50 protein-coding genes and 1 pseudogene (1 of these 51 running past the window's edge) are annotated in these 57,671 nt (G+C 55.4%); 19 read left to right on the forward strand and 32 right to left on the reverse strand.

All coding sequences use genetic code 11. The features are described from left to right. Positions 1-247: 247 nt before the first annotated feature. A complete protein-coding gene (gmhB, locus tag ACESQ2_RS17250; protein ID WP_373170983.1) occupies positions 248-814 on the reverse strand; it encodes a D-glycero-beta-D-manno-heptose 1,7-bisphosphate 7-phosphatase in 567 nt (188 codons plus the stop codon). A 188-nt stretch (positions 815-1,002) separates the two neighbouring features. On the opposite strand from gmhB, the gene metN reads away from it, so the two are divergent. The 7 genes from metN (at position 1,003) to ACESQ2_RS17285 (ending at position 7,455) form a co-directional block, all read left to right on the forward strand. Beyond that, entirely contained in the window at positions 1,003-2,034 is a 1,032-nt protein-coding gene (gene metN / locus ACESQ2_RS17255) for a methionine ABC transporter ATP-binding protein MetN (RefSeq protein WP_004098793.1), read from the forward strand. After that, positions 2,027-2,680: a methionine ABC transporter permease MetI gene (locus ACESQ2_RS17260; protein ID WP_004098792.1), complete on the forward strand. Its 654-nt coding sequence runs from the start codon at positions 2,027-2,029 to the stop codon at positions 2,678-2,680. Before metN ends, ACESQ2_RS17260 begins: the two co-directional genes overlap by 8 nt. Positions 2,681-2,717: 37 nt before the next feature. Continuing rightward, complete coding sequence (gene metQ / locus ACESQ2_RS17265) at positions 2,718-3,533, forward strand: methionine ABC transporter substrate-binding lipoprotein MetQ (RefSeq protein WP_004098791.1); 816 nt, start codon at positions 2,718-2,720, stop codon at positions 3,531-3,533. Between the two features lie 108 nt (positions 3,534-3,641). Then, positions 3,642-4,049 carry an Rcs stress response system protein RcsF gene (gene rcsF / locus ACESQ2_RS17270; protein ID WP_004098790.1) on the forward strand — a complete coding sequence of 136 codons (408 nt, stop codon included), beginning with the start codon at positions 3,642-3,644 and terminating at the stop codon, positions 4,047-4,049. Continuing rightward, the gene (gene tsaA / locus ACESQ2_RS17275; RefSeq protein ID WP_032748069.1) at positions 4,046-4,753 is read left to right on the forward strand and encodes a tRNA (N6-threonylcarbamoyladenosine(37)-N6)-methyltransferase TrmO; all 708 of its coding nucleotides are present in this window, start codon (positions 4,046-4,048) and stop codon (positions 4,751-4,753) included. Before rcsF ends, tsaA begins: the two co-directional genes overlap by 4 nt. Before the next feature lie 110 nt (positions 4,754-4,863). Beyond that, positions 4,864-6,582: a proline--tRNA ligase gene (gene proS / locus ACESQ2_RS17280; protein WP_014837454.1), complete on the forward strand. Its 1,719-nt coding sequence runs from the start codon at positions 4,864-4,866 to the stop codon at positions 6,580-6,582. A 51-nt stretch (positions 6,583-6,633) separates the two neighbouring features. Continuing rightward, positions 6,634-7,455, forward strand: coding sequence for a YaeF family permuted papain-like enzyme (locus ACESQ2_RS17285; protein ID WP_049069144.1), 822 nt, complete (start codon positions 6,634-6,636; stop codon positions 7,453-7,455). On the opposite strand, the gene nlpE is transcribed toward ACESQ2_RS17285, so the two are convergent. The 3 genes from nlpE to ACESQ2_RS17300 are packed head-to-tail and all read right to left on the reverse strand — an operon-like array spanning position 7,456 to position 9,154. Next, positions 7,456-8,157 carry an envelope stress response activation lipoprotein NlpE gene (gene nlpE, locus ACESQ2_RS17290; RefSeq protein ID WP_148675397.1) on the reverse strand — a complete coding sequence of 234 codons (702 nt, stop codon included), beginning with the start codon at positions 8,155-8,157 and terminating at the stop codon, positions 7,456-7,458. A gap of 41 nt (positions 8,158-8,198) precedes the next feature. Beyond that, a complete protein-coding gene (arfB, locus tag ACESQ2_RS17295; protein ID WP_046878560.1) occupies positions 8,199-8,612 on the reverse strand; it encodes an alternative ribosome rescue aminoacyl-tRNA hydrolase ArfB in 414 nt (137 codons plus the stop codon). Next, positions 8,609-9,154: a YaeQ family protein gene (locus ACESQ2_RS17300; protein ID WP_004098780.1), complete on the reverse strand. Its 546-nt coding sequence runs from the start codon at positions 9,152-9,154 to the stop codon at positions 8,609-8,611. Before ACESQ2_RS17300 ends, arfB begins: the two co-directional genes overlap by 4 nt. Positions 9,155-9,350: 196 nt before the next feature. Between ACESQ2_RS17300 and ACESQ2_RS17305 the strand changes: the two genes are divergently transcribed. Then, a complete protein-coding gene (locus tag ACESQ2_RS17305) occupies positions 9,351-9,551 on the forward strand; it encodes a YaeP family protein (protein WP_004098778.1) in 201 nt (66 codons plus the stop codon). Next, the gene (gene rof / locus ACESQ2_RS17310) at positions 9,538-9,798 is read left to right on the forward strand and encodes a Rho-binding antiterminator (RefSeq protein WP_004098776.1); all 261 of its coding nucleotides are present in this window, start codon (positions 9,538-9,540) and stop codon (positions 9,796-9,798) included. The genes ACESQ2_RS17305 and rof overlap by 14 nt, the downstream gene beginning before the upstream one ends. Before the next feature lie 15 nt (positions 9,799-9,813). On the opposite strand, the gene tilS is transcribed toward rof, so the two are convergent. From tilS to rpsB, 21 genes are all read right to left on the reverse strand, one after another. Further along, the gene (gene tilS, locus ACESQ2_RS17315) at positions 9,814-11,121 is read right to left on the reverse strand and encodes a tRNA lysidine(34) synthetase TilS (protein WP_373171055.1); all 1,308 of its coding nucleotides are present in this window, start codon (positions 11,119-11,121) and stop codon (positions 9,814-9,816) included. Between the two features lie 63 nt (positions 11,122-11,184). Beyond that, positions 11,185-11,574, reverse strand: coding sequence for a VOC family protein (locus tag ACESQ2_RS17320; RefSeq protein ID WP_373170989.1), 390 nt, complete (start codon positions 11,572-11,574; stop codon positions 11,185-11,187). Between the two features lie 62 nt (positions 11,575-11,636). Beyond that, positions 11,637-13,775 (reverse strand): lysine decarboxylase LdcC, encoded by a 2,139-nt coding sequence (locus ACESQ2_RS17325; RefSeq protein ID WP_025107388.1) that lies wholly within the window; start codon positions 13,773-13,775, stop codon positions 11,637-11,639. A gap of 75 nt (positions 13,776-13,850) precedes the next feature. Then, entirely contained in the window at positions 13,851-15,641 is a 1,791-nt protein-coding gene (locus ACESQ2_RS17330; RefSeq protein ID WP_049069150.1) for a chitinase, read from the reverse strand. 190 nt (positions 15,642-15,831) lie between these two features. Further along, the gene (gene accA / locus ACESQ2_RS17335) at positions 15,832-16,791 is read right to left on the reverse strand and encodes an acetyl-CoA carboxylase carboxyl transferase subunit alpha (RefSeq protein ID WP_004098771.1); all 960 of its coding nucleotides are present in this window, start codon (positions 16,789-16,791) and stop codon (positions 15,832-15,834) included. Positions 16,792-16,803: 12 nt separating this feature from the next. Continuing rightward, the gene (gene dnaE, locus ACESQ2_RS17340) at positions 16,804-20,286 is read right to left on the reverse strand and encodes a DNA polymerase III subunit alpha (protein ID WP_014228006.1); all 3,483 of its coding nucleotides are present in this window, start codon (positions 20,284-20,286) and stop codon (positions 16,804-16,806) included. Between the two features lie 38 nt (positions 20,287-20,324). Then, positions 20,325-20,921, reverse strand: a complete 597-nt coding sequence (rnhB, locus tag ACESQ2_RS17345; protein ID WP_014228005.1) for a ribonuclease HII — start codon at positions 20,919-20,921, stop codon at positions 20,325-20,327. Then, positions 20,918-22,066, reverse strand: a complete 1,149-nt coding sequence (lpxB, locus tag ACESQ2_RS17350) for a lipid-A-disaccharide synthase (protein ID WP_025107387.1) — start codon at positions 22,064-22,066, stop codon at positions 20,918-20,920. The genes rnhB and lpxB overlap by 4 nt, the downstream gene beginning before the upstream one ends. Beyond that, positions 22,066-22,854 carry an acyl-ACP--UDP-N-acetylglucosamine O-acyltransferase gene (gene lpxA, locus ACESQ2_RS17355; RefSeq protein ID WP_004098763.1) on the reverse strand — a complete coding sequence of 263 codons (789 nt, stop codon included), beginning with the start codon at positions 22,852-22,854 and terminating at the stop codon, positions 22,066-22,068. Before lpxA ends, lpxB begins: the two co-directional genes overlap by 1 nt. 3 nt (positions 22,855-22,857) lie before the next feature. Continuing rightward, positions 22,858-23,313 carry a 3-hydroxyacyl-ACP dehydratase FabZ gene (gene fabZ / locus ACESQ2_RS17360; RefSeq protein ID WP_004098761.1) on the reverse strand — a complete coding sequence of 152 codons (456 nt, stop codon included), beginning with the start codon at positions 23,311-23,313 and terminating at the stop codon, positions 22,858-22,860. A 102-nt stretch (positions 23,314-23,415) separates the two neighbouring features. Further along, positions 23,416-24,441, reverse strand: coding sequence for a UDP-3-O-(3-hydroxymyristoyl)glucosamine N-acyltransferase (gene lpxD, locus ACESQ2_RS17365; RefSeq protein WP_049069151.1), 1,026 nt, complete (start codon positions 24,439-24,441; stop codon positions 23,416-23,418). A gap of 3 nt (positions 24,442-24,444) precedes the next feature. Beyond that, positions 24,445-24,930, reverse strand: a complete 486-nt coding sequence (gene skp / locus ACESQ2_RS17370; RefSeq protein WP_004098757.1) for a molecular chaperone Skp — start codon at positions 24,928-24,930, stop codon at positions 24,445-24,447. 130 nt (positions 24,931-25,060) lie between these two features. Beyond that, positions 25,061-27,490, reverse strand: coding sequence for an outer membrane protein assembly factor BamA (gene bamA / locus ACESQ2_RS17375; protein WP_014228002.1), 2,430 nt, complete (start codon positions 27,488-27,490; stop codon positions 25,061-25,063). Positions 27,491-27,521: 31 nt separating this feature from the next. Then, positions 27,522-28,874, reverse strand: coding sequence for a sigma E protease regulator RseP (gene rseP / locus ACESQ2_RS17380; RefSeq protein WP_014228001.1), 1,353 nt, complete (start codon positions 28,872-28,874; stop codon positions 27,522-27,524). Between the two features lie 11 nt (positions 28,875-28,885). Then, on the reverse strand, positions 28,886-29,743 hold the full coding sequence (cdsA, locus tag ACESQ2_RS17385) for a phosphatidate cytidylyltransferase (protein ID WP_014228000.1): 858 nt from the start codon (positions 29,741-29,743) through the stop codon (positions 28,886-28,888). A gap of 12 nt (positions 29,744-29,755) precedes the next feature. Then, positions 29,756-30,514, reverse strand: a complete 759-nt coding sequence (ispU, locus tag ACESQ2_RS17390) for a (2E,6E)-farnesyl-diphosphate-specific ditrans,polycis-undecaprenyl-diphosphate synthase (protein WP_004098751.1) — start codon at positions 30,512-30,514, stop codon at positions 29,756-29,758. Positions 30,515-30,756: 242 nt separating this feature from the next. After that, complete coding sequence (ispC, locus tag ACESQ2_RS17395; protein ID WP_046878563.1) at positions 30,757-31,956, reverse strand: 1-deoxy-D-xylulose-5-phosphate reductoisomerase; 1,200 nt, start codon at positions 31,954-31,956, stop codon at positions 30,757-30,759. A 226-nt stretch (positions 31,957-32,182) separates the two neighbouring features. Then, positions 32,183-32,740, reverse strand: coding sequence for a ribosome recycling factor (frr, locus tag ACESQ2_RS17400; protein ID WP_004098748.1), 558 nt, complete (start codon positions 32,738-32,740; stop codon positions 32,183-32,185). Between the two features lie 205 nt (positions 32,741-32,945). Beyond that, complete coding sequence (pyrH, locus tag ACESQ2_RS17405) at positions 32,946-33,671, reverse strand: UMP kinase (RefSeq protein WP_004098747.1); 726 nt, start codon at positions 33,669-33,671, stop codon at positions 32,946-32,948. A 146-nt stretch (positions 33,672-33,817) separates the two neighbouring features. Next, on the reverse strand, positions 33,818-34,669 hold the full coding sequence (tsf, locus tag ACESQ2_RS17410) for a translation elongation factor Ts (RefSeq protein WP_004098746.1): 852 nt from the start codon (positions 34,667-34,669) through the stop codon (positions 33,818-33,820). 119 nt (positions 34,670-34,788) lie between these two features. Next, positions 34,789-35,514 (reverse strand): 30S ribosomal protein S2, encoded by a 726-nt coding sequence (gene rpsB / locus ACESQ2_RS17415; RefSeq protein ID WP_003856207.1) that lies wholly within the window; start codon positions 35,512-35,514, stop codon positions 34,789-34,791. Positions 35,515-35,837: 323 nt separating this feature from the next. Between rpsB and map the strand changes: the two genes are divergently transcribed. The 5 genes from map to ACESQ2_RS17440 all read left to right on the forward strand — a co-directional run bounded on the left by map (position 35,838) and on the right by ACESQ2_RS17440 (position 44,016). Continuing rightward, positions 35,838-36,632 (forward strand): type I methionyl aminopeptidase, encoded by a 795-nt coding sequence (map, locus tag ACESQ2_RS17420; RefSeq protein ID WP_046878564.1) that lies wholly within the window; start codon positions 35,838-35,840, stop codon positions 36,630-36,632. Between the two features lie 191 nt (positions 36,633-36,823). Further along, on the forward strand, positions 36,824-39,487 hold the full coding sequence (gene glnD / locus ACESQ2_RS17425) for a bifunctional uridylyltransferase/uridylyl-removing protein GlnD (protein WP_046878565.1): 2,664 nt from the start codon (positions 36,824-36,826) through the stop codon (positions 39,485-39,487). 33 nt (positions 39,488-39,520) lie between these two features. After that, a complete protein-coding gene (gene dapD / locus ACESQ2_RS17430) occupies positions 39,521-40,345 on the forward strand; it encodes a 2,3,4,5-tetrahydropyridine-2,6-dicarboxylate N-succinyltransferase (protein ID WP_004098743.1) in 825 nt (274 codons plus the stop codon). 107 nt (positions 40,346-40,452) lie between these two features. Beyond that, entirely contained in the window at positions 40,453-40,842 is a 390-nt protein-coding gene (locus ACESQ2_RS17435; RefSeq protein ID WP_004098742.1) for a DUF3461 family protein, read from the forward strand. A gap of 195 nt (positions 40,843-41,037) precedes the next feature. After that, positions 41,038-44,016, forward strand: coding sequence for a putative mucin/carbohydrate-binding domain-containing protein (locus tag ACESQ2_RS17440; RefSeq protein ID WP_373171002.1), 2,979 nt, complete (start codon positions 41,038-41,040; stop codon positions 44,014-44,016). A gap of 36 nt (positions 44,017-44,052) precedes the next feature. Here ACESQ2_RS17440 and cdaR read toward each other — a convergent pair whose 3' ends face one another. The 3 genes from cdaR to dgt form a co-directional block, all read right to left on the reverse strand. After that, the gene (cdaR, locus tag ACESQ2_RS17445; RefSeq protein WP_004098741.1) at positions 44,053-45,210 is read right to left on the reverse strand and encodes a DNA-binding transcriptional regulator CdaR; all 1,158 of its coding nucleotides are present in this window, start codon (positions 45,208-45,210) and stop codon (positions 44,053-44,055) included. A gap of 191 nt (positions 45,211-45,401) precedes the next feature. Continuing rightward, positions 45,402-46,841, reverse strand: coding sequence for a serine endoprotease DegP (gene degP, locus ACESQ2_RS17450; protein WP_004098740.1), 1,440 nt, complete (start codon positions 46,839-46,841; stop codon positions 45,402-45,404). 134 nt (positions 46,842-46,975) lie between these two features. Continuing rightward, the gene (gene dgt / locus ACESQ2_RS17455; protein WP_046877770.1) at positions 46,976-48,490 is read right to left on the reverse strand and encodes a dGTPase; all 1,515 of its coding nucleotides are present in this window, start codon (positions 48,488-48,490) and stop codon (positions 46,976-46,978) included. Between the two features lie 84 nt (positions 48,491-48,574). On the opposite strand from dgt, the gene mtnN reads away from it, so the two are divergent. The 3 genes from mtnN (at position 48,575) to ACESQ2_RS17470 (ending at position 50,873) form a co-directional block, all read left to right on the forward strand. Beyond that, positions 48,575-49,273, forward strand: coding sequence for a 5'-methylthioadenosine/S-adenosylhomocysteine nucleosidase (gene mtnN / locus ACESQ2_RS17460; protein WP_014227993.1), 699 nt, complete (start codon positions 48,575-48,577; stop codon positions 49,271-49,273). Beyond that, positions 49,266-50,066 (forward strand): vitamin B12 ABC transporter substrate-binding protein BtuF, encoded by an 801-nt coding sequence (gene btuF / locus ACESQ2_RS17465; protein ID WP_025107381.1) that lies wholly within the window; start codon positions 49,266-49,268, stop codon positions 50,064-50,066. Before mtnN ends, btuF begins: the two co-directional genes overlap by 8 nt. A gap of 183 nt (positions 50,067-50,249) precedes the next feature. Next, a complete protein-coding gene (locus tag ACESQ2_RS17470) occupies positions 50,250-50,873 on the forward strand; it encodes a TRIC cation channel family protein (protein WP_009654554.1) in 624 nt (207 codons plus the stop codon). A gap of 99 nt (positions 50,874-50,972) precedes the next feature. Here ACESQ2_RS17470 and erpA read toward each other — a convergent pair whose 3' ends face one another. Together erpA and clcA are read right to left on the reverse strand one after the other, a co-directional pair. Next, entirely contained in the window at positions 50,973-51,317 is a 345-nt protein-coding gene (gene erpA / locus ACESQ2_RS17475; RefSeq protein WP_004098733.1) for an iron-sulfur cluster insertion protein ErpA, read from the reverse strand. Between the two features lie 81 nt (positions 51,318-51,398). Continuing rightward, positions 51,399-52,817 (reverse strand): H(+)/Cl(-) exchange transporter ClcA, encoded by a 1,419-nt coding sequence (clcA, locus tag ACESQ2_RS17480; protein ID WP_032694441.1) that lies wholly within the window; start codon positions 52,815-52,817, stop codon positions 51,399-51,401. A gap of 180 nt (positions 52,818-52,997) precedes the next feature. Between clcA and hemL the strand changes: the two genes are divergently transcribed. Together hemL and ACESQ2_RS17490 are read left to right on the forward strand one after the other, a co-directional pair. Beyond that, a complete protein-coding gene (hemL, locus tag ACESQ2_RS17485) occupies positions 52,998-54,278 on the forward strand; it encodes a glutamate-1-semialdehyde 2,1-aminomutase (RefSeq protein WP_046877771.1) in 1,281 nt (426 codons plus the stop codon). 271 nt (positions 54,279-54,549) lie between these two features. Next, positions 54,550-54,708 (forward strand): annotated as a pseudogene (locus ACESQ2_RS17490) (Rpn family recombination-promoting nuclease/putative transposase); the annotation flags it as partial. A gap of 114 nt (positions 54,709-54,822) precedes the next feature. On the opposite strand, the gene fhuB reads toward ACESQ2_RS17490, so the two are convergent. Both fhuB and fhuD read right to left on the reverse strand, forming a co-directional pair. Then, complete coding sequence (fhuB, locus tag ACESQ2_RS17495) at positions 54,823-56,805, reverse strand: Fe(3+)-hydroxamate ABC transporter permease FhuB (protein ID WP_049069159.1); 1,983 nt, start codon at positions 56,803-56,805, stop codon at positions 54,823-54,825. Then, positions 56,802-57,671: the 3' portion of a Fe(3+)-hydroxamate ABC transporter substrate-binding protein FhuD gene (gene fhuD, locus ACESQ2_RS17500; RefSeq protein ID WP_224260336.1), read on the reverse strand. It continues 21 nt past the right edge of the window; 870 of the gene's 891 nt are visible here — the last part of the coding sequence; its start codon lies off the right edge, out of view; the stop codon is at positions 56,802-56,804. Before fhuD ends, fhuB begins: the two co-directional genes overlap by 4 nt.

Here is a 57,671-nt window from a genome sequence, read left to right on the forward strand (position 1 = left end):
GTCTGATAAATTGTTAAAGAGCAGTGCAACGCGGCTTTCGCTCACCGTTGCGAGGTGGCGTATATTACGCTTTCCTCTTTCAGAGTCAACCCGTTATTTCAGGATTTTTTCTCTTCAACCGACCCGGTTGTTTGTGAAGTGATTCACATCTGCCGTGTCAGTGGGAGCGCATTATAGGGAGTTATTCGGCGGTGACAAGCGGTAAAATGCAATTTTATTTCAACCGCTCACCTTTTATACATAACGCTTATTTTTTCTGCTTTTTGATAGCATCCGGCAGGTCTGCCAGGCTATTAAGTACCCAATCAGCGGCACTTTCGGCTTCTGGGGTCACCGGCTTGCCGGTGCGCACTAATACTTTCGTGCCGACATTGGCCGCCAGAGCTGCCTGCATATCTTCGACTTTATCGCCAACCATAAAAGAAGCCGCCATATCAATATGCAGATAGTCGCGCGCCGAAATCAGCATCCCCGGATGCGGCTTGCGGCAGTCGCAGGTCTGGCGAAACTCTTCAACGGTTCCCTGCGGGTGGTGCGGACAATAATAGATGCCATCCAGGTCAACGCCGCGATCGGCCAGCGACCAGTCCATCCACTCCGTCAGCGTTTCAAACTGCTCTTCAGTAAACTTACCGCGGGCGATACCGGACTGGTTGGTCACCAGCACCAGCGCGTAGCCCATCTCCTTTAATTGACGCATTGCGTCAATGACGCCATCGATAAATTCAAAGTTGTCGATTTCATGGACATAGCCGTGATCGACGTTAATCGTGCCATCACGGTCAAGAAAAATTGCGGGTACTGACATTGCCACCGGTTTGCTCCTGATAAAGGCTAATGCGCGTAGTATCGCATGTTTCCGGACGCAAGAAAGTGCTCATTATACAGAGTCAGATTGATTTAGACGTCTGGATGCCTTAACATCCATTTCATTGACAGGCATCGCCTGGACACGGCAGAAGAAAATGCCACGGCAAACGGCTAAACGATAATAAATAACTGATGATTAAACTTTCGAATATTACCAAAGTGTTCCAGCAGGGAAATCGCAGCATACAGGCGCTGAACGATGTCAGCCTGCATGTCCCCGCCGGGCAAATTTATGGCGTCATCGGCGCTTCCGGCGCGGGTAAAAGTACGTTAATCCGCTGCGTTAACCTGCTCGAACGTCCAACGCAGGGCAGCGTACAGGTGGGCGGCCAGGAACTAACGGCGCTGTCAGAAAAAGAGCTCACTCGCGCTCGTCGCCAGATTGGCATGATCTTCCAGCACTTTAACCTGCTTGCCTCACGCACCGTATTCGGCAACGTGGCGTTGCCTCTGGAGCTCGACAATACGCCGAAAGATGAAATCAAGCGCCGGGTGACCGAGCTGCTCGATCTCGTCGGTCTGGGGGATAAACACGATAGCTATCCGGCAAATCTCTCCGGCGGTCAAAAACAGCGCGTGGCCATCGCCCGTGCGCTGGCGAGCAATCCAAAAGTCCTGCTCTGCGACGAAGCCACCAGCGCTCTGGACCCGGCCACTACGCGTTCAATTCTGGAACTGCTGAAAGATATCAACCGTCGCCTGGGCCTGACGATTTTGCTGATTACCCATGAAATGGATGTCGTCAAACGCATCTGCGATTGCGTTGCCGTTATCAGCAACGGCCAGCTGATTGAACAGGATACGGTGAGTGAGGTCTTCTCTCATCCCAAAACCCCGCTGGCGCAACAGTTTATTCAGTCAACGCTGCACCTTGATATCCCGGATGATTATCAGGCCCGCCTTAAACCTGAAGCGCTTCCCGATAGCGTGCCCATGCTGCGCATGGAGTTTACGGGTCACTCCGTTGATGCCCCGCTTCTTTCTGAGACTGCCCGTCGTTTTAATGTGAATAACAACATTATTAGCGCGCAGATGGATTACGCGGGCGGCGTGAAGTTCGGCATTATGCTCACTGAGATGCACGGCACGCAGGAAGATACCCAGGCCGCAATCGCCTGGCTACAGGAACACCATGTAAAAGTAGAGGTACTGGGATATGTCTGAACCAATGATTTGGCTGCTGGTTCGCGGCGTATGGGAAACGCTGGCCATGACGTTTGTCTCCGGCTTCTTCGGTTTTGTTCTCGGCCTGCCGGTCGGCGTGCTGCTGTACGTCACCCGTCCGGGGCAAATTGTCGCTAATGCGAAGCTCTACCGCACGCTTTCGGCGGTGGTGAATATTTTCCGCTCGATTCCTTTTATTATCCTGCTGGTGTGGATGATCCCATTCACTCGCGTGATCGTTGGCACGTCGATTGGCCTGCAGGCGGCTATCGTTCCGCTGACGGTCGGCGCCGCGCCGTTCATCGCCCGTATGGTGGAAAACGCCCTGCTGGAGATCCCCACCGGCCTTATCGAAGCATCCCGCGCCATGGGCGCAACGCCGATGCAGATCGTGCGTAAGGTTCTGCTGCCGGAAGCGCTGCCGGGCCTGGTGAATGCGGCAACCATCACGCTCATTACGCTGGTCGGCTATTCCGCGATGGGCGGCGCCGTGGGTGCCGGTGGTCTCGGGCAGATTGGCTATCAGTACGGTTATATCGGCTACAATGCAACGGTAATGAATACCGTACTGGTGCTGCTGGTTATTCTGGTGTACTTAATCCAATTCTCAGGCGATCGTATCGTCCGGGCTGTGACTCACAAATAACATTACACAATACAGAATCTTACAGGAAGGAAATAACATGGCCTTTAATTTCAAAACCTTTGCGGCAGTCGGCGCGTTAATCGGTTCTCTGGCTCTGGTGGGTTGCGGTCAGGACGAAAAAGATCCTAACCATATTAAAGTCGGCGTTATCGTCGGTGCGGAGCAGCAGGTTGCGGAAGTCGCGCAGAAAGTAGCAAAAGAAAAATACGGCCTTGATGTCGAACTGGTGACTTTCAACGACTACGTTCTGCCGAACGAAGCGCTGAGCAAAGGTGATATCGACGTTAACGCCTTCCAGCATAAACCGTATCTTGACCAGCAAATCAAAGACCGCGGCTACAAGCTGGTTTCCGTAGGTAACTCTTTTGTTTACCCGATTGCGGGTTATTCGAAAAAAATTAAATCGCTGGACGAACTGCAGCCGGGCTCTCAGGTCGCGATTCCTAACGATCCCACCAACCTTGGCCGCTCTCTGCTGCTGCTGCAACAGGTTGGCCTGATCAAACTGAAAGAAGGCGTTGGTCTGCTGCCAACCTCTCTGGATATTATTGAAAACCCGAAAAACCTGAAAATTGTTGAGCTGGAAGCCCCGCAGCTGCCGCGCTCTCTGGATGATGCGCAAATCGCTCTGGCGGTTATCAATACTACCTATGCCAGCCAGATTGGCTTAACGCCGGCAAAAGACGGTATTTTCGTGGAAGGTAAAGAGTCTCCGTACGTGAACCTGATTGTCGCTCGCGAAGACAACAAAGATGCGGAAAATGTTAAGAAATTTGTTCAGGCCTATCAGAGTGATGAAGTTTACGAAGCGGCTAACAAAATCTTTAATGGCGGTGCGGTGAAAGGCTGGTAATCTTTTCTCAGCGTAATATCATTCAGGACGGGCTTTATGCCCGTCTTGTCATTTATGCAAGCACCTGATTCAATAGCGCCCTGTTTTATTATTTATTGAGGAAATACTATGCGTGCTTTACCGGTCTGTTTGTTAGCACTCATGTTAAGCGGTTGTTCTATGCTAAGCAGATCTCCCGTCGAGCCTGTACAAAGCACCGTAACCCCGCCTGCCAAATCGGAACCGGCAAAACCGAAAGCGACGCGTCCGGCCCCGGTAAGAATCTATACCGATGCAACAGAATTGGTGGGTAAACCTTTCCGCGAACTCGGCGAAGTCACCGGTGAATCATGCCAGGCCTCGAATCAAGACTCTCCGCCCAATATCCCGACGGCGCGCAAGCGCATGCAGATTAACGCTGCAAAAATGAAAGCCAATGCCGTGCTGCTGCACCGCTGCGAAGTGACCAGCGGAACTCCGGGCTGCTACCGCCAGGCCGTCTGCCTTGGTTCAGCGCTTAACGTTACGGCGCAATGAGTGATTTTCAGTTTGCGCAGATAGGCGTTATTCGCTCGCCCTATAAAGAAAAATTTGCCGTCCCCCGCCAGCCTGGGCTGGTTAAAAACGGCGGCGGCGAATTACATCTTCTGCCCCCCTATAACCAGGCCGATGCCGTACGTGGCCTGGAAAACTTCAGCCATCTGTGGATCCTGTTTGTGTTTCATCAGACCATGGAAGGCGGCTGGCGCCCGACCGTGCGCCCTCCCCGTCTCGGCGGTAATGCGCGGATGGGCGTTTTCGCCACCCGTTCGACCTTTCGTCCTAATCCAATCGGTATGTCGCTGGTCGAGCTAAAAGGTATTCGCTGCCAGAAAGAACACGTCGTTCTGGAACTCGGTAGTCTGGACCTGGTGGATGGTACGCCGGTCGTGGACATCAAACCTTACCTGCCCTTTGCCGAAGCGCTGCCGGAAGCCAGCGCGAGCTACGCGCAGCAGGCACCGCAGGCGGAAGTGGCGGTGAGCTTCACGCCCGAAACAGAAGCCCGGCTTTTAGAACTGGAAAAGCGCTATCCCCGACTTAAGGTGTTTATTAGCGAAGTTCTGGCGCAAGATCCGCGCCCGGCATATCGTAAAGAAGAAGACCCGGGAAAGACCTACGCCGTCTGGCTGCTGGATTTTAACGTGCGCTGGCGGGTGATTTCGTCCGGTTTTGAAGTCTTTTCTCTCGAACCACGCTAATTTTATTTTCCTCTCTTTTGGCATCTTTGCCACACTGGTAAACTAAACCACTTTTTTGTGTCAGGCTGGCTCCCAGCCTGTATCGATCGTCCAAATGGAACCGTAACAACATGCGTACTAGCCAATACCTGCTCTCCACTCTGAAGGAGACACCTGCCGACGCCGAGGTTATCAGCCATCAGCTGATGCTGCGCGCCGGGATGATCCGCAAGCTGGCCTCCGGGTTATATACCTGGCTGCCGACCGGCGTGCGCGTCCTGAAAAAAGTCGAAAACATCGTGCGTGAAGAGATGAACAACGCCGGTGCAATCGAGGTGTTAATGCCGGTAGTTCAGCCCTCTGAGCTGTGGCAAGAGAGTGGTCGCTGGGAACAGTACGGCCCGGAACTGCTGCGTATTGCTGACCGTGGCGAACGTCCGTTCGTACTCGGCCCGACTCATGAAGAAGTGATCACCGACCTGATTCGTAACGAGCTGAGCTCTTACAAACAGCTGCCGCTGAACTTCTATCAGATTCAGACCAAATTCCGTGACGAAGTGCGCCCGCGTTTCGGCGTGATGCGTTCCCGTGAATTCCTGATGAAAGATGCTTACTCTTTCCATACCTCTCAGGAATCTCTGCAGGAAACCTACGACGCGATGTACGCCGCGTACAGCAAAATCTTCAGCCGTATGGGCCTGGATTTCCGTGCGGTACAGGCTGACACCGGTTCTATCGGCGGTAGCGCATCTCACGAATTCCAGGTGCTGGCGCAGAGCGGCGAAGATGACGTGATCTTCTCTGACTCTTCCGACTACGCGGCCAATATTGAGTTCGCCGAAGCCGTTGCGCCGAAAGAGCCGCGCGCGGCCGCCACTCAGGAAATGACGCTGGTCGATACGCCGAACGCCAAAACCATCGCCGAGCTGGTTGAGCAGTTCAATCTGCCGATTGAGAAAACGGTGAAAACCCTGCTGGTCAAAGCGGTAGAAGACAGCAAGTCTCCGCTGATTGCCCTGCTGGTTCGCGGCGATCATGAGCTGAACGAAGTGAAAGCGGAAAAACTGCCGCAGGTCGCCAGCCCGCTGACCTTCGCCACCGAAGAAGAGATCCGCGCGCTGGTGCAGGCAGGTCCCGGTTCTCTGGGCCCGGTTAATATGCCCATTCCGGTGATTATCGACCGTACCGTTGCCGCAATGAGCGATTTCGCCGCGGGCGCGAACATCGACGGGAAACACTACTTCGGCATCAACTGGGATCGCGACGTCGCCACCCCTGAAGTGGCTGATATCCGTAACGTCGTGGCGGGTGACCCGAGCCCGGACGGTAAAGGTACGCTGCTGATTAAACGCGGTATCGAAGTGGGCCACATCTTCCAGCTGGGTACCAAATACTCTGAAGCGATGAAAGCCTCCGTACAGGGCGAAGATGGCCGTAACCAGATCCTGACGATGGGCTGCTACGGTATCGGTGTGACGCGCGTGGTGGCGGCCGCCATTGAGCAGAACTTTGACGATCGCGGGATTCTGTGGCCGGAAGCTATCGCCCCGTTCCAGGTTGCGATTCTGCCGATGAACATGCATAAATCCTACCGCGTGCAGGAGCTGGCCGAGAAGCTGTACGCAGAGCTGAGCGCGCTGGGTATCGACGTGCTGATGGACGACCGTAAAGAGCGTCCGGGCGTGATGTTCGCCGATATGGAGCTTATCGGTATTCCGCACACCATCGTGCTGGGCGACCGTAACCTCGACAACGACGATATCGAATATAAATATCGTCGCAGCGGCGAGAAGCAGCTGATTAAAACCGGCGATATCGTGAATTACCTGGTACAACAAATTAAAGGTTAACGCCAAAAGAGGCTCTGGTTTCAGAGCCTCTTTTTTACAAGGATTGTAATCATGGCTAAACAACGGGCAAATTATGTCCTGCTTTTTCCCGCATTGTTTTTACTTTCGGCCTGCACGGTAGACGTCAGCCGGTCCGCGCCTTCCGCTTCCGCTATTAAGCCACCATCGCAGCAATGGGCAGTTAAACTTCAGCGCCAGAGCTCGGTGGCTAATAACACGCTGACTGAAATTAACGCACAAGACCTGCTCCCCGGCGATCTCCTTTTCTCTTCCAGCATTGGCGTGACGTCCCTGGGGATTCGTGCTTTTAGCACATCGTCCGTTAGCCATGTTGCTATCTATATCGGTGATAACCAGGTTGCAGAAGCAACCGGCGCTGGGGTGCAGATTATTCCGCTCCAGCAAGCGATGCGGCACAGCGATAAGCTGTTTGCTCTAAGAGCGCCTGACCTCACGCCGCAACAGGCCGCAGGCATTAAAAATTTCGCCTATAAAAACAGAAACAGCGGCTATAACTATCGCGGCATCATTGAATTTGTGCCCTTTATGGTAACCAAACAGCTCTGCTCCCTGAATCCCTTTTCGAAAGATTTCCGCCAGCAGTGCGTGAATGGCCTGGCCAAAGCGCAGCTTAGCGATGCCGTTTCCGGGGACAAAAAAATGTGGTTTTGTTCTGAGTTTGTCAGCGATGCCTTCGCGAAGGCCGGACACCCGCTGACCCTGGCTCAACCGGGCTGGATTAGCCCATCAGACCTGCTTCATATGCGTGAGGGGGACGTGGCAAACTTTCAGCCCGAAATACAATTGCAGTATATCGGGCATCTTAAATTGGGAATTTATATCAAGACAAGCCGTCTCGTAGGACTCAATTAACTAACGAGAATTGCAGTCTTCTTTTTGATAAAACTTGCCTGGTGAATCCACCGCCAGAACTTTAACCGGCGCTCCCGAATCCGGATTCGCTTCCAGCGTAAAGTGCCCCTCGACCACCAGCAGCACCGGGCGAGTATCCGTTCCGCGCGCCGCGGCATAATCACGCTCGAGCTGCGCGTTATTCGCGACTGCCACTCGCTTGCCGGTTGCGCAATCGGTAAAGGTCGCGGCATCCGCCATATAGAAGTACATTCCGCGCATCGCCATTGGCGTGATGGGCAGGCTGGCTTTGACTGACTCAAGCGTATAGTTCAGCGTAGACTCGAGGGGATTACCGTCGCGATCGAGCATTTCCAGCTTGTCGCCCTTCGCCCGATAGTAAGACTTCTCGCCTTTGCTGTCGGTCAGCACCAGCTTATCGGCCGTGCGCGCCCAGGTGCCATAGGAAGCAAAGGAGGAAGGCTCGCGACTGACGCCCTGATACCGCTCGTTCATCACCCAGGTGCCGTCTTTCTCAAGAAAGAGCGAAGTTTCGATGCCTTCGCAGTCGGCGCACGGCAGCACGCCGCGCCAGCTCTGCTGCATCGGCTTTAGCTCTTCCATCGGCGCGGGTTGTAGCGTGTCCATCTCCGCGCGATGGTTACAGCCGAATAGGGCAAAAAGCGAGCATGCCGCCACGACTGAAAATACGATTTTCTTCACTGTAAATTCCTTATTATCCATTCCACCGGTTCGCCATGCCTTTAAGGACGAACTTTCCCACGCAGCGCCTTAACTGAGGATTTTTGCGCCTTTGAGGCAAGCCGGCGCTCTTTTGACGCTCTGGTCGGCCGCGTCTCCCGGCGGCGCTTCTGCACTGCGGTTAATTCTTGTATTAAGGCAACCAGACGCGCAATCGCCGCTTCGCGATTCATCTCCTGGCTGCGATATTCCTGAGCCTTAATGATAACCACACCCTCGGCAGAAATTAAGTGATGGCTGGAGGTAAGCAGACGTTCCTTATAATACTCGGGCAGGCTCGATGCCTTAATATCAAAGCGCAAATGGATAGCCGTCGATGCTTTATTGACATGCTGACCGCCCGCCCCCTGGGCGCGTATCCCGGAAAGTGAGACCTCGTCATCCGCAATCGCCACGCTGCGGCTAATCGTAATCATGCGGATGTTTGCCAGGCCGTTAAATGAATTTCCAGATTATTCTTAGCGTCAGATAACCAGATAGCGCCATCCTGGATAGTCGCCTGTAGCGACATTGTCCGATCGGCAAAAGCACTGAGCTGCGCCAGCTGAGTATCATCTAAATACCATACGGTTAGCTTTGAAAACTGTGCCATTTTGCTTTTATTTTGCTGCCACCAGATTTCTGCCGCCCGGCTATTATAGGCAAACAGCGCCACCTCTTGCGCCCGCGAACAGGCTTTTTTAATCCGCCGTTCGTCCGGCAGCCCCAGTTCGATCCACAGATCAACGCCCAGATGATCGTTTAGCAGCCAGAGTTCAGCTTCATCATCGGAAGACAAACCGCGGGTAAACTGCAGCCGCTCGTCGGCGTATTTCATCCACGCCAGCAGGCGCAGCATCATGCGCTCCTGGGTTTCTGACGGATGCTGGGCAAGCGTCAAACTGGCATCCAGAAACTGGTTGCGGTCCAGGTCGGCCACGTTCACCGTCGCTTTATAAATCGTCGCTTTCAGCGCCATGAGGAAACTCCTGATAAAAATGGCGTTCATTGTAGCGAAACTGGCGGCAAAAGGCTGTCAGCAATCGCAGGATCCCCTTTCATCCTGCTGATATTGCTTAAATGACTATGGTATAGTCACCTTGCTAAACAGAGTTTATCTTCGTAGGCTTAAACTTACATCCCACGGTTAAGTCAGAACGCTGACAGGAGGGCATGTGGACAAATATTGTGAGTTAATACGCAAGCGGTATGCGGAAATAGCCAGCGGGGACCTTGGGTATATCCCGGATGCGCTAGGTTGCGTGTTGAAAGTATTGAATGAGGTTGCGGCGGATCAGGCCCTTGCTGAGTCAGTCAGGGAAAAGGCCGCATATGCGGCGGCAAACTTACTGGTGAGCGATTATGTCAATGAATGATACTTATCAACCCATCAATTGCGATGATTATGACAACCTCGAACTTGCCTGTCAGCACCATCTGGTCCTGGCGCTGGAGCTCAAAGATGGCGAACAGCTGCAAGCGAAGGCCAACGATCTTATCTCGCGCAAAAATATCGAGTATCTCGTCGTGGAGCTCGCCGGTGACGTCCGCGAACTGCGCCTGGATAAAATCGCCAGCTTCAGCCATCCGGAAATCGGTACGGTAGTGGTTAGCGAGTCCTGAAGCAAAACGGGTGGCTCAGCCGCCCGTTTTCATCCACATCATCTGCACGCCTTCACCTTCCTGAACTTTCCCATCGACGGTAATAAACAGACCATCGGCTGCGGCGATAAGCGTTTCGCCGTAAAACAGCAGCGGCGTGGTATCGCGCCGCCAGGGAGCAACGTTGAGCTCCTGCCAGATTTTCTTCAGCTTGCGGCCGCCCTGCCGGCCGACGATATGCAGATTACCGCTGGCGCGAAAACGAATAGTGACCGCTTCATCCTGGCGCGGGCCGCGTAACGGGCCGCCGGCCAGGAGCTTCAGTTCGCCAAGGCCGTCGGGTAACGGCAGCGGCCTGGCAATATCGCGCCACGCCAGCACCGTCTCGCTCTGTCCGGGGAGATATTTCACCCAGTGCAGCCGTTGCTGATAGCGACGAACGGCGAAGTGGCCAAGGCGCAGGCAGGGATACGCATCCTCGCGCGCCATCGCCACTTCACGCCAGATACGCTCCGGCATCTCGCGCGAAGGCATCGGCGCATTGAGCCCAGCCAGCCAGCGGCGCAGCAGCGCGGCCCGACGCGGCGCGCTCATGGCCGTCAACGGTTCGATAGTCAACGCGCCATCCTCCGCCACCAGCGTTGCCAGCTCCGCCGCGAGCATTTCATCCAGCAGCTGTTCCTGCTCGCCGCACAGGCTGGCGCTGCGCGCTACGGCCTCGGCGAAGTGCGGCCAGCGAGCGTTAAGCAGCGGAACAATTCGCAGGCGGAGAAAATTGCGATCGTAGGCGTCGTCCTGGTTACTTTCGTCTTCAATCCAGCTGAGCTGATGGGCTATCGCCCACCGGTGCAGGGAGTCGCGGCTTTCGTTAAGCAGCGGACGCAACAGTTTCGTCCCGGCAAAATCGGACTCGCCGGCCATCGCCGAAAGCCCGGTTGGGCCGCTCCCCCGCTTAAGCGCCAACAGAAAGGTTTCACACTGGTCGTCAAGATGCTGTGCCGTCACCAGCGCTTCGCCGGGTAATAGCGCCGAACGGAAAGCCTGATAGCGCGCCTGACGCGCGTGGGCCTCAATCCCCAGCCCCTCATCGGCGAGCACCACCCGTTCAACCAAAAGCGGTACCTGCCACTGCTGGCATATTTGTCGGCAGTGCGCCACCCAATCGTCGGCGTTCGCGCTGAGGCCGTGGTGAATATGCATCGCCCGCAGCTGAACGGTAGGCTCCTGTTCGCGCCAGCAAACCAGGCGATACAGGAGCACGCTCGAATCCAGCCCGCCGCTAAAGGCCACTAAAAAATGGCGGTGCGGCTGTAGCGTTTGCACCATGTCTGGGATCATCATCATGAGAGTACTAACTGAGGAAAGCGTGTCCGGCACGTTACCCGGCAGAACACGCTCTGACAAGAATTACTGCTGATAAATCTCCAGCGGTAGCCCGTCCGGATCGTTAAAAAAGGTGAATCGTTTACCGGTGAAGGGGTCGATACGAACGCCTTCACAGGCCACGCCGTGGGTCTCAAGATGCGCAACGGCGGCATCGACATCATCAACGCTAAACGCCAGATGGCGCAGCCCGCAGGCTTCGGGGCGGCTCGGACGCGCAGGAGGAAACGGGAATGAAAAGAGTTCAATGACATATTCGCCATTCAGCGCCAGATCGCCCTTCCATGAATCACGCTCCTGGCGATAGAACTCGCCCTGCAGGGTGAACCCCAGAATGTCGCAGTAGAAGGCTTTACTCTTCGCATAATCCGTCGCAATGATGGCGATATGGTGAACCCGTTTTAAACCCAGCATGGTACAACTCCTCCAGTTGAAGCCAACAACGTTACTCGTTCAGTTCGTGAGTGCGCAAGCGCTTAGTCATTTTTTAAGACTCGAACCCAGTACACGCCGTCTTCATCGCGTTTCGCACCGTGGATATCGGTTTCGAACCCCGGATAGTGGCGGCCGATGGAGCACAGCATAAGCAGGAAATTGAGCACCGCGCGGCTCTCTTCGGCGATCATCTCGCCGGGCATCAGCAGCGGCACGCCGGGCGGGTACGGTAGGATCATATTCGCTGAAATACGCCCGACCAGATTCTCCAGTTCAATGGTTTCCACTTCGCCTTTAATCTGCCGCTGCCAGGCCTGATGCGGCGTCATTTTCATCTCCGGCAGGACGTCGAAAGCGCTAAGCATCAGCTGCGAGAGCTGGTGCTGGCGAATCAGACGATGAATACCCTGGGCCAGATCCTGAATACGCATGTTGCGGTAAAAATCCGGATCTTCGGCGTACAGATCCGGCAGCATGTTTTTCACCCGTAAATTGAGATCGTAAGCGCGTTTGAACTCGGTCAATCCGCGCAGCAGCCCCATCGCCCGGGTTTTATCTATACCGATACTGAACAGGAACAGCAGGTTGTACGGCCCGGTTTTTTCTACCACCACGCCGCGCTCATCAAGGAACTTCGCCACCAGCGCGGCCGGAATGCCTTCGCTATCCATGTTGCCCTGCTCGTCCATACCGGGCGTCAGAATGGTGACTTTCACCGGATCGAGGAACATATGGTCGTCATCGGCGTCCTGAAAGCCATGCCACCTTTCTCCGGGTGAAACCGGCCAGCACTGCGCTTCCCCCACCTCTTCCGGCTGCCAGATATCAAAAAACCAGCCGTCAGACTCTTCGCGCAACCGCTGCACCTCTTTACGAAAATCCAGCGCCCGCTCAATCGAACGCTGAATCAGTCGTCTGCCGGAGTTGCCGCGCAGCATGGCGGCAGCCGTCTCAATGGAGGCAACGATCGGGTAGCTCGGGGAGGTCGAGGTGTGCATCATAAAGGCTTCATTGAAGGTATCCTCATCATAGCTGCCTTTAATATGAATCAGCGAAGCCTGCGATAGCGCGGCCAGCATTTTATGCGTCGACTGCGTTTCAAAGATCACTTTCCCCGCAATACGATCGCCGCTCATCCCGCTTTTACCCTGATAGATCGGATGAAAATGGGTATAGGGCACCCAGGCGGAATCAAAGTGGATTGACGGTACGTCGAGGGTCTCTTTGATCCAGGTGGTGTTATACAGCAGTCCGTCATAGGTGGAGTTGGTGATCACCGCATGCACAGGCCACCCGGCGCCGCCTGTCGCATTAACCTTTTGCTGAATACTGTCGCGGGTAAATTCGCGCTTGGGTATGCCGCCGAGGATCCCTAGCGCATTGCGCGTCGGCTTTAGCCACAGCGGCACCACGTCGCTCATCATCAGTAAATGAGCCAACGATTTATGGCAGTTGCGATCGATAAGCAGGGTGCTGCCCGCCGGAGCGGAATACATACCGACAATCTTATTTGACGTCGAGGTTCCGTTGGTCACCATATAGCTCTGTTCGGCGCCGAATGCGCGGGCAATATACTCTTCCGCCTCCAGATGCGGACCGCTATGATCGAGCAGCGATCCCAGCTCCGTCACGGAAATAGAGACGTCGGCCTTTAGGGTATTCCCGCCAAAGAAATCATAAAACAGACAGCCCACCGGACTTTTTTGATATGCCGAGCCGCCCATATGCCCGGGGGTACAGAAAGTATATTTCCCCTCCTGCACATAGTTGAACAAGGCTTTGGTAAACGGCGGGGTTATGTTGTCGAGGTATTCGCGGGTGTATTGACCGATGCGGGTAGCGATCTCTTCCGCCAGCCCCAGCGCGTATTCAAAGAACCATAGCGTCATGCGCAGGTCCTGGCTGCTGACGTCCATCGTCGAATGGGCGTTGATAAATGCGTACAGCGGCAGATATTCATTTAAGCAATTAATATCGCTGCACAGATCAACGCTGTATTCATCCCAGTCAAAAATAACCCCGCAGATCCGCGGATTATGCTCGATAAATTGCAAAAGATCGGCGCTATTTTGCGGCCAGATGGTCTGGAAACCTTGCCGTTGCAGGGCGGCTTCCAGTTCTTTGATCGGTTCGTCTTTATAATAGACGCCGTGGGGACCCATGATCGCAATAATATTCACGCTTTCCTCCTGAATTTACCTAAGGAAAGCATCATATCACCCCGCCAGCGCTAAGCACTGGCGGATTTATCTCTATTACAGCGCTTTCCACGCATCGCCCCAGGCAATGCCTGCGCCGGGCTCATAGTAGGTCGGCGCCACGTTGCACCACGCCCCTTCAGGTAGCGGTTTACACTGATACAGCGCGCCGTGGTTATTAACGATATCGCCCGCTTTCCAGGTCTGGGTACTGCTCCAGGAAGGATAGCTGATGGTGTCGCTGTCTTTGCCATCGGTCGTTTCATCCGCAGCAGCAGCTTTAGCCTTCACGTTCAGGGTGTACGTTGCCGTGCTGGACAAGGTCCCGTCGCTTACCGTCAGGCTCACCACATATTGCGCATCGCGATCTTTTTCCGGAGCGGTAAAGGTGATAACGGCTTTATCCTGTCCGCTGATAGTCTGGCCGTCCTGCGACATCCAGGTATAGGTGAGCTTATCGCCATTCGCATCGGTAGAGCCCTCCGCGCTCAGGGAAACCCTGGCACCCGCTTCAATAGCGCCAATCGGACCGGCGATACGCGCAACCGGCGCCACGTTAGTTTCCTGCGCAGGCGTGGCATCGTCAGGCGTCGCCGGGGTGGTATCCTCGGCCTGGCCGGTATCGTCGATGATATTGACGTTGAAGTGGCTCTGGACGCACTTCGCATAGTCACCTTGTTTAAAGGCGCTATACGGCGTCTGGTAGCCCACCAGCTGGCAGGCGTTAGTCTTGCCGTCAGCGGTGTCCGGGCTCCATCCCCAATCCTCTTCCCAGTAAATCGGTAACGCGCCCGCGCCGCCTTCATCGAACTGCTTCATATTCTTACAGCCGAGAACTTCATCATCAGCAATCGGCACTTTCAGGTAGTTTGCGAACTCTTTGTAGTAGGCAATACGGTTCAGAGACTGCGCGTTCTCTTCCGCCCCGCCGCACTCGACGCCGCCGTTGATAATTTGAATGGTGACCCCAAAGCCTTCAACCAGGCCATTCGCTTTATCATGATCGTTTGGTACCCAGGTTCCGTCGATGACGTGCAGCATAGAGGGCTTCGGCGGCTGCGGGTAAACGAAGAAGAACACCGCGCTCGCCAGGTTCATCCAGGTATCCGCCACCCGCTCCGGTTTATCCAGCAGAGGACGAACATCGCCATCGTACATAGCATCGGAGAACGGACCGTAGTTGTAGTTATAGGAGAGCTGTTTTGCGCCGCGGCCAAAGTAGCTCAGGTAGTCGCCGTCTTTATCTTTACCGCAGGGCCAGGTCTGCCCCTGCCAGATATCCGGGTTACACTCCCCGTTGTAGCCGCCTTTCTGACCCTCAACCCAGCCCACTTCACGGAGATAAACCAGCGCCTGGCGCCACTCGGGAATATCGCGCCAGCTTTCGTGGCCGCCGGTTTCCTGAGCAAAGTGGGCAAACATGGTTGCCAGAGATTTACGGCATATGGCATCGCTATCGCGTCCGTCGGTATAGGTCCCGCAAACCGCAGGGAATTTACCAATAGCTTTCAGAAAGTTAGAGTAGGTATATTCTGCCGCGCGCATCGGGAACAGATATTCCCAATCCTTTTCGGACAGAATGCTTTCCACGCGCTTCACGTTTGCCGGGTTGGTCGCCAGACCCGGCTCGATTTTTTCAACTTCGCTGTTCGGCAGCGTTTGAATCGATGATTTTACCGATGTCATGAGCGGAAAGTCGGTTAAGGCTTTTTCTTTCGCGGCCAGGTCACTCGCCTTGATGGTTGTCGCTTCCGTTGCGCCAAGCAACGGTGTGGCCTGTGCGGCCCCCAGGCTTAACATGATCCCTGCGGCCACGGCGCTTAATGCGACGGTTTTGTGCAATGCCATAGTATTTCTCCTTTATCCTTGTTAACGGCCTGCCGGGTCGCAATCCCTGGCAGTTGCTGCAGTTTTAGGGGAGATCGGCATCATCGGCTAATCACATTAGCTCTTATTCATCTCATCTCGTCTCAGTAAACAACACATAAAAAAAGGGCCGGAAAATCCGGCCCTCAGGGATAAAAAATGAGTCAGATAATCAGGCGTAGCCGTAGCTCATCAGACGCTGATAGCGACGGTTCAGCAGATCTTCTTCGCTCAGAACATCGAGGTCAGCCAGATCGGCCAGCAGCTGCGCTTTCAGAGAGGCGGCCATGACTTCCGGATTACGATGCGCGCCGCCCAGCGGCTCAGGAATGATGGAGTCAATCAGCTTCAGCTCTTTCAGACGCGGGGCAACAATCCCCATCGCTTCGGCGGCCAGCGGCGCTTTATCGGCGCTTTTCCACAAAATGGAGGCACAGCCTTCCGGGGAGATAACGGAATAGGTGCTGTACTGCAGCATATTCACTTTATCGCCCACGCCGATTGCCAGCGCGCCGCCGGAACCACCTTCACCGATAACGGTGCAGATAACCGGGACGCTCAGACGCGACATTTCACGCAGGTTGCGGGCAATCGCTTCAGACTGGCCGCGCTCTTCCGCACCGACGCCCGGGTAGGCGCCCGGGGTGTCGATGAAGGTGATGATCGGCATTTTAAAGCGTTCGGCCATTTCCATCAGGCGCAGCGCCTTACGATAGCCTTCCGGCGCCGGCATACCGAAGTTGCGGCGAATTTTCTCTTTGGTTTCGCGCCCTTTCTGGTGGCCGATAATCATTACCGGACGCCCATCCAGACGCGCAATCCCGCCGACGATAGCTTTATCGTCAGCATAGGCACGGTCACCGGCCAGTTCGTCGAATTCGTCGAAAGCCAGGCGTACATAATCCAGGGTGTACGGGCGACGTGGATGGCGCGCCAGCTGCGCAACCTGCCATGCACCAAGATCGGCGAAGATCTTGCGCGTCAGCTCTACGCTCTTTTCACGCAGGCGATGCACTTCTTCATCGATATTAATATCCAGTTTCTCATCCTGGCGGCTAACCGCAGTCAGAGAATCGATTTTCGCTTCCAGCTCTGCAATCGGCTGTTCAAAATCAAGGAAATTCAGACTCATAGTATTCCTGTATTAGTCAAACTCCAGTTCCACCTGCTCCGAGCCGATAAGGCCACGCAGATCGTTAAGTAAACGATCGCTCGGAGAGACGCGCCATGTTGCGCCAAAACGCAACCGCGCGCGTGCATCCGCCCTCTGATAATAGAGGTGTACTGGAATAGTTCCCGAACGGTGGGGTTCCAGAGACTGACGGAGTCGGTTTAAAAGCTGGTCATCAATTTGCCTGTCCGTCAGCGAGATAGCAAGCCCGCGAGCATATTTTTCCCGGGCTTCGTCAATGTCCATGACTTCACGAGCGGTCATTTTAAGCCCCCCGCTGAAGTCATCAAAGCTGACCTGTCCGCTGACGATAAGTATGCGGTCTTTTTCCAGCAGCTGCTGGTATTTATCCAGGGCGTCGGTGAACAACATCACCTCCAGACGCCCGGAACGGTCATCCAGCGTGCAGATGCCGATACGATTGCCGCGCTTGGTGACCATGACCCGCGCGGCAATAACGAGCCCGGCCGCCGTGGTCACTTTACCACGATCGGTCGGATGCATGTCTTTGAGTCGTACGCCGCCTACGTAGCGCTCGATCTCTTTCAAGTACTGGTTAATCGGATGCCCGGTCAGGTACAGCCCCAGGGTCTCCCTTTCGCCATCCAGCACGACCTGTTCCGGCCACGGCTGGCAGCTGGCGTAGGACTGTTCAATTTGCTCAGGCTCTTCCGCCAGTACGCCGAACATGTCCGCCTGACCGATAGCTTCGGCTTTGGCATGCTGATCGGCGGCTTTTAGCGCATCGCCCAGTGAATTCATTAACGCCGCGCGATGCGGCCCGAGGCGGTCGAAGGCCCCGGACATAATCAGTTTTTCCAGCACCCGGCGGTTGAGCTTTTTAATATCCGTACGCGCGCAGAGATCGAACAGCTCGCGGAAATAGCCGCCCTGATTACGGGCTTCAATGATCGCTTCTATCGGACCTTCGCCGACGCCTTTGATGGCGCCGATACCATAAACGATTTCGCCATCGTCGTTAACGTGAAAATGGTACAGGCCGGAGTTAATATCCGGCGGCAGGATTTTCAGCCCCATCCGCCAGCACTCATCCACCAGTCCGACGACCTTCTCGGTGTTATCCATATCCGCGGTCATTACCGCCGCCATAAATTCAGCCGGATAGTGCGCCTTCAGCCACAGCGTCTGATAGGACACTAAAGCATAAGCGGCAGAGTGCGATTTGTTAAATCCATAACCGGCGAACTTCTCTACCAGGTCAAAGATTTTAATCGCCAGTTCGCCGTCAACGCCGCGCTTTCTCGCCCCTTCTTCAAAGGTGCCGCGCTGCTTGGCCATCTCTTCCGGCTTTTTCTTACCCATCGCACGACGCAGCATATCCGCGCCGCCGAGGGTATAGCCGGAAAGCTCCTGGGCAATCTGCATGACCTGTTCCTGGTACAGGATAATGCCATAGGTTGGCTCCAGTACCGGTTTCAGACATTCGTGCTGCCACTGTACGTCCGGATACGATATCTCTTCGCGACCGTGCTTACGGTCGATAAAGTTATCCACCATTCCCGACTGCAGCGGCCCCGGTCGGAACAGGGCCACCAGAGCGATCATATCTTCAAAGCAGTCAGGCTGCAGACGCTTGATCAGATCCTTCATACCGCGCGATTCAAGCTGGAAGACGGCGGTGGTTTCCGAACGCTGCAGCATGTCGAAGCTTTTTTTATCGTCCAGCGGGATAGCGGCAATATCCAGCGGCCCCTCGCCGTTCTTCTCGCGGCGGGCGTTGATCATCTCCAGCGCCCAGTTAATGATGGTGAGCGTACGCAGACCGAGGAAGTCGAACTTCACCAGCCCGGCATATTCAACGTCGTTCTTATCAAACTGGGTAACCGGATGCTGGCCCGCTTCATCGCAGTACAGCGGGGCAAAATCGGTTATTTTGGTGGGCGCAATCACCACCCCGCCCGCATGTTTACCGGCGTTACGGGTGACCCCTTCGAGCTTACGCGCCATGTCGATCAGCGCTTTAACCTCTTCGTCCGCCTCGTAAATCTCCGGCAGCTGCGGCTCGGCTTCAAACGCTTTCGCCAGCGTCATCCCCGGATCGGGCGGTACCAGCTTAGAAATGCGGTCCACAAAGCCGTACGGGTGGCCCAGCACGCGGCCAACGTCGCGGATAACCGCTTTCGCCGCCATGGTGCCGAAGGTAATAATCTGCGAGACCGCATCGCGACCGTACATGTCCGCGACGTGTTCAATCACCTGGTCGCGCTTCTCCATACAGAAGTCAACGTCGAAGTCGGGCATGGAGACACGTTCCGGGTTAAGGAAACGTTCGAACAGCAGGTCGAACTCCAGCGGATCGAGGTCGGTAATTTTCAGCGCATAGGCCACCAGCGATCCGGCGCCGGAACCACGTCCCGGCCCTACCGGCACGCCGTTATCCTTCGACCACTGGATAAACTCCATAACGATCAGGAAGTAGCCCGGGAACCCCATCTGGTTAATCACCTGCAGCTCAATATCCAGGCGTTCGTCATATTCAGGACGGCGTTTAGCCCGCTCATCCGGATCGGGGAACAGGAATTCCAGACGCTCTTCCAGACCCTCTTTGGATTTCTTAACCAGATAATCTTCGGTGGTCATATCCCCCGTCGGGAACTGCGGCAGGAAGTACTCGCCAAGGCGCACGGTCACGTTACAGCGTTTGGCGATCTCCACGGTGTTTTGCAGCGCTTCGGGAATATCGGAAAAGAGCTCGCACATCTCCTCTTCGCTACGCATATACTGCTGCGGCGAGTAGTTGCGCGGACGCTTGGGATCGTCGAGGGTAAAGCCGTCGTGGATAGCCACGCGGATTTCATGGGCGTCGAAGTCGCCCGGCTCAAGGAAGCGAACATCATTGGTCGCCACCACCGGTAGGCCGCGGGTTTCCGCCAGTTCTACCGCCGCATGCAGGTAGGGCTCTTCATCCTGACGGCCGGTGCGAATGAGCTCAAGGAAGTAGCAATCAGGGAAATGTTGTTCATAAAAATCAACGCACTGATCCACCAGCGCCATGTTTCCGCGCAGCAGGCTACGGCCCACGTCGCCCATGCGCCCGCCGGAGAGCAAAATCAGCCCTTCTTTTAATTCGATCAGCCAGTCGCGATCGATAATCGGGCCTGCCGCGCCATAGCCGCGCTGATAGGCTTTGGAGATCAGCAGCGTCAGGTTTTGATAGCCAGCGTTGTTCGCCGCCAGTACCGTCAGCTGGCTCAGTTCATCGCCAAGCAGATCGCTCTGAACGTGGAAATCGGCCCCGACGATGGGTTTAATTCCGGCACCGTGCCCTGCTCCGTAGAACTTCACCAGCCCGCAAAGGTTGGTAAAATCAGTGATCGCCAGCGCAGGCATGCCGAGCGCGGCCGCCTTTTTTACCAACGGTCCGGTTTTCGCCAGACCATCGATCATGGAATAGTCGCTGTGCACCCGCAGGTGTACGAAACGTGGTTCAGCCATCTTCAGATTCCGCGTTACTTAATTGCTTGCGTGTCAGTTCAGGACGCCAGGCCCAGCGCGCGTTTCACCGGGCCAAAGCTGCGCCGGTATTGCTCGATTACGCCATGTTCCAGCAGCTTTTGCAGATGAAAAGCGGTGGGATAACCTTTATGTTGCGCAAAGCCGTACTGCGGGAACTCCCGGTCCAGTACGGCCATTTCAGCATCGCGCGTCACTTTAGCCAGAATAGACGCGGCGCTGATTTCCGCCACTCGGCTGTCGCCTTTGACAACCGCCAGTGACGGCATCGGCAGCGGCGGACAGCGGTTACCATCAATAAGAACAAACTCAGGGGAAACTCGCAAACCGGCAACGGCGCGCTGCATGGCCAGCATGGTCGCGTGCAAAATATTCAGCTCATCGATTTCATGCGGCTCAGCGCGACCGAGGCTCCAGCACAGCGCTTTTTCTTTGATCTCGTCAAATAGCGCAAGGCGGCGTTTTTCGCTTAGCTTTTTTGAGTCGTTAAGACCGACGATCGGCTTTGCCGGATCGAGAATAACCGCGGCGGTCACCACCGCGCCAACCAGCGGGCCGCGTCCGACTTCATCGACTCCCGCAACCAGATGGGTATGCGGATATACGAATTCCATCATTTTGCTAACTCCAGTACGGCATCCGCCGCCTGCTCATCAGCGTTGCAGCGGATCTGCTGATGCAGCGCGCGGAAGGTTTCATGCATATCGTGGCTGGTTTTTCCGTCGGCCAGCAGCGGCTTCAGCGCCTCGGCCAGCGCCTGCGGCTGGCATTCATCCTGCAGCAGTTCTTTAACCAGTTCGCGCCCGGCCAGTAAATTCGGCAACGACACATAGTCGGTCTTCACCAGCCGTTTCGCCAGCCAGAAGGTAAACGGCTTCATCCGATAGCCGACAACCATCGGACACTTAGCCAGCATACACTCCAGCGCAGCCGTGCCGGAGGCCAGCAGCGCGGCATCGCTGGCGATCATCGCATCGCGCGCCCGGCCGTCGAGCAGGTGGACGGCAAGATCAGGCGCCGTTTCCGCTTTGATGCGCTCGAACTGTTCCCGCCGCTTCGCGTTGACCAGCGGGACAACCACTTCCAGGTCGGGATAATGGTCTCGCAGGAGCTGCGCCGTTTTCAGAAAATCAGCGCTGAGCATCTCAACTTCCGCCCCGCGGCTTCCCGGCAGCAGCGCCAGGCAATGCACGTTACGATCGATCCCCAGACGGTCGCGCGCCGCGCCTTTATCCGGGTCCAGCGGCATCGCATCCGCCATCGTGTGGCCGATAAACCGGCAGGGAACGTTGAATTTGTCATAAAACGCTTTTTCGAAAGGCAGAAATGCCAATACCAGATCGGTGGATCTGCCAATTTTGAAAACGCGTTTTTGCCGCCATGCCCACACCGAGGGGCTGACGTAATGGATGGTTTTGATACCCTGCTTCTTCAGATTACCTTCGAGGGTGATATTGAAGTCAGGCGCATCAATGCCGACGAATACGTCTGGCTTAAGCTCGGTCAATCGACGGGTGAGATCGGCGCGAATATGCAGCAGACGGCGCAGGCGACCCAGCACTTCCACAATGCCCATCACTGCCAGCTCTTCCATCTCATACCAGGCTTCGCAGCCTTCCGCCTGCATCAACGGCCCGGCAACGCCGACAAAGCGGGCATCAGGTATGCGGGCTTTGAGCGCGCGGATAAGACCGGCACCAAGAATATCGCCGGAGGTTTCTCCGGCGACCAGGGCAATCGTCAGGGGACGCAATTCAGCCATTAACGAATCAGGCCGCGCGTGGAGCGGGCAAAAAAGTCGGTAAAGGTCTGCACTTCGGGATACTGCGCCGCCAGCTCGGCAATTTCAGCTTTCGCTTCGTCCAGCGTTTTACCGCTGCGGTACAGCAGCTTATACGCGTTACGAATCGCAGTGATCGCCTCACGGCTGAAGCCGCGGCGTTTCAGCCCTTCGATGTTGACGCCAAACGGCGTCGCGTGGTTGCCCTGCGCAATCACGAACGGCGGAACGTCCTGCGCTACGCCGGAGCAGCCGCCCACCATCACGTGTGCGCCAATAATGCAGAACTGATGCACGGCGGTCATGCCGCCGATGATAACAAAATCATCCAGCGAAACGTGGCCCGCAAGGGTCGCGTTATTGGCCAGAATACAGCGGTCGCCCAGCGTACAATCGTGCGCCACGTGGGCGTTGATCATCAGCAGGTTATCGCTGCCCACCTTCGTTAATCCACCGCCCTGTACTGTGCCACGATGAATGGTGACGCTTTCGCGGATGCGGTTGCGATCGCCAATTTCCACGCGGGTCGGTTCGCCAGCATATTTCAGGTCCTGGTTAACTTCGCCGATGGAAGCGAACTGATAGATCTCGTTATCGCGGCCAATTTTGGTATGGCCGTTGATGACAACGTGAGATTTCAGTACGGTACCTTCGCCGATTTCGACGTTAGCACCAACAATACAAAACGGGCCAACGTGGACGTTAGCGCCAATAACGGCGCCTTCTTCTACAATGGCGGAAGGATGAATAAAGGCGGTTTTATCAATCACGTATCAGGCCTCCCGGCTACGGGCACACATCATCGTTGCTTCGCAAACCACTTTTCCGTCAACGGTTGCAACGCCTTTAAAGCGAGTCAGACCGCGGCGGGTTTTTTCAAAAGTGACTTCCATAATCATCTGATCGCCTGGCACGACCGGACGTTTGAAACGCGCTTCGTCAATCCCGGCAAAATAATACAGCTCGCCCGGTTCCAGTTTTCCAACGCTTTTGAATGCCAGAATGCCGGTGGCCTGGGCCATAGCTTCGAGAATCAATACGCCCGGTAAAATCGGCTTACCAGGGAAATGCCCCTGGAAAAACGGCTCATTTACAGAAACATTTTTAACTGCGCGTAGAAAACGACCTTCTTCAAAATCCAGCACGCGATCGACCAGCAGGAACGGGTATCGGTGAGGCAGAAGTTCCAGAATCTCTTCAATGTGCAGAGTATGAGTGTCAGTAGTCAAAATACTCTTCCTGTCTAAATATCCTAAAAGGCAATAATAACACGGCCTGCGGCAATCTCATGAATGCAACAGGCCGAAAATTTAATGTGGCTGGACGCAGCACTAATCTTGTTGATTAACCTTGCGCTCAATGGCTTTGAGGCGCTTGCTCATATCATCAATATTCAGTACCAGCGCAGCGGTCTTACGCCAGACCTTATTCGGCTGCAGCGGGATACCTGAAGAGTAAACCCCTGGCTCGGTGATAGGACGCATAACCATTCCCATCCCCGTGACGGTGACTTTATCGCAGATTTCCATATGGCCGTTGATCACGCTGGCTCCGCCAATCATGCAGTAGCGGCCGATCTTCAGGCTGCCCGCCATGATGACGCCGCCAGCAACCGCGGTGTTGTCGCCAATCACCACGTTGTGCGCGATTTGACACTGGTTATCAATAATCACGCCGTTACCGATGACGGTGTCGTCCAGCGCACCACGGTCAATGGTCGTACAGGCGCCAATCTCCACGCGATCGCCAATAATCACGCGACCCAGCTGTGGGATCTTAACCCAGTTGCCGCGATCGTTCGCGTAGCCGAAGCCATCTGCGCCAATCACCGTGCTGGACTGGATCAGGCAATTCTCGCCGATCTCAATGTCGTGGTAAACGGTGACGTTGGCCCATAAACGCGAGCCGGCACCTATTTTCGTATTTTTCCCAACGAAGCAGCCCGCGCCGATAACCACGTTATCACCGAGGATGACGCCCGATTCAATCACGGCGTTTGGGCCAATCGCCACGTGGGTACCCAGCTTCGCCGTCGCATCGATGACCGCGCTGGGCGCGATATCCTGCGCCGGCTGCGGCGTGGTATCAAGAATTTGAGCCATGCGCGCGTAGGTCAGGTAGGGATTACGCACTACCAGCCCGGCGCTATGAGCAAAAGGTAAATCATCCTGCGTCATCACGACGGCAGATGCCTGGCAAGCGGCCAGGTGTTCACGGTACTTAGGATTTACCATGAAAGTAATATCGCCCGCTTGTGCGGACTGCATGGACGCAACGCCGGTGATGACGATATCGCCATCACCGTGTAATTCTGCATCCAACTGCTGGGCTAAATCAGCCAGTCGAATTGAAGGCATTACTTATTTAACCTGTTTCAGCACATCAGCGGTGATGTCTTTTACATCGCTGCTGTTGTATGCAACGGCATTAGAGTCAACAACCAGATCGATGCTCTGATCTTTAGCCACGCTCTGCACGGCGCTCTGAATACGAGTCACCAGCTTGCCGCGCTCTTCGTTAGAACGACGTGCACGATCCTGTTCGAAAGACTGCGCTTTCTGGGAGAAAGTCTGGCGCTGAGCCATCACGTCTTTTTCCAGTTTGGTACGGTCAGAGCCCGCTTTCATGGACTGCAGACGCTGCATTTTAGACTGCAGGTCGCCTTCCATACGCTGCAGCTCGCTCGCGCGGCCTTTAAACTCGTTTTCCAGCGTGTTAGAAACGCCTGTTTTCTGGGCAACCTGTTGGAAGAGGCTGTTCATGTTAACCATTGCAATTTTATCTGCCGCCTGAGCGGAAGTTACCATTGCTAAACCCAGACCTGCAGCTAATAACCACTTTTTCACAATTAACTCCTTACCATCCCATGAGTACCCAGGGGTACCGTTATTTGCGTGGCCAGGCGATAACCTCAGTTATCGCCAATAGTCAGCGCTATACTGCAACTGCACTTACATTCCATTGTAGCCAATACCATTACCAGGTTTTACCGATGTTAAACTGGAACTGTTCGGCTTTGTCTCCATCGTACTTTTTAAACGGCTGAGCGTAGGAGAATACCAACGGACCTAACGGCGACATCCACTGTACTGCGATACCCGCAGACATACGGATATTGCTTGGATCGCTGTAGTCCGGGTAACCACCATATGCGGCTGAATCCCAGTGAGTATCCCACACGGTACCCATATCCCAGAAGACGGAAGTACGGACCGAGTTCGCATATTTATCGCTAATAAACGGCGTCGGGGTGATCAGCTCAAGGCTGGCAACCGCCATGGCGTTACCGCCCACCGCATCATCAGACTTACACGGTGCGGACTCGCTGCTCTTACATTCGTTATCGTAGCTGCTGTCGTCGTCATGACGGCTGCTGGCCGGGAAATAAACCGCTTTCGGACCGATAGTATTGGACTGGAAGCCACGCACGGTGCTTGAACCACCGGCATAGAAGTTCTCATAGAACGGCATCTCTTTACCGCCCAGACCATCGCCATAACCAAAGCGGGTACGACCCAACATCACCCATTTATGATCGTCATCGATCGGTACATAGGTCGCGGTATCGAGCGTCGCTTTGTAGTATTCGTTATCCGATCCCGGAATCGTCACTTTACCGTTCAGGTTGACGCGTGAGCCTTCGGTCGGGAAGAAGCCACGGTCGAGCTTGTTATACGTCCAGCCGTAGTTGAAGGTGAAGTCGTCAGCGCTGAACGAGTTTCTGTCGTTAGTGTTGTCCGGATACTGCCCCATCGAATTCAGATAACGCCACATGGATACCTGAGGCTGCATGTTGGATAGCTTGTTATGCACATAGCCCAGGCCCGCGCGCAGCGTATTGTATTCGTTAACCGGGAAGCCCAGCGTGATGTCTGTACCATAGCTTTTGTTGGTATAGTCAGACAGGTCCGCATCGTTAGCGTCGAAGTCGTTATAGAAAACACGACCGCCGAGGCTGACGCCATCCACGGTAAAGTACGGGTTCGTCACCGACAGTTCAGTATAGGTCTGATAGTCGTTTTTGGTGCCGTTAATCCCAACGGAATAGCCGGTACCGAGCCAGTTATCCTGCTGAACGCCGGCCTGGAAGCTGACGCCGCTTTCCGTACCGTAACCAACGCCGAAGTTAAAGCTACCGGTGTTACGCTCTTTAACCTTATAGACCACGTCAACCTGATCCGGGCTGCCCGGAACGCGCTGCGTATCGGTATCAACCGTTTCAAAGTAGCCTAAACGGTTCAGACGATCTTTACCCTGATCGACCAGGTCGCTGCCCAGCCAGGCGCCTTCCATCTGACGCATTTCTCGACGCAGAACGGCATCTTTCGAGGTGTCGTTGCCTTCGAAGCGAATTTTACGCACGTAGTAGCGGTTACCCGCATCGACGTTCACGTGCAGCTTCACGGTCTTATCGCTATCGCTGATTTCCGGCTGGGACTGAACGCGCGGATAGGCATAGCCGTAGCGACCAAGGAGTTTCTTAATGTCATTCTCCATTTTGGTCACTTTGGTGCCGTTATACAGCTCGCCCGGCTCCACTTTGGTCAGCGCTTCGATTTCTGCCGAATGCCCCGCCAGATCACCCGTCACCTGCACCCCAGAAAGCTTGTACTGATCGCCTTCGGTAATGTTGATGGTGATGTAGATACCTTTTTTGTCCGGCGTCAGGCTAACCTGCGTGGAGTCAATGTTGAAACGAGCATAGCCGCGATCCAGATAGTAGCTGCGCAGCGTTTCAAGATCTCCCGCCAGCTTCTGTTTCTGATATTTACGATCGCCCACCACGTTCCACCACGGCACTTCATCGCGCAGCTGGAAGGTAGAAATGAGTTCATCGGTGCTGAATGCGTGGTTGCCGACGATATTGATCTGCTGGATTTTCGCCGAGACGCCTTCCTGGAATACCAGCTTCAGGTCGACACGGTTACGCGGCAGCGGCGTCACGACAGCTTTAACGCTGGCGCTGTACTTACCGACGCTGTAGTAGAAATCCTCCAGCCCCTTTTCGATATCAGCCAGCGTGGTGCGATCGAGGGATTCCCCTACGCGCACGCCGGATGCCTCAAGGTTTTGCTTGAGCATGTCATCTTTCACCGACTTGTTACCGGAGAAAGTGATGCTGGCAATCGTTGGACGCTCTTTCACCTGCACCAGGAGGGTATCACCATCGCGCAGTACGCGGACGTCCTCAAAGTTGCCGGTGGCAAACAGAGCACGGATGGTGTTACTGATATCATCATCGGTTACGGTATCGCCAGGACGCACTGGCATACTGAGGAGGGCCGCACCAACAGCGACTCGCTGAAGGCCTTCGAAATGAATGTCCTTCACCACGAACCCGTCAGCACCGTATACGGTTGCGCTGCTAAACAGCAGCGACGCTATGAGCAACTTTTTCATCGCCATCGTTATTATGCGTTCTTCCTAACAAACTCTCTTACAACCGAGAGAAATCATTGAAAAGTGCAAGCCCCATTAACAGCACCAGCAATATTGAGCCAATGCGATAACTAAAGTCTTGAACTCGCTCGGATACCGGCCCGCCTTTCAGCTTTTCAATCGCCAAAAACAGCAGATGTCCCCCGTCGAGAACGGGAAGCGGGAACAGGTTGATTATGCCGAGGTTCACGCTGATCAGCGCAAGGAACATCAGATAGTAAATCAACCCAAATTCCGCTGACATCCCAGCCCCCTGGGCGATAGAAATCGGCCCGCTGAGGTTGTTCAGTTTGACATCACCGGTTATCAATTTGCCCAGCATTCGGACCGTTAACGACATCAGCTGCCAGGTTTTATCCGTGGCTTCAGCGATGGCGGCAAATGGCCCGTACTGACGCACTGTCTTATATTCATCAGGCAGCGGGATGACCTTAGGTACGACCCCTGCAAACCCCTCCGCTTTGCCTTTGGTAGACTTCGTATCCGGCGTCAAGGTCACCGACAGGGGGCTACCCTGCCGCTCGATGTCCAGAACTAATGCCCTACCCGGATTATCACGCACCAGATTAACAAACGTCATCCACTGCGTTAACGGTTGACCATCGACTTTAACGATCCTGTCGCCCGCTTGCAAACCCGCCTTCTGCGCCGCCGAGTCAGATTGTACTTCAGCCAGGACGGTATCAATCTGCGCGCTGCGAGGCTGAATGCCCAACGAGGCAACCGGATCTTGTTTATCCGGCTCAAACGCCCAGTGCTGCAGATCGAGGATTTTATCCTGACGTTGATTGGTCCCGAAAGGGGCGACCGTAACTATTGTTTGCCGATCGCCTATCTTCGCCACCAGCGCCATACGTACTGCATCCCAATCAGGCGTTTCGATGCCATCTATCGCTTTAAGTTCCGTTCCTTTTGCAATTTGTGCTTGCGCGGCGATCGAGTTGGGCGTTATGTCGCCAACGACCGGACGCACGCCTGGCACGCCGATAATAAACACCAGCCAGTAGGCAAAAATGGCAAAAAGGAAGTTCGCGATTGGCCCCGCGGCAATAACGGCGGCGCGCTGGCCGACGGTTTTGTTGTTAAACGCGGAGTGACGCATCTCTGGGGCCACGGGCTCAACGCGTTCGTCAAGCATTTTGACATAACCGCCCAGCGGAATAAGGGCGATAATAAATTCCGTTCCTTGCTTGTCAAAACGGCGCCACAGCGCTTTGCCAAAGCCGATTGAGAAACGCTCAACGCGGATACCGCAGCGGCGAGCAACCCAGAAATGGCCAAACTCATGGACGGTGATCAACACGCCCAGCGCAATAATAAAAGCAGCCAAATTCCAGAGAACGCTCAGCATAAAACCTTCCGTCAAATCGTCCTGAAAACCAACAAGAGTAGGCAAGCAAACACGGGCACCGCGGCCGTCAGGCTATCGATACGATCGAGAATACCGCCGTGTCCGGGAATCAGATTTCCGCTATCTTTAATGCCAGCTTCGCGTTTAAACATGCTTTCGGTCAGGTCGCCGAGTACCGAAGCCAGGGCCGCGACAATAGAACACACCAGCAGCACCATCGGCGTAACATTCAGATGGGCCCACCAGCCGTAAGCCCAGGAGATAACCGCTGCCGTTAACAGACCGCCGAAAAAACCCTGCCAGGTTTTACCCGGAGAAACCTTTGGCGCCAGCTTATGCTTACCGAACATTTTTCCGAACATGTAAGCGCCGGAATCCGCGCCCCAGACCAGAATCATCACGTACAGCAACCACAGCGCACCGCTATAATGGTCATCGGTGTAATGCCAGGCCCGAAGCGCCAGCATGCCCCAAAAAAACGGCACGATGGTCAGGACGCCAAAAATCAGACGGAGCGTTTTTGAATTGCGCCAGAAAGCCGCTGAAGCGGGGTAAGTCAGCACTAAAAGCAGCGCGACGACCCACCAGCCTAATGATGCCCATAGCGCGCCCTCAACCAGCGGTTGATGAACGTCATAATGGTATTCCGGCATCAGGAATAGCATCAGCGCCAGCAGCAGACCGCAAAGCACTGACAGCCAGACTCTCTGGGTAGTTGAAGTGAAACCGCTAAATTGCCCCCACTCCCACGCGGCGAGCATACAGACGACTAGCGTAACGATGGCAAAACCCGCGGGCGGCAGTAAAAAAAGCGCCGCAATAACAACGGGTATTAAGACGAAAGCAGAAATCAGGCGATACTTCAGCAAAAGTGACCCCCATCAGGCATTGTTGCCGCCCGGCTCAGTGCCGCCGAAGCGACGCTCTCGATTAACAAAGGCATGGAGTGCACCTTCAAAGTCCTGTTCAGCGAAATCGGGCCAAAGAACATCCGTAAAGTAAAGTTCGGCATAGGCAATTTGCCAAATCAAAAAATTACTAATGCGATGCTCTCCCCCGGTCCTAATAACTAAATCTACGGGAGCCAGTTCATGCATGCAGACCTGCTGGCTCAGCATCTCTTCTGTGATTTGCTCGGGCTGAAGCACCCCGTCTTGCACCTGTTTGGCCAGATGACGAACGCCCTGGACGATATCCCAGCGACCGCCGTAGTTCGCCGCAATATTCAGGGTCAAACCGGTGTTGTTCTCAGTCAGCGCCTCCGCTTTGCGAATACGCTCCTGGAGACGCGCATTGAAGCGCGTGGTCTCGCCGATAATACGCAGGCGCACATTATGCCGGTGCAGACTTTTCACTTCGCTATCCAGCGCCCAGACAAACAGCTCCATCAGCGCGCTGACTTCCTGCGCCGGGCGATTCCAGTTTTCACTGCTGAACGCGTATAACGTCAACGCTTCAATACCATTATTCGCCGCGAAAGAGACGGCGCGACGAACAGATTTAGCGCCGGCTTTATGGCCAAAGGCGCGGATCTTTCCTTGCCGTTTTGCCCAACGCCCGTTGCCATCCATAATAATGGCCACATGACGACAGCCATGCGCAGGCAACATTTCGCTGACAGTTTGATTAGCAGACAACATAACGCGTTTTAAGTCCATAATAAGGATTAGCTAAGCTACTAAACACGGGCCACCGGTCAGCGCTGGATACGCATTTTTATCCGGTGCCGGAGCTACGGCCAATCGCAGAGAACAACCAAAAGCTTTACGCAAAAAAGCCGTGTCTTGCCACGGCCACCGTAATCTTTCACACCAAAATGCAACGATCGGATGGCGCAGACTATATCACTGAAGCACAGCGCCCACAAATATCACAACGCGTATCAGAATTTGCGCCACGCCGTCAGGAGCTGGCCTGCGCTTACCCGGGCCATCGCATCAATAGCCAGCACTTCATCAATACTTTGCGGCTCATTTAACGCCTGTTGCTCCAGCACCGCCTGATTTATCGCCGCAATATCGGTAAAGCGAATATCCCCGTTCAGAAACGCCGCGACCGAAACTTCATTTGCCGCATTCAGCGCCGTGGTCGCCGCCTGACCGACATCAAAAGCCTCCATGGCCAGCTTCAGGCAGGGGTAACGGCCGTAATCCGGCGCCGAGAAGCTCAGATTGCTCAACTGACAGAAATCCAGCGGTTTCACGCCAGAATTAAGGCGTTTTGGCCAGCCCATCGTGTGGGCAATCGGCGTACGCATATCCGGCTCGCCGAGCTGCGCCAGGACGCTGCCATCCTGATAACGTACCATCGAGTGAATCACCGATTGCGGATGGATCAGGACTTCCATCTGCTGCGCCGAGGCGTTGAACAGCCAGCGGGCTTCGATATACTCCAGCCCTTTGTTCATCATGGTGGCCGAATCGACAGATATTTTGCGCCCCATCGACCAGTTTGGATGCTTGCATGCCCGATCGGGGGTCATCGCCGCCAGTTCAGAAATCGCCGTTTCCCGGAAGGGACCGCCGGAGCCAGTGAGCAGAATCGACGCCACGCCGTTCTGGGTTAAATCAGCGTATCCCAGATTATGTTGAATTGTTTCCGGCATACTCTGAAAAATCGCATTATGCTCGCTATCAACCGGCAACAATCGTGCGCCGTACTGCTGCACGGCATCCATAAACAGACGGCCACAGGTCACCAGCGACTCTTTGTTCGCCAGCAGCACCGTTTTACCCGCACGAATGGCTGAGAGCGTCGGCACCAGGCCTGCTGCGCCGACAATCGCCGCCATCACCTGCTCGACCTCGTCCAGCGCCGCCACTTCTGCCGCCGCCTGCTGGCCGCTCATGACTTCCGTTCGGCACCCCTGCTCGCGCAGTTGCGCACGCAGCAGCTCCGCGCTGTGCGCATCGTCCATTACCGCGTAACGAGGGGAGAATTCCAGACATTGTTCAACCATACGGTCGACATTTTTCCCGGCGACCAGCGCGGTGATAGAAAAGCTATCAGGATTATGGCGCACCACATCCAGCGTGCTGCAGCCGATAGAACCGGTCGAACCAAGAATGGTTAATTGCTTCATGAGGCGTCCAGAATAATGAAGACAGGATAAAAAGCAAAACGCCGCCAGCAAACCCTTATGCATCAATTATCGGTTGACAGAACGGAGGCGCAAGGCCTTTGACATGGCGCCAAAGGCTACAAGGCCAGCCGTCTAAACGCAATCCCGAAAATTGAGCGTACGGTCTCCTGTACGGCGTTTCAGATTTTACGCAGGCCGATCGTCAGACCTGCGTGTCGGCAGAGAATCAGAACTGCATCAGTTCCGCTTCTTTATCCGCCAGCGCCGCATCAACTTTCTTGATAGCAGCATCAGTCATTTTCTGCACATCTTCCTGAGAGCGGCGATCGTCATCTTCGCTGATCTCTTTCTCTTTCAGCAGCGCTTTGACTTTGTCGTTGGCATCGCGACGAACGTTACGTACGGCAACGCGCGCCTGTTCAGCTTCGCCACGCACGATTTTGGTCAGATCTTTACGACGCTCTTCGGTCAGCGGCGGCAGCGGAACGCGGATATCGCTGCCCGCAGAGCTTGGGTTCAGACCGAGATCGGAAGCCATAATCGCTTTTTCAACGGCCGGGCTCATGGAACGATCGAAGACGTTGATCTTCAGCGTGCGGGAGTCTTCTACCGTTACGCTAGCCAGCTGACGCAGCGGAGTCGGCGTGCCGTAGTATTCCACGATAATGCCATCCAGCAGGCTGGGAGAAGCACGACCCGTGCGTATTTTGCTGATTTGGGTTTTGAACGCTTCAACGCATTTGTCCATGCGTACTTCAGCATCTTTTCTGATATCGCTAATCACGTTACGAATCCTTGAAAACTTGTCTCAGACAGACCAGACGGTCGCCCACTGCAAAAGTGAGCTAAGTATAGTCATGTTTATGCTCAGCGTCTTTCAGGCTGCGGGTCAGCCGCAGCATTCCGTCCACAGAGCATGTTGAAAACCATCGGGTCAAAAACCCGAAAAAGTAAGGCCGAATATTACCCGTATTTGACGCTGACGGGAATTACTCAGTAATTAATGTGCCTTCTTTTTCACCCATCACCACGCGGCGCAGCGCGCCAGGCTTATTCATATTGAATACGCGAATCGGCAGTTTGTGGTCACGCGCCAGGGTAAAGGCCGCAAGATCCATCACTTTCAGCTCTTTATCCAGTACTTCGCTGTAGGTCAGCTGATCGTACATCGTTGCGGAAGGATCTTTGGCCGGGTCAGCGGTAAATACACCGTCGACTTTGGTGGCTTTCAGTACCACATCGGCTTCAATTTCAATGCCGCGCAGGCAGGCAGCGGAATCGGTGGTAAAGAATGGGTTGCCGGTACCCGCGGAAAGAATCACCACGCGGTTGTTACGCAGCAGGCTGATAGCTTCCGCCCAGCTGTAGTTATCGCACACGCCATTCAGCGGAATCGCTGACATCAGGCGGGCGTTCACATAGGCGCGATGAAGTGCATCACGCATTGCAAGGCCGTTCATGACCGTTGCCAGCATGCCCATGTGGTCGCCCACAACGCGGTTCATACCCGCTTTCGCCAGACCAGCACCACGGAAAAGGTTACCGCCACCAATCACTACGCCAACCTGAATACCCAGCTCAACCAGTTCTTTGATTTCCTGAGCCATGCGGTCAAGTATGCTCGCATCAATACCGAAGCCTTCTGAACCTTGCAGAGCTTCGCCACTTAACTTAAGCAGAATACGTTTGTAGACGGGTTTTGCATTGGTAGCCATGTTTCTTTCCTGAGACTGTCAACGAATGAGATGAATTAATTCTGGCGACATTGTACGTCGCTTTTCAGCGTGCCCACTATAGCGGTTGGCTGAATTTACACATTAGGCGCAAAAAGAAGCCGCCCTCAGGCGGCTCCTTTTGAAAATTAAGACTGCTTGGACATCGCAGCAACTTCTGCTGCAAAGTCAGTCTCAACTTTCTCAATGCCTTCGCCCACTTCAAAGCGGATGAAGCCAGTCACGTCAGCGTTGTGCTCTTTCAGCAGCTGAGCAACGGATTTGCTCGGGTCCATAACGAACGGCTGACCGGTCAGAGAAACTTCGCCGGTGAATTTCTTCATGCGGCCTTCAACCATTTTCTCTGCGATTTCTTTCGGCTTGCCAGACTGCATGGCGATGTCCAGCTGAACCTGGTACTCTTTTTCGACCACTTCAGCGGAAACGTCTTCCGGCTTAACGAATTCAGGCTTGCTTGCAGCGATGTGCATAGCCAGCTGTTTAACCAGCTCTTCGCTCGCGCCTTTAGCGGCAACCAGAACACCGATACGCGCGCCGTGCTGGTAAGAGCCCAGAACTTCGCCTTCCAGGGAAGAAACGCGACGGATGTTGATGTTCTCACCGATTTTAGCAACCAGCGCAACGCGTTCTTCTTCGAACTGTGCTTTCAGAACTTCAACGTCGGTGATTTTGCCTGCAACAGCTGCATCCAGAACTTTGTTAGCAAATGCCTGGAAGCCACCATCTTTAGCCACGAAGTCAGTCTGGCAGTTAACTTCCAGAATGATGCCGTAGGTGCCATCGATTTTAGTGATGATCACGCCGTCAGCGGCAACGTTGCCCGCTTTTTTCGCTGCTTTAATAGCACCGGATTTACGCATGTTTTCGATTGCCAGCTCGATGTCGCCGTTCGCTTCAGTCAGCGCTTTTTTGCAATCCATCATGCCTGCGCCAGTACGCTCGCGCAGCTCTTTTACCAGGGATGCGGTAATTTCAGCCATTCTTTATTCCTCGGGAGATGTGATCGGCCCGGTTCCAGGAACCAGACAGATTTGAAAGTGAAAAAGGGGCCGCTAAGAGGCCCCTATTTATACACGGTACTAAATAAGGGTATGCCTTATTATTCAGCTTCTACGAAGCTTTCTTCCGCCTGAGAAGCCAGATCCTGAGAACGGCCTTCACGAACGGTAGCAGCAACAGCGCTCAGGTACAGGCTAACTGCACGGATTGCGTCGTCGTTACCCGGGATAACGAAGTCAACGCCGTCCGGATCGGAGTTAGTATCAACGATAGCAAATACCGGAATACCCAGGTTGTTTGCTTCTTTGATTGCGATGTGCTCGTGGTCAGCGTCGATAACGAACAGCGCGTCCGGCAGGCCGCCCATGTCTTTGATACCGCCCAGGCTGTTTTCCAGCTTGTCCAGCTCACGAGTGCGCATCAGCGCTTCTTTCTTGGTCAGCTTGTCGAAAGTACCGTCCTGGGACTGAGTTTCCAGGTCTTTCAGACGTTTGATAGACTGACGAACGGTTTTCCAGTTAGTCAGCATACCGCCCAGCCAGCGATGGTTCACGAAGAACTGGTCGCAGCTGTTAGCAGCGTCTTTTACCGCTTCGCTTGCAGCGCGCTTAGTACCAACGAAAAGGATTTTGCCTTTGCGAGAAGAGATCTTGTTCAGTTCAGCCAGAGCTTCGTTGAACATCGGTACAGTTTTCTCAAGGTTGATGATGTGAACTTTGTTACGCGCGCCGAAGATGAAAGGCTTCATTTTCGGGTTCCAGTAACGGGTCTGGTGACCAAAGTGAACACCAGCCTTGAGCATGTCGCGCATGGAAACAGTTGCCATGTTTAAAACCTCTATAGATAAAAGTTGGGGTTATGCCTCCACGTATCCCATATTACCGACCCCAAAGGGCACCCCGGAATATGTGCCGATACGTGTGTGTTGTTACACAAAGTGAGATTTGTCGCTTCAGTCCATCTTGTGTATCTGAGAATGGAACAGAAGTCCGGCGCGCTTTATACCACAAAACAGGACCAGACACCAACTGTTGTTGACGTCGCGTGCTGCTAATGATTCTCAATTTGGCAGCAGGACGCCCGGACTGTTAACATTGTTCAGACATAATCTATTATTGTCGAAAAAATCGACACTGCTGGACACAATCCATGGCTATTTCTATCAAGACATCTGAAGACATCGAAAAAATGCGCGTTGCCGGCCGCCTGGCCGCTGAAGTGCTGGAAATGATCGAACCCTACGTAAAACCGGGCGTCAGCACCGGCGAACTGGATCGCATCTGCAACGATTATATCGTTAACGAACAAAAAGCCGTATCCGCCTGCCTGGGCTACCACGGCTTCCCGAAATCCGTCTGCATCTCTATTAATGAAGTGGTGTGCCACGGGATCCCGGACGACGGCAAGCTGCTGAAAGATGGCGATATCGTCAACATTGACGTCACCGTCATTAAAGATGATTTCCACGGTGACACCTCGAAGATGTTTATCGTCGGTAAACCGACCATTCTGGGCGAGCGCCTGTGCCGCATTACCCAGGAAAGCCTCTATCTGGCCCTGAAAATGGTCAAACCGGGCGTTAATCTGCGCGCTATCGGCGCGGCTATCCAGAAATACGTCGAAGCCGAAGGTTTCTCCGTCGTGCGCGAGTACTGCGGCCACGGTATCGGCCGCGGTTTTCATGAAGAACCGCAGGTGCTGCATTACGACTCTCCGGAAACCAACGTGGTGCTCAAACCCGGCATGACCTTTACCATTGAACCGATGGTCAACGCGGGTAAAAAAGAGATCCGCAGTATGAAAGACGGCTGGACGGTAAAAACCAAAGACCGGAGCTTGTCTGCGCAGTATGAGCATACTATTGTGGTGACAGACAGCGGCTGCGAAATACTGACGTTACGCAAGGATGACTCCATCCCGGCGATAATCTCGCACAACGAATGATGAAAAGCCGGCGCCAGCCGGCTTTTTTATGACGGGCACCCTGTGGGCCGCCGCAAGCGACGTTAAAAATCGCTCCCGGCGATTTTTTATGACGGGCGTCCTGCCCGTCACCCTATGGGCCGCCGCAAGCGACGTTAAAAATCGCTCCCGGCGATTTTTTATGGGCGATAGTTTTTTATTATGGTGGCGCGATGAGCAACTCTTTATCTGATACTGTCTCCCCTGCCCTGGCCGACCAGCCGGCGAATCCGGGCTGCTGGCCGCAGAGCGACTTCAACTGCGCGGCTATCAAGGCGCACATCGACGCTTTTCAGCGCTGGCTGGGCGAAGCGTTTGACCACGGCATCGCCGCAGAGAGATTGATTGAGGCGCGCACCGAATTTATCGATCAGCTGCTTCAGCGGCTATGGGTCGAGTACGGGTTCGGGTCGATGAACGACATCGCGCTGGTCGCCGTCGGCGGTTACGGCCGCGGCGAACTGCACCCGCTTTCCGATATCGACCTGCTTATCCTGAGCCGTAAAAAGCTGCCCGATGAGCAGGCGCAGAAGGTCGGCGAGCTGCTGACGCTGCTGTGGGATATCAAGCTGGAAGTCGGCCACAGCGTGCGCACCCTCGAAGAGTGCCTGCTGGAGGGGCTGTCGGACCTCAGCGTCGCCACTAACCTGATTGAATCGCGTCTGCTAATTGGCGACGTCGCGCTGTTCCTTGAACTACAAAAACACATATTCAGCGACGGCTTCTGGCCATCGGAAAAGTTCTTTGCGGCAAAAGTCGAAGAGCAGAATGTACGTCATCAGCGCTATCACGGAACCAGCTATAACCTCGAGCCGGACGTGAAAAGCAGCCCCGGCGGCCTGCGCGATATTCACACCCTGCAGTGGATCGCGCGCCGCCATTTCGGCGCCACCTCGCTTGATGAAATGGTCGGTTTCGGTTTCCTGACCGAAGCCGAGCGCAACGAGCTTAACGAATGCCTGCATCAGCTGTGGCGCATTCGCTTTGCGCTGCATCTGGAGCTCAACCGCTACGATAATCGCCTGCTGTTCGACAGGCAGTTCAGCGTCGCCCGTCGCCTGCGTTACGAAGGCGAAAGCAACCAGCCGATCGAGCATATGATGAAGGATTTCTTTCGCGTCACCCGCCGGGTGAGCGAGCTGAACCAAATGCTGATCCAGCTGTTCGAAGAGGCGATTCTGGCGCTCACCGAAGATGAGAAGCCGCGGCCGATTGACGATGATTTTCAGCTGCGCGGCACGCTAATCGATCTGCGCGATGACACGCTGTTCATCCGCGAACCGCAGGCGATTCTGCGCATGTTCTTTATGATGGTGCGTAACAGCAGCATTACCGGCATCTACTCCACCACGCTTCGCCACCTGCGCCACGCCCGTCGTCATCTGACGCAGCCGCTTTGCTATATTCCGGAAGCGCGGACCCTGTTCCTCAGCATGCTGCGACATCAGGGCGCGGTCAGCCGGGGGCTGCTGCCGATGCACCGCCATAGCGTGCTGTGGGCCTATATGCCGCAATGGTCGCATATTGTCGGTCAGATGCAGTTTGACCTGTTTCACGCCTATACCGTTGATGAACACACGATCCGCGTGCTGCTTAAGCTTGAGAGCTTCGCCAAAGAAGAGACCCGCAGCCGCCATCCGCTGTGCGTTGAACTGTGGCCGCGCCTGACGCATCCGGAGCTGATCCTTATCGCCGCCCTCTTCCACGATATCGCGAAAGGGCGCGGCGGCGACCATTCGATTCTCGGCGCGCAGGACGTGCTGAAATTCGCCGAGCTTCACGGTCTTAACTCGCGCGAAACCCAGCTGGTGGCGTGGCTGGTGCGTCATCATCTGCTGATGTCGGTCACCGCCCAGCGTCGCGATATTCAGGATCCGGAAGTGATCAAGCAGTTTGCCGAAGAGGTGCAAACGGAGAACCGTCTGCACTACCTGGTTTGCCTGACCGTCGCCGATATCTGCGCCACCAACGAAAACCTGTGGAACAGCTGGAAGCAGAGCCTGCTGCGCGAGCTCTATTTCGCCACCGAAAAACAGCTGCGCCGGGGGATGCAAAACACGCCGGATATGCGCGAGCGGGTGCGTCACCACCAGCTACAGGCGCTGGCGCTGCTGCGGATGGAAAATATTAATGAACAGGCGCTGCACCAAATCTGGAACCGCTGCCGCGCCAACTACTTTGTGCGCCATACGCCAAACCAGCTCGCCTGGCACGCGCGTAATCTGCTGCAGCACGATCTCAGCAAACCGATGATCCTGCTCAGTTCCCACGCCTCGCGCGGGGGCACCGAGATCTTCATCTGGAGTCCGGATCGTCCTTACCTCTTCGCCGCCGTTTGCGGCGAGTTGGATCGACGTAATCTTAGCGTTCACGATGCGCAGATCTTCACCACCCGCGACGGCATGGCGATGGATACCTTTATTGTTCTTGAGCCGGACGGCAGCCCGCTTTCCGCCGACAGGCACGAAATGATCCGCGTGGGCCTGGAACAGACCATCAGCCAGCGCAGCTGGCAGCCCCCGGCGCCCCGTCGTCAGGCGGCGAAGCTGAGGCATTTTTCTGTGCCGACGGAGGTGAATTTCCTGCCGACGCATACCGACCGGAAATCCTTTCTTGAGCTGATTGCTCTCGACCAGCCGGGTCTGTTAGCGCGCGTCGGCCAGGTGTTTGCCGACCTCGGAATTTCGCTCCACGGCGCGCGAATTACGACAATTGGTGAGCGAGTAGAAGATTTATTTATAATCGCCACCGCAGACCGGCGCGCCCTTAATAATGAGCTACAGCAAGAAGTGCAACAACGGTTGACAGAGGCCCTCAATCCAAACGATAAAGGGTAACGTATTTTTTTAAGTAAATGGAAAGAGTAAACAATGCAGCAATTACAGAACGTTATTGAGTCCGCTTTTGAGCGTCGCGCCGACATCACGCCGGCAAACGTGGATACCGTAACCCGCGAAGCGGTTAACCAGGTGATTTCTCTGCTTGATTCCGGCGCGCTGCGTGTCGCTGAAAAAGTTGACGGCCAGTGGGTCACCCATCAGTGGCTGAAGAAAGCGGTTCTGCTCTCTTTCCGTATTAACGATAACCAGGTTATCGATGGTGCGGAAAGCCGCTACTTCGATAAAGTCCCAATGAAGTTCGCGGATTATGATGAAGCGCGTTTCCAGAAAGAAGGTTTCCGCGTCGTTCCGCCGGCGGCCGTTCGTCAGGGGGCGTATATCGCTCGCAACACGGTTCTGATGCCGTCCTATGTGAACATCGGCGCCTACGTTGACGAAGGTTCGATGGTTGATACCTGGGCGACCGTGGGTTCCTGCGCGCAGATCGGCAAAAACGTCCACCTGTCCGGCGGCGTCGGCATCGGTGGCGTACTGGAGCCGCTGCAGGCTAACCCGACCATTATCGAAGATAACTGCTTTATCGGCGCGCGTTCGGAAGTCGTTGAAGGCGTCATCGTCGAAGAGGGTTCCGTTATCTCCATGGGCGTATACCTCGGCCAGAGCACCAAAATCTACGATCGCGAAACCGGTGAAGTCTTCTACGGCCGCGTTCCGGCGGGATCCGTCGTCGTCTCCGGCAACCTGCCGTCAAAAGATGGCAAGTACAGCTTGTACTGCGCGGTTATCGTCAAAAAAGTCGATGCCAAAACCCGCGGCAAGGTTGGAATCAACGAACTTCTGCGTACCATCGACTAAGCAGCATGAAAAGCGGGAGGCATCCCGCTTTTTTTATATATTGAGCTGGCGAAGATGGATTTTTTCGTTAATTATTCAAAGATTACGATGATATCAAAGGTACCGTTATGTACGATAATCTGAAAAGTCTTGGTATTACCAATCCTGATGAAATCGATCGCTATAGCCTGCGGCAGGAAGCCAACAACGACATTCTGAAAATCTACTTTCAGAAGGATAAAGGCGAGTTCTTCGCCAAGAGCGTCAAGTTCAAATATCCGCGTCAGCGCAAAACCGTGGTCGCCGACGGCGTGGGCCAGGGATATAAAGAAGTCCAGGAGATTAGCCCTAATCTACGCTATATCATCGACGAGCTGGATCAAATCTGTCAGCGCGATCGCACCGAAATCGATCTGAAACGTAAGATCCTCGACGATCTGCGTCACCTCGAAAGCGTGGTGACGAATAAGATCAGCGAAATCGAATCCGATCTGGAAAAACTGACCCGCAATAAGTAAGCCTGATACGGGCCAGATGCTGGCCCTGTTTCTCTCTGCCTCATCCTCTTTTTTCTCACTCACCCCCACCGGCAGCATCAGCGAATATCAGCTATTCCTCTCTGATATCATTTCATCTCATATCCCTATCTACATGAATGACATAATAAAATAAGTCGCTGTATGTTCAATTTCCACCTGAAAGGAGATCATACGATGACACAGGAAATTGAACAAAAATTTTATACCCTACAATCTGCGCCCTGGCTGGATAAGACCGGTTTTGAAAAAGGACGGCAGCACGATCGCCAGCCGCTGGGCTTTATTCTGCCCGCCAATACGCCGCTGCACATTCGCCAACCGGATATCAGCAACGGCAACTCGATTCTGCGCCTGCTTTGCAATGATACCGCGCTAGAAAGCACCAGCACGATCGCCACCGGCTGGAAAACGGTCAGCGCCACGGTCGACACCGTTCCTTTTGTCGATACGCTGTTTACCGACCAGTCCAGCGAATTCACCGTCATCTACCAGCAACCTGCGGCAACTAAACCGCTGCCGTGCTGGAAAGCAGGACAATCTGAGGATGAATTTTTCCTCAGCTGGGAGAAAAATCAATCCGCACTCGCGCTGCTTGATTTAGATGTGATTAACCTGCTGCTGCCCTACGCCGACCGCGATAATGCGATGAAAGCGGGCTTATCCTCGCTACACGCTTATTACACCCACCTTTTCAAATGCTATAACGACTGGGCTGGGCTAAGCGATCGCCCGGATGCGCCGTGGAACCAGGATGTCGCCAACCGCTACTTTGTGCGGGCAGATAAACACGGCGTCGGCGCAGCCTATTATCACCCCTGGTGGTGCGCACATACATCATCAACGTTAGGTGAAGGCTGGCTGGATAACGTTGCGACGCAGTGGGTTATTCTTCATGAAATTGCGCACGGGTATCAGGGCAAATTTATGCAGGACACCACTCTGCCCGTCAATGAGGTGTGGAACAATATTTACGCCGCTTTCTATCAGCAGCTTACCCTGAGCCAGGATAATCATCTCTATGTGGATGGCTGGCTCTATAACTATGGTCAGCAGGCCGTACAGGAACTCCAGCTGATGACCTATATAAAAGACCAGACGCCGGTCGCCAGCTGGGGCCTGCGTCCGCGCCTGCAATTCCTGATGCTGATGTTGCTAAAAGCAGGAACCAAAGCCTTCAGCGCCTTTAACCAGAACTATCGTGAACTGGCCAACGGCGATAGCTTCCGGCCGTCCGATTATCAGCTTATCGATATGTTGGCTACCGCCATTGCCGCCGCCGCAGGGTATGATGTCACGCCGTTTATCGAGCTATGCGGCTTAACGCTGGAAATTACCACTAAGGGAGATATCGCCGCGCTGGCGGCAAAACCGCTCTATCCGCTATATGTTTTCCTTCCGCAAAGCGAATGGGATAGCGCGCGGCGGCAGCTGGGGCTGGACTCCTTCGTCTGGCTGGTGGATAACAGCGAACTGGCGGCATTAGGCAAAACGGGGACGCTATCCCTGACGTTCAATATCGACCAGCTGGAACAAATTTACGGGCGAACGCTGACGATTAAAGATAATTGTGGCACGCATTATTCACTGGTTGTTAATGATGACACGTTGATCCTGAATGATATTCCAGTCGGCGTTTACCAGATCGATCCTCCGAAAGGCCGTTCACAAAAATATCGTCCGGATATCAGCTATCTCGTCGTAAAAGAAGGGGCGAATGCGGCTACCATCAACTACCCCCGACAACGCGATACCCGCGGGCGTAACGTGACAATGAGCTTTTTAGGTATTGGCGACACGCCGTTTGCATATCTGGATATCGATTTCGAAAATCAGCAGCTTACGCTGAATATTACCAGCGCCACGCCGCACAACAACTACCCTGACGCGCTCTATGCCGGCGTATGCGTACTTTCCGCCAGCGGCGAAAAAGTCTTTGAGCGCAATATGAACGGCACAAACTGCGCCACCGGTAAGGTGATTATTCCCTTCGGCCCTCACTATCACTTGTATATTACTCACGTCGAGCCGGGACGTCTGAAAGCCTCCCCGGAGTATTTACCGCTGATCGCGGGCGAGAAATGCCAGCTGATGCGTATTGATGAGAGTGGGCTTTACAACTTTATCCTCGATAATAATCCGGCGGAAGATTTACTGGCTATTTTCGAGCATGACGCTCAGGCGATGCGTAACCAGCCTTCGCTATTAGCGCAGGAAGAGAACGTATGTAAAAACGATCTCTGGCTGATGCTCTCCCATATTGAAGAGCCCAAGCGCAGCAGGCTGCTTAAAGAGTATGCCGATGTTCTGCCTCAGGATAATAGTGAACCGGGCGAGTTGACGGGCAAGAGCGTGACCCTCAATCTCAGAGGACAGGGCAACAAAGATTTTTGCCAGATCGTTATCGATAATCAACAGCACGCCATGATGGTCACCACCCGTACCGGCGCGCCGCACCCGTATTATGTCTCCCATACCTACGCCAGCATTACGGTAACCGGGGCGGACGAAACGGTGGTTTATCACCGCAGCTATGCCGGAGCGACCAACAACCTGGCAAACAGCGAAACTATCGCCCTCGCTGAAAACATGATCATTGAGGTTTTCCATGATGAGCCATTCCGCTCCAGCGCCAGCAATGATACGACGCATCGCGCCATTACGCTGAAGCAGCACAACCGCTGGCGGGTAGTGAAGGATGGGCTGGAGACCTGTTCGCTGGTGCCAGACCCGGAGGATAAAGAAACTACGGATGCTGAGGACGAGGCTACAGAGCTGTATGGCGATCTCTTCTGCTGGCAGCTACTTGGCAATGATAATATTCGTTTTGCGACGATGGAGATGGATATTGGCCGCGGCGCGCTCACCTTTACCGCCAGCCCCGTGGTGCCGAATAAGCACTTTACGACGGCCTATGCCGCGGTGAATATCTACAATACGCGCGGCTCGGTGGTTTATCGCCAGTCCATTAAAGGTTCAGCGCAGCTTGGCGACTATATTGATACGGCAATACTTGATGAAGGCTATATCATCGAAGTCTTCCATGCCGAAGCCGGCGATCGCTCCGTCATTATCAACCCGCAAAACGGTAACGCCTGGCCACAGCCTCATACCGTCTCCTGGCAAGTCACGGCCAGCGGGCTGCAGCGCCTGTAATTCCCGTCCCCACTCCCGCCTGCGGCGGGAGTGTTTTTAGCGCTGCTCATCGAGCTGTAGCGCAATATACAGCAGCAGACGATCGTCAAAATTACCCAAATCCAGCCCCGTCAGCTCAGAGATGCGGTTTAAACGGTATTCCAGCGTATTACGGTGGATAAACAGTGCTTTCGACGTCGCCAGCGGCTGCACGTTATGACGAAACCAGGCCTGTAAGGTGCGACGCAGCAGGCCGTTGTTATCCATCGCCTTCAGGCGAACCAGCGGGCGCGCCAGCTCATTGGCCTGCCAGCCGCCGCGCAGGCTATCCAGCAGTACCGGCAGCATCAAATCCTGGTAAAAATAGCTACGGCTCTCCGGCATCCGCTGTTTACCGACCATCATGGTGGTTCTGGCGGTGCGATACGAGCGAGCAATGCTGCCCGGTCCGGTAAAAAAGTTTCCCAGCGCCACGCGAAAACGCAGCTGACCGTTCTCTTTCATCCTGCTAATGAGCTGTTCGACCCGTTTGCAGTGATCTTCCGCATCCCAGCGGCCAAAGGCGTTCAGCGCGGGCTTCAGTACCACCATTTCGGTCAGCGAGACAATGGCCACCAGATTATTACGGTCCGGCGTGGTCAACGCGGTCTGGAGCTGCTGCAGCTCCGCCATCGCGCTGTCTACGCCCAGCTGACCGCTATCCACTTCAATCATAGCCACCACGCGCGGTTGGTTGAGATCGATCCCCAGACGCTGGGCCCACTCGGTCAGCGCCGGGGTGTTCTCTTCCGCCTGAATCAGGTTCATCACCAGCTCTTCGCGCAGACGGCTATCCTGAGCCAGGAGATGCATCAGCCGCGATTGTTCCAGCATCATCTCGGCGGTCATACACACCAGTTCACCGTATTTACGCAGCGACTCCGGTTCGCCGGTCAGGCCGATGACGCCAACTATCTCCCCTTCCAGACGCAGCGGCAGGTTGATCCCCTGGCGCACGCCGTGCAGATGTCGGGCAACGGCATCATCAATATCGACAACGCGACCCTGGGAAAGCACTAATAGCGCACCTTCGTGCAATTCACCAATTCGCTCGCGGTCTCCGCTACCGATAATGCGCCCGCGGGCATCCATTACGTTAATATTGGTATCAATGATGCGCATCGTACGCGCCACGATATCCTGAGCCATTTTGGTATCAAGATGCCAGCCAGCCATGTAACCCTCCCGTGAGCAGGCTAACAGCATAAAAGAGTTGGCAACACGCCGCATTGTGCATTTGCACAAAGCCGGGCTAAGAAATATGGAGTTGTGGAAGATATCACAGAACGAAAAATGGAAGGGGCGGCAGAAATAAAAAAGCCCCTTTCCTCCGCAAGGAGAAAAGGGGCTTTGCGAACCGTCAGGGATTACTGCATCAGCAGATAAATCGACGTATCGCCGCGCTGGATATTCAGCGCCAGAACCGACGGTTTGGCATCAAAAATTTTGCGCAGATCGGCAATATTTTTCACCGGCTGCTGGTTCGCGCCAACGATAATATCGCCTTTCTTCAGGCCAATCTGCGCCGCCGGCGTTCCCGCTTTCACGTTACTCACCACGACGCCTTTATCCTGACCTTTGTTGCTCATTTCCGCACCTTCAATACCGTTGAAGATGGTGCTTGAGTCAACCTGGTTCTGATTGCTCTGCTGCAGCTCAACGGTCACTGTCACCGGCTTGCCGTCACGCAGCAGGCCAAGCTCGACTTTGCTGCCGATCGGCATGGTCCCCACCTGGGCACGCAGCGCGGCAAAGCTGCTGATCGATTTACCGTTCAGCGTGGTAATCACGTCGCCGGCTTTAATCCCCGCCTTAGCGGCCGCCGAGTTCGGCATCACCTGGCTGACGAACGCGCCGCGCTGAGCGTCAACTTTCATCGCTTTCGCCAGTTCGGAATTCAGCTCGGTCCCCATGATGCCCAGCTCACCGCGCTTAACCTGGCCAAATTTGACCATCTGATCGGTCAGGTTTTTCACCATGTTGCTCGGAATAGCGAAGCCGATACCAATGTTGCCGCCGTCCGGCGCCAGAATCGCGGTGTTGATACCGATCAGCTCGCCGTTCAGGTTAACCAGCGCGCCGCCGGAGTTACCGCGGTTGATCGCCGCATCGGTCTGGATAAAGTTTTCATAGTTTTCAACGTTCAGGCCGCTACGGCCCAGGGCGGAAACGATCCCCGAGGTCACGGTTTCGCCCAGGCCAAACGGGTTACCGATCGCCACGGTGTAATCACCGACGCGCAGGGCGTCAGAGTCCGCCAGCTTAATCGCGCTCAGGTTTTTCGGATCCTGGATTTGAATCAGCGCAATATCAGAACGCGGGTCTTTGCCGACCACTTTCGCGTCGAACTTGCGGCCATCGCTGAGCTGAACTTTGATAGTAGTCGCGTTATCCACGACGTGGTTGTTAGTCACAACATAGCCTTTAGCGGCATCAATAATCACCCCGGAACCAAGGGCCATAAATTTCTGCTGCTGGCCGCCGTCGCTACCCGGCGCACCGCCCTGCCCGCCGCCCTGACAGAACGGAGAGCTCTGGAACGGAGAACCATCCTGACAGAACGGCGAATTGTCGCCAAAGAACTGCTGGAAGTTACGCGGCATCCGCGGCGTATTAACGGTGGTGCTCCCCTCAACGTTAATGCTCACGACCGACGGCATCACTTTTTCCAGCATCGGCGCCAGGCTTGGCATCTGCTGCGCATTAGTCGCCGAAGAAGCTGTTTCCGCCGCGCTCGCAGAGAGAGGGGACAACGCCAGACCTAAACTCAGAGCCAGGGCACTCATTGCTAACGTGGTTTTTTTCATAGGTTTCAATCTCAATTTCAGATAACGAATAGTTGCTGTGTTGGTGACTATCAGAGTCATTTTATAGCGCGAAGTTCCGGAATGAAGTTTTGGTAAAAGTAAAAATTTATTGTCCGTCTTTACAAAACTCACCCTTATTCTACGGCCATCAATCGTCGATATTCATCCCATGCATACAAGTCGGTCATTCCGCTGATATAGTCCTGAATGAGACGACAGCGATAATAATATTCCATCACTGGAAACTCCGGATTATTGCGCGAAATCTTATTTACGGCTTCTATGTAAGCTAACCGATGACGAGTTGAAAGTTTCTGAAAAAGACGTGATGCAATCGGTAAACTTCGCACCCGCTCTTTTTCCACCAGCAAACTAAACTCATCCAGCGATAATTTTAACAGCGGCTGGTATATATCTAACAGACCGCTGATCACGCGATAGCCCTGCAGCTCCAGCTGCTCGACATCCGGATGGCTAAACACATGTTTTACCGCGACATTTTTATATAGTTCAAGAAGCTGGCTGCAATCGCTATCGTCCTCAAGCAGCGCATGGTTAAAGTCACCGCTAAAAATCTTCGCCAGGTTATCAATAAACCGCCGCGCCGCATACGGTACCAGCCTATTGAGCGTATTAACCCGTAAATACATAAAAAACTGATCTTCGGTACTCCGGCTCAGAGAATTCGCACGCGATTTCTCCCAGGCGTTTTCGACAACCTGATTAAACAAGGAGCCTTTTTCGTGAACGCCCCAGGCTTCATAGAGATGCTGATAAAGCTGCTCTACGCTGAAGATGCGTTTTTCTACCGCATCTTCAAGGTCGGCGACGCAATATGAGATATCATCCGCGGCTTCCATAATCCACGTTAATGGGAAGCGATTGTAAGGAGCCAGATCCAGTTCTTTACGCAACCTCGCAACATAGCCCTCTTCGGCTAAATAATAACCAGGTTTTTTCATTAAATAATTGTGGCTAGCCGGCGGTTCCCCGCGCCACCATGCCGGACGCGTATATTTTAGAATACAGCCCACCTGCGCCCAGGTGAGATTCATGCGCATCAGCGTATGCACTAAGCGAATACCCTGCGCATTGCCTTCAAACCAGCATAAGTCCTGGCGAACCTTACGCCGCAGCTCATTCAGCTGGCTATCGCCTTCCTGCAGGCGCAGCGCCGCAACCACGCAGCGATCGTCGGTTAACGGCTGGCTGGCCGCATCGCCGGGGAAGAGCCGCTGGCTGAACCAATCATTAATTGCCGCCTCGCCAAAATGGCCAAATGGCGGATTGCCGATATCGTGCATCAGGCAGGCCATTTCAACAATGCTCTCGAACGGCCCGGTAAGCTCATCCAGCCCGTAGCTTTCCAGCAGCTTCTGCTCTTTCAGACGACTCAGCACCTCTTTGGCGATGTAGCGGCCCACCTGCTGAACTTCCAGAGAGTGGGTCAGCCGCGTACGCACCGCGGCATTGCGCTCCAGCGGGAAAACCTGGGTTTTTTGCTGCAGCCGGCGGATCGCCGGCGAGTTGATGATGCGTCCGCGATCGCTTTCGAAAATTCGCAGGATTTCACGCTCCGTCTCAACGCCCTGCGGTGAACGGTAGCGGCGACGCCAGTTAATCTTGTTGCGAAAATCGATCTTAGCCATGATCTCCCCCGAGCGAGCAATAACGTTTCCTTCTAAGCGCATGATAGACTATGCCGCTAAAACCCACACATCGCGAGTAAATCTATGAAAATCGGTATTATTGGCGCAATGGAAGAAGAAGTTACCCTTCTGCGCGACAAAATCGACAACCGCCAGACCATCACTATCGGCGGCAGCGAAATCTACACCGGCCAGCTGCAGGGCGTTGATGTCGCTTTGTTGAAATCGGGCATTGGCAAAGTCGCCGCCGCCATGGGCGCCACTCTGCTGATGGAGCACTGCAAGCCGGATGTGATTATTAACACCGGTTCTGCGGGCGGCCTCGCGTCGACCCTGAAGGTTGGCGATATTGTCGTCTCCGACGAAACGCGCTATCACGACGCGGACGTCACCGCGTTTGGCTATGAGTATGGCCAGCTGCCGGGCTGCCCTGCCGGTTTCAAAGCCGATGATAAGCTGATTGCCGCCGCAGAGACCTGCATCAGCGCGCTGAATCTTAATGCGGTTCGCGGACTCATTGTCAGCGGCGATGCATTCATCAACGGTTCCATTGGTCTCGCCAAAATCCGCCACAACTTCCCGCAGGCCGTCGCGGTAGAAATGGAAGCCACCGCCATCGCGCACGTCTGCCACAACTATGGCGTACCGTTTGTTGTCGTTCGCGCGATCTCCGATGTTGCCGATCAGCAGTCGCATCTGAGCTTCGACGAGTTTCTCGCCGTTGCCGCGAAGCAATCCACCCTGATGGTGGAAAACCTGGTGCAGCACCTGGCTCGTGGCTAAGTCGCTCAACGCGGCGCTTGCCGTCCTGATGCTGCTTGCCCCGGCGTGGCTTTTCGCCGCGCCGCGGGTGATTACGCTATCTCCCGCCAATACTGAACTGGCGTTTGCCGCCGGTATTACGCCGGTTGGCGTCAGCAGCTATTCCGATTATCCCCCGGAAGCCGCAAAGATAGAGCAGGTCTCCAGCTGGCAGGGGATGAATCTGGAACGCATCGTCGCCCTTAAGCCCGACCTGGTGCTGGCGTGGCGCGGCGGTAACGCTGAACGCCAGGTGAATCAGCTAAGCTCGCTCGGGATAAAAGTCATCTGGGTCGAAACATCGACCATCGAAGAGATTATCGCAACGCTTCGTCAGCTGGCGCAGTGGAGCCCGCAGCCGGAAAAGGCGCGGCAGGCGGCGCAGAAAATGCAGGACGCGTACCAGGCCTTAAAAACCCGCTACGCGAGCGGGCCGAAAAAACGCGTTTTTTTACAGTTCGGCGCCAACCCTCTCTTTACCACCAGCAAAGGCTCGATTCAGGATCAGGTTCTGACGCTGTGCGGAGGAGAAAACATTTTTGCCGCCAGCCGGGTTCCCTGGCCGCAGGTGAGCCGTGAACAGGTACTGGCAAGGCAGCCGCAGGCCATTGTCATCGCCGGCGACGCCAGTCAACTTCCCGCCGTTGAGCGCTATTGGCAGAATCAGCTAAAAATTTCTTTTATTGCGCTACATGGCGACTGGTTTGAACGCGCGAGCCCACGTATTATTCTCGCCGCAAAACAACTCTGTACTGCGCTCGAGCAGATAAAATAATCACCTGCTAACCCAGGTGCTAAAAGGCTATCCCACCAGGCGCAATTGTTGCAGCCAGTTTGGACACGGGCAGCGCTGAACACCCGGAGCGTACACGCGGTACGTGAGGGCGGTGAGCACTGCCCGGGGCCAAACTGGCAAATAAAATAACCTAATGGGATAGACTCTAAGTGGGAACTGACGATGCTTGTCTATTGGCTGGATATTATTGGCACCGCCGTGTTTGCCATCTCCGGCGTTCTGCTGGCTGGAAAGCTGCGCATGGACCCTTTCGGCGTGCTGGTATTAGGCGTGGTGACCGCGGTAGGCGGTGGCACCATTCGCGATATGGCCCTTGCTAACGGCCCGGTATTTTGGGTTAAAGACCCTACCGATCTGGTGGTGGCGATGGTCACCAGCATGTTCACTATCCTGCTGGTACGCCAGCCGCGCCGGTTACCCAAATGGGTGCTGCCGGTGCTGGACGCCGTCGGTCTGGCGGTATTTGTCGGTATTGGCGTCAACAAAGCCTTTCTTGCCCATAGCGGACCGCTGGTGGCCGTCTGCATGGGGGTCGTCACCGGCGTCGGCGGGGGGATCATCCGCGACGTGCTGGCGCGTGAAATCCCGATGATTCTGCGTACGGAAATCTACGCGACGGCCTGCATCGTTGGTGGCATCGTGCATGCGACGGCGTACTACACCTTTCAGGTTCCGTTAGAAAACGCGGCGATGATAGGTATGGTGGTCACGCTGGTCATCAGGCTGGCGGCCATCCGCTGGCACCTGAAGCTGCCAACGTTCGCGCTTGATGAGAATGGACGGTAATAAAAGCAAAACGGTAACCTTAACGTTACCGTTTTTAGCGTTTGCTCCCTCTCGCTGTATGAGAGGGCTGGGAAGAAGAGGCTCCCGGGCGCACTATCTTTAGACGCTGAACGAGGAGCCGCAGCCGCAGGTGCTTTTCGCATTCGGGTTGGTCACGATAAAACGCGAGCCTTCCAGACCTTCGGTATAATCGACGGCGCCGCCGACCAGATACTGCAGGCTCATTGGGTCAACCACCAGGCCGACGCCCTGCTTCTCGATAGTCATATCGCCTTCGTTAACCTGATCGTCGAAGGTAAAGCCGTACTGGAAACCGCTGCAGCCACCACCGGTGATGTACACGCGCAGTTTCAGGTTCGGATTGTCTTCATCCGCAATCAGGTCTTTTACTTTAATCGCCGCGGCTTCGGTAAACTCCAGCGGCAACGCTACGTCATCACTCATTTTATGCTCCCATTGATACTTCTGACCGGTTAAAGAATAACCCGACCTTTTGAGCCATTATCCAATACCCGAGTAAATCGTTCAAGTATTCTCCCCGCCGACCGGCTGCGCCTTTGCTTCCTGTTCCGCCTTTTGTTTTGCCAGGGTGCGCTGCAGAATAGTCGAGTATAAAGGCTTACCGCCGAGGAATTGTGCCAATAGTGTTGCGCCGAGACAGGTAATAATCATTGGCAAAATGAGCTGATAGTTATCGGTCATCTCCAGCACCAGCACGATGCCGGTCAACGGCGCGCGAACCGAGGCGGCGAGCAGCGCCCCCATCCCGGCGATGGCAAAGGTGCCGGCATCCAGATGATAGGCCGGAAATAGAGGCGTCGCCGCCATGCCAAACGCCGTGCCCAGCAGCGTCCCCAGCGCCAGCATCGGCGCAAAGATACCGCCGGGCGCGCCGGAAGAGAAGCAAAGCAGCGTGGTAATCACCCGCGCGATAAAAATAAACAGCAGCAGGCCGACGGAAAAATTGCCCGCCGCGGCGATGGGAATCAGGTTAAACCCGCCGCCGGACGCCGCCGGCTGAATCAGGCCCAGCACGCCGCAGCTTCCGCCGATCAGGCCGCCAATCAGCACCCATTTTTTAATGTTGCCGCCGTGGAGCCGCTGGAACATATCCTGGGTGCGCAGCACCAGCGTATTAAACAGCGGGCCAACACAGCCAAAAATCATCCCGAGGATCAAATACAGCCACAGGGTGTTGACCGGCGCATTGCTGAGCTTACCGACCTCGATAACCGCTTTATCGCCGTTGAAGATACGGAAAACGATGGTGGCCATAATGACGCCGGTAAACACGGCTTTAATGGAGATCAGGTTGTAGCGAAACTGCGGGCGCATCTCTTCAATAATAAACAGAATCCCGGCCAGCGGCGCGTTAAAGGCGGCGGAGAGCCCCGCCGCGGCGCCGGTTGCCAGCAGCGTATGGCGCGCTTCCGGACTGCGCATGCGAAAAACGTCCACCACCATGCGCCCAAGATTGCCCCCAAGCTGCACCATCGGCCCTTCGCGCCCCAGCACCATGCCCGCACCCAGCGTCCCCATGCCGCCGATAAACTTCACCGGCAGTACGCGCCACCAGCGAACGGGACGCAGCTCCTCCAGCGCGCCTTCAATTTCCGGGATCCCGGAGCCGCCCGCTTCCGGCGCAAAACGACGGACGAGAAAATAGCCCACCATCGCCAGCAAAGCGGAGAGGATAAAGGCCAGCGGCCAGACCAGAAACCAGTGGTCCGCCACCTCTACCAGCGCGCCTATGCGCAGGTTCTGCACCCAGTTGACGCTTTTTTCAAACGCGACGCCGATCAGCCCCGCCAGCGTGCCGACAACGGCCGCCATTAATAACACCGCCAGCGGCGTTTTATCACGCTGAATCAACCGACGCACGGCATCGCTGCGGCGAACGCGTACGAACTGATGTGCTGAAGAAGAGGGGTTTTCTGCTTTCATGCCATTATCAATAATAAGTAATACAAATAGAAAGAAGGTCATTCTAGCCAACCGGACAGGCTCCGTCGTCAAAAAAATGCGCCGTGACCCCATTGTTTCAATTGGGCAAAACTTTCATAACCTTCCTGGAATAACTTAGAATAGTCGACAAAACATTTTTCACGAACCAGGACCCTGGCAATGAGCAAATCTGAAAATCTGTATAACGCTGCGCGTGAACTTATTCCCGGCGGTGTGAACTCTCCGGTACGTGCGTTCACCGGCGTCGGCGGTACGCCGCTGTTTATCGAGCGCGCCGACGGCGCTTACCTTTACGACGTTGATGGTAAAGCGTATATCGATTATGTCGGCTCCTGGGGCCCAATGGTGCTGGGTCATAACCATCCGGCCATCCGCAACGCGGTCATTGAAGCCGCCGAACGCGGCCTGAGCTTTGGCGCGCCGACGGAGATGGAAGTTAAAATGGCGGCGCTGGTCACCGAGCTGGTCCCGACCATGGATATGGTCCGCATGGTGAACTCCGGTACCGAAGCCACCATGAGCGCCATTCGCCTGGCCCGCGGCTTCACCGGCCGTGACAAAATTATCAAGTTCGAAGGCTGCTACCACGGCCACGCCGACTGCCTGCTGGTAAAAGCCGGCTCAGGCGCGCTGACGCTCGGCCAGCCGAACTCGCCGGGCGTGCCGGCGGACTTCGCCAAACACACCCTGACCTGCACCTATAACGATCTGTCCTCGGTTCGCGCCGCGTTCGAACAGTATCCGCAGGATATCGCCTGCATCATCGTTGAGCCGGTAGCCGGTAATATGAACTGCATCCCGCCGCAGCCGGAATTTCTGCCGGGCCTGCGCGCGCTGTGCGACGAGTTCGGCGCGCTGCTGATTATTGATGAAGTCATGACCGGCTTCCGCGTGGCGCTGGCCGGCGCGCAGGATTACTACGGCGTTGTGCCGGATCTGACCTGCCTTGGCAAAATCATCGGCGGCGGTATGCCGGTTGGCGCATTCGGCGGTCGTCGTGAGGTGATGGATGCCCTGGCGCCGACCGGCCCGGTTTACCAGGCAGGCACCCTCTCCGGCAACCCCATCGCGATGGCGGCAGGTTTCGCTTGCCTGAGCGAAGTGGCGCAGCCCGGCGTGCACGAGACGCTAACCGAGCTCACTAACCAGCTGGCCCAGGGCCTGCTGGACGCCGCGCGCGATGCCGGTATTCCGCTGGTGGTGAATAACGTCGGCGGCATGTTCGGCATTTTCTTTACCGATGCGCCAACCGTGACCTGCTACCAGGACGTGGTCAAATGCGATGTCGAGCGGTTTAAACGCTTCTTCCACCTGATGCTGGAAGAGGGCGTCTACCTGGCGCCGTCGGCGTTTGAAGCGGGCTTTATGTCCATCGCCCATAGCGAAGAAGATATCGACAACACCGTCGCCGCCGCGCGTAACGCCTTCGCGAAGCTGTAACCTCAACGCCGGGGCCCCCCTGCCCCGGCAATACGCATCTTGTTTAAAAGCATCATTTTGCGTCGGCCCACGCATAACAAGATGCAAACGCGATCGCCTCGAAAGATTGTCATCATCCCACCTCGTAGAACCCAAAATCGTCGGCAGACAATGGGCAGGCAAAAGCAGATTCTCAGCGGAAACTCAGCCGCAAGGATTGCTCAGAATGACAACACAATCGTCCCCTACACCGCATGACGCCATTTTTAAACAGCTACTGGCCCATATCGATATGCAGCACCGGCGTATTGCGATCCTGGAGCTCCTGCAAAAGCATATTCGCCAGCGGGATCTCATGTTGCTGCTCGAGCAATTGGGGATTCTGCTTAACGCGGGATACACTACCGCCGAGCAGCTAAAAGTGTTTTTTAGCTATATGGGGCAGCGCGGTCGTGACGGAAAACGAATTAGAGCAGTTGCAGAATTCCGCAGTTAGTCCTGACTGAATCCGGGCAAAAAAGGGGATAACATCGCGACGCCCGCCGGGCATCGCGATGGTGAAACGCTACCGACTCTGCTTTCTCAACAGATAGATAAAGTACGGCGCGCCGATAAACGTCGACAGCAATCCTGCCGGGATTTGGTACGGGAACATCAGCATCCGGCCGCACCAGTCGGCAAACACCAGCAGCACTCCGCCAATCAGGCCGGAGATCGCCATATGCGGCATCGTACGCCGGAATCCCATCATACGCGCAATATGCGGCGCCATTAACCCCACGAAGCTGAGCGGGCCAATCGTTAGGGTTGCGGCCGCGGTCAGACATGCCGCCAGCAGCAGCAGCCCGATACGTGACGGCGTCAGCGCCATCCCGACCGCCCTCGCCGCCTCGCCGCCCAGCGGCAGAATCGTCAACCAGCGTCGGCAAAGCGGCGTCAGCGCCAGCAGAATAAGCATCACCGCGCCGCTGCGCATCACGAGCTCCGGCGTGGCGCTGTAGGTTGAGCCGGAAATCCACGTCAGGATCTGCGCCATTCGCGGATCGCCGCTGGCCTGCAGCATCATCAGCAGCATGGTAAACGCCGTGCTCAGCGCCATCCCCGCCAGCAGCATGCGATGCGGCGAGAACCCGCCGCGTCCGGCGGCAATCAGAATGACCAGCAGCGTCGCCGCCGCGCCGAGGCTACCGGCGGGCAGCAGCCAGCCAAAGGCATTTCCCGGCACGAAGAACAGCATCACCACCACGCCAAACGCCGCGCCCGAGCTGATCCCGAGCACTTCCGGACTGGCCATCGGATTACCGGTTAAGCGCTGGATAATGCAGCCCGCCACCGCCAGCATCACGCCAGCGAACAGCGCCGCCAGAATGCGCGGCCAGCGCCAGGGTATTAGCTCATCCAGTAGCGTACCGCTGGCCCAGTGCCAGCCCTGCGCGTCGCGGCCGAAAGCCAGCGCCGCGACGATGGCCAGCAGCAGAATCGCCAGCCCGCCCAGCGCGAACCACAGCACATGTTGCCGTTCAGCCAGCACGCTATCGCCACCGTTCATCACCGGCGCGCTAATGCTGCGCAGGCGCGGCAGCAGCCATAGCAGCAGCGGCGCGCCAATCAGCGCGGTCACCGAACCGGTGGAGATCTCCATCCACACCCGGGCCAGCCAGAGGATAACCTGATCGGAGAGCCACAGCAGCAGCGCGCCAATCAGGGCCGCCAGCAGCAGGCGCGAGAGCAGGCGACGCGCGCCCAGCATCTTCGCCAGCAGCGGCGCGAACAGGCCGATAAAGCCAATAATCCCCACCGCATTCACCAACAGGGCGCTAATGATAATCGCCAGGGTCAACGCCCCCAGCCGCGCCAGCGAGAGCGCCAGTCCGAGGTTGCGCGCCACGCCGTCGTCCAGCCCCATCAGGGTCAGCGGACGCAGCAGCAGTAGCGTTAAAATCGCTCCGCCCAGCAGCTGCGGCCACAGCCGCTGCACCACGCTCCAGTCGGTCTGCGTCAGGGTACCTGTACTCCACAGGAACATACTTTGCAGCCGATCGTGATGGAAAATAGCCATTAGTTGATTAAGCGCGCCGCAGTACAGGCTCACCACCAGCCCTGCCAGAATCAACGTCACCGGCGAGAGGCGTTTGCCCCACGACACGCCAAACACCAGCGCGCCGACAATGCACGCCCCGGCCAGCGCGGCGAACTGCGACGCCAGCACGCCAGGGATCGCCCACAGCGTGGTGACCGTCATGCCCAGCTGCGCCCCGGTCGCCACGCCGAGCGTCGTCGGCTCCGCCAGCGGGTTACGTAGCACCTGCTGGAACAGCACGCCCACCAGCCCCAGCCCGGCGCCGACCAGCAGCGATATCGCCAGCCGCGGCAGCAGGCTGTAGTGGAACAGCATCTGAGCGATATTATCGATATTCGGCTGCCAAAGCGCCTGCCCCCATTCGCTTCGCGGCAGCGCCACGTTGAGGTTGAACAGCGTCAGCGCAGCAGCGACGAGAAGGAGCGTCAACAGCAGTGATGTCGCCAAAGGCGAAATTCGCGATCTCATGCCGGGCCTCCCTGAGCGTCGGCCAGCACGCGGGCAAAATGCATCGCCGATAGCGTCGCGCCATAGAACCACACCGCCGGGACGCGCTGAAAATGCCCTGCGCGAACAAACGGCATCGCTCGCCACAGCGGCGTCGCCATAAGCTGCGCCATCTCCCGCGCATTGCCGTGGTCGAAGCAGATAACGTCGGCGTCTCTGTAGGCCGCCAGCCGGTCAATACCGACGGTGACGCTGCCCCAGAAGGTGGTTTCGCCCTGCCAGGCATTTTTGATGGCAAAGCGGTCGAGCACCTCCTGGAACAGGCAGTTTTGCGCAAAAACCAGCACGTGACGGCTATCAAGCAGAGTAATCATCAGCAGCGGACGATCGCCGCGGCGGGCAAAGCGCGGTCGCAGGCTCTCCATCAGCGCGTCAAATTCCGCCAGATGGCGCTTCGCTTCCCGCTGCCTGCCGATCAGATCAGCCATTTCGCCAAGCGACTGCTGAGCCATCATCAGCGGGCGCTTGCCGTCGCTGAAGGTGAATCCTCGTCCGGGCGCTATACGCGCCAGCTTTTCCGCCGACGGGCCGTATCCCGCCGACCAGACCAGAAACGACGGCTTCATCTGCGTCAGCAGCTCCAGATTGGGCTCGGTACGCAGCCCGACGTCAATCACCGAATCAGGCAGCGCCGGTTCATTGACCCACAGCCGGTAGTTAGGGATATCGGCAACGCCGTAGGGCGTAACGCCCAGCGCCAGCAGCAGCTCTACCGGCAGCCATTCGAGCGCGACAATACGCTGCGGATCCACTTCCGCCGCCCGCGCGCCGCGCATCTGCCACAGCAGCGGCGACAGCGCCATTGCGGTCAGCAGGCGCCGCCGCGT

The sequence above is a fragment of the Klebsiella sp. Q11 genome (genome assembly GCF_964241505.1).
Taxonomy (GTDB): domain Bacteria; phylum Pseudomonadota; class Gammaproteobacteria; order Enterobacterales; family Enterobacteriaceae; genus Klebsiella; species Klebsiella michiganensis.

What these genes read in the sequence shown, in the direction of transcription:
- metN (WP_004098793.1), top strand. Translation starts at nt 1,003, where the DNA reads ATGATTAAACTTTCGAATATTACCAAAGTGTTCCAGCAGGGAAATCGC.
- ACESQ2_RS17260 (WP_004098792.1), top strand. Translation starts at nt 2,027, where the DNA reads ATGTCTGAACCAATGATTTGGCTGCTGGTTCGCGGCGTATGGGAAACG.
- metQ (WP_004098791.1), top strand. Translation starts at nt 2,718, where the DNA reads ATGGCCTTTAATTTCAAAACCTTTGCGGCAGTCGGCGCGTTAATCGGT.
- rcsF (WP_004098790.1), top strand. Translation starts at nt 3,642, where the DNA reads ATGCGTGCTTTACCGGTCTGTTTGTTAGCACTCATGTTAAGCGGTTGT.
- tsaA (WP_032748069.1), top strand. Translation starts at nt 4,046, where the DNA reads ATGAGTGATTTTCAGTTTGCGCAGATAGGCGTTATTCGCTCGCCCTAT.
- proS (WP_014837454.1), top strand. Translation starts at nt 4,864, where the DNA reads ATGCGTACTAGCCAATACCTGCTCTCCACTCTGAAGGAGACACCTGCC.
- ACESQ2_RS17285 (WP_049069144.1), top strand. Translation starts at nt 6,634, where the DNA reads ATGGCTAAACAACGGGCAAATTATGTCCTGCTTTTTCCCGCATTGTTT.
- arfB (WP_046878560.1), bottom strand. Translation starts at nt 8,612, where the DNA reads ATGATTACGATTAGCCGCAGCGTGGCGATTGCGGATGACGAGGTCTCA.
- ACESQ2_RS17300 (WP_004098780.1), bottom strand. Translation starts at nt 9,154, where the DNA reads ATGGCGCTGAAAGCGACGATTTATAAAGCGACGGTGAACGTGGCCGAC.
- rof (WP_004098776.1), top strand. Translation starts at nt 9,538, where the DNA reads ATGTCAATGAATGATACTTATCAACCCATCAATTGCGATGATTATGAC.
- tilS (WP_373171055.1), bottom strand. Translation starts at nt 11,121, where the DNA reads ATGATGATGATCCCAGACATGGTGCAAACGCTACAGCCGCACCGCCAT.
- ACESQ2_RS17320 (WP_373170989.1), bottom strand. Translation starts at nt 11,574, where the DNA reads ATGCTGGGTTTAAAACGGGTTCACCATATCGCCATCATTGCGACGGAT.
- ACESQ2_RS17330 (WP_049069150.1), bottom strand. Translation starts at nt 15,641, where the DNA reads ATGGCATTGCACAAAACCGTCGCATTAAGCGCCGTGGCCGCAGGGATC.
- accA (WP_004098771.1), bottom strand. Translation starts at nt 16,791, where the DNA reads ATGAGTCTGAATTTCCTTGATTTTGAACAGCCGATTGCAGAGCTGGAA.
- dnaE (WP_014228006.1), bottom strand. Translation starts at nt 20,286, where the DNA reads ATGGCTGAACCACGTTTCGTACACCTGCGGGTGCACAGCGACTATTCC.
- rnhB (WP_014228005.1), bottom strand. Translation starts at nt 20,921, where the DNA reads ATGATGGAATTCGTATATCCGCATACCCATCTGGTTGCGGGAGTCGAT.
- lpxB (WP_025107387.1), bottom strand. Translation starts at nt 22,066, where the DNA reads ATGGCTGAATTGCGTCCCCTGACGATTGCCCTGGTCGCCGGAGAAACC.
- lpxD (WP_049069151.1), bottom strand. Translation starts at nt 24,441, where the DNA reads ATGCCTTCAATTCGACTGGCTGATTTAGCCCAGCAGTTGGATGCAGAA.
- bamA (WP_014228002.1), bottom strand. Translation starts at nt 27,490, where the DNA reads ATGGCGATGAAAAAGTTGCTCATAGCGTCGCTGCTGTTTAGCAGCGCA.
- rseP (WP_014228001.1), bottom strand. Translation starts at nt 28,874, where the DNA reads ATGCTGAGCGTTCTCTGGAATTTGGCTGCTTTTATTATTGCGCTGGGC.
- ispU (WP_004098751.1), bottom strand. Translation starts at nt 30,514, where the DNA reads ATGTTGTCTGCTAATCAAACTGTCAGCGAAATGTTGCCTGCGCATGGC.
- ispC (WP_046878563.1), bottom strand. Translation starts at nt 31,956, where the DNA reads ATGAAGCAATTAACCATTCTTGGTTCGACCGGTTCTATCGGCTGCAGC.
- pyrH (WP_004098747.1), bottom strand. Translation starts at nt 33,671, where the DNA reads ATGGCTACCAATGCAAAACCCGTCTACAAACGTATTCTGCTTAAGTTA.
- tsf (WP_004098746.1), bottom strand. Translation starts at nt 34,669, where the DNA reads ATGGCTGAAATTACCGCATCCCTGGTAAAAGAGCTGCGCGAGCGTACT.
- rpsB (WP_003856207.1), bottom strand. Translation starts at nt 35,514, where the DNA reads ATGGCAACTGTTTCCATGCGCGACATGCTCAAGGCTGGTGTTCACTTT.
- map (WP_046878564.1), top strand. Translation starts at nt 35,838, where the DNA reads ATGGCTATTTCTATCAAGACATCTGAAGACATCGAAAAAATGCGCGTT.
- glnD (WP_046878565.1), top strand. Translation starts at nt 36,824, where the DNA reads ATGAGCAACTCTTTATCTGATACTGTCTCCCCTGCCCTGGCCGACCAG.
- dapD (WP_004098743.1), top strand. Translation starts at nt 39,521, where the DNA reads ATGCAGCAATTACAGAACGTTATTGAGTCCGCTTTTGAGCGTCGCGCC.
- ACESQ2_RS17435 (WP_004098742.1), top strand. Translation starts at nt 40,453, where the DNA reads ATGTACGATAATCTGAAAAGTCTTGGTATTACCAATCCTGATGAAATC.
- ACESQ2_RS17440 (WP_373171002.1), top strand. Translation starts at nt 41,038, where the DNA reads ATGACACAGGAAATTGAACAAAAATTTTATACCCTACAATCTGCGCCC.
- cdaR (WP_004098741.1), bottom strand. Translation starts at nt 45,210, where the DNA reads ATGGCTGGCTGGCATCTTGATACCAAAATGGCTCAGGATATCGTGGCG.
- degP (WP_004098740.1), bottom strand. Translation starts at nt 46,841, where the DNA reads ATGAAAAAAACCACGTTAGCAATGAGTGCCCTGGCTCTGAGTTTAGGT.
- dgt (WP_046877770.1), bottom strand. Translation starts at nt 48,490, where the DNA reads ATGGCTAAGATCGATTTTCGCAACAAGATTAACTGGCGTCGCCGCTAC.
- mtnN (WP_014227993.1), top strand. Translation starts at nt 48,575, where the DNA reads ATGAAAATCGGTATTATTGGCGCAATGGAAGAAGAAGTTACCCTTCTG.
- ACESQ2_RS17470 (WP_009654554.1), top strand. Translation starts at nt 50,250, where the DNA reads ATGCTTGTCTATTGGCTGGATATTATTGGCACCGCCGTGTTTGCCATC.
- erpA (WP_004098733.1), bottom strand. Translation starts at nt 51,317, where the DNA reads ATGAGTGATGACGTAGCGTTGCCGCTGGAGTTTACCGAAGCCGCGGCG.
- clcA (WP_032694441.1), bottom strand. Translation starts at nt 52,817, where the DNA reads ATGAAAGCAGAAAACCCCTCTTCTTCAGCACATCAGTTCGTACGCGTT.
- hemL (WP_046877771.1), top strand. Translation starts at nt 52,998, where the DNA reads ATGAGCAAATCTGAAAATCTGTATAACGCTGCGCGTGAACTTATTCCC.
- fhuB (WP_049069159.1), bottom strand. Translation starts at nt 56,805, where the DNA reads ATGAGATCGCGAATTTCGCCTTTGGCGACATCACTGCTGTTGACGCTC.